The organism is Extensimonas vulgaris (assembly GCF_003337425.1).
GTDB lineage: Bacteria > Pseudomonadota > Gammaproteobacteria > Burkholderiales > Burkholderiaceae_C > Extensimonas > Extensimonas vulgaris.
In genome coordinates this window covers 55,555-109,631 of record NZ_QPJU01000008.1, presented here as the reverse complement: position 1 = coordinate 109,631, position 54,077 = coordinate 55,555, and the positions used below count along the sequence as shown (strand labels likewise).

The following is a 54,077-nucleotide window of genomic DNA, read 5'->3' as shown; positions in this document are numbered from 1 at the left end:
CCATCGACTGCGGCTTGATGCCGGTGCCGATGGCGTTCGAGACGAAGGCCTCGACACCTGCCGCTGCCCACGCATTGCGCCGCACCAGATCACGGCTCTTGGCGCGCAGTTCGTTCTGCGTATAGGCCAGCGCTGCGACCGCGCCGGGGTTGCCGACCTGCCACGCCAGCGCGCGGCGGCCACCGCCGATGCCGTCGTAGAACGGCGTACCACCCAGCAGGCTGATGCCGACACGTCTACGCATACGGTCAAACCATTGCATGCTCAGAACCCCTTGCCCGTGGTGACCCGGATCTGGCGCGGCGCACCGGGCCACAGACCGGTGTCAACGGCCTGCTCGAAGAGGTCGCGCTTGACGGCGGCGATGGCGGCTTTCAGTTCATCGATGCTGCGGTACTCGACGGTCTTGTCGCCAAAGGTCACGCGCTTCTCGCCCTTAACCAGCGCCGCTTCCAGTGCGTCGAGGTGTGCTTGTGTGTAGGCCATCAGCGGAACACCGCAAGGTTGATTTCAGAGGAGTCGTCGAACGATGTAGACGTGGTGGCGCAACTGATGTCGACGAACTGGGCGGTCTTCTGGTCGGTGCTGGATCGCACAATCGCAATGCGCTGCGTGCCGCTGTTGGTGCTGCTGCGGGCGAGCGCCGTCCAGCAGTAGTTCGCATCCGGCATGGCGGTGGCAAAGGTCACGCGGTAGCGGCCCGCGGCCGTCCGGGTCACGCTGGCCACGTTGTGCGAGGAGCGCACGACGATCTGGCTGCCGACATGGCCGAAACACACCCAGGCGCGCGCCAGACCCGGGTGGTCGGCGCCGACCTTGACCTTGACCTCCCGCCCGATGCGGCCGGCCAAGGCAGCGATGCGCGCAGCCAGACTCATCAGAGCAGCGCCCCTTCGAAGATCGCGACGAAGTCGGTGTCGGTGTCGCCCACGTCAGCCGCGGCCACGGCGCCGATGTTGCTGCGCGCCTGGGCCTGCTCGGTAGCCGTCAGGGTCTGCTCCGCGTCGAAGCGCACGCGGTGGTTCACCGCAGTGAGCAAGGCGTCCAGGCCGCTGGTGCCGTCTTGCAGCAGCTGCTGGATCTCCAGCAACGTGTCGTAGGCGGCATCGGCCCCGCCCAGGATCTCGGCCTTGAGCGTGTCGAGCAGCGTGACGATCTTGCTCGACGAGTAGGTGCTGGTGGTGGCGACCTGGGTGTCGTCGATCGCTCCCGAGGCCACCACCGCGGCCTTCAGCTCGTTGATGGCCGCCACCAGACTGGACTTGTCGGTGGTGGTGAGCTGGGCGAGGTTCCCGGCCTTCACGCGGACGTCGTTGAACTCCTGCGCGACGCGGAGCACCAGGCTCTCGATGCGGGTGGTCAGTGACATAGCGTCTCCTCGTCAGGACAGCCAGCGGCTCTTGATCACGCGCCGGCCGGTGTTGCGGTTGCCAGAAACACCCAGGCCACCTCGATGGGTGGCCTCGGTGATCGATTCAGTAGGTGTTTCAAGGGCTGGCGGACTGGCCAGCCCCAGTTGCCGCTCCAGTTCGCGCCAGTGGCGTTCCTCGAAGCGGTCGAGCCCTGCGGCCGCAGCAGCAGCACGGGCATACACGTAGCAGTCCAGCGCTTCGTTGCGCTCGCGCACCTTCTGCCACTCCCGCACCGGAAAGCCATTCCTGTCGCGGCGGGTGATCAGTTGCTCGGCGCAGAGCTGCTGGATGAACTCGGCGTCGATCTTGGGCAGGTGGACGAAACCGGCCGGGTAGGTCACCGTCACGCCGTCGTCGGCCACCTCCGCGCTCTGGCGCAGGTGGTTGTAGAACTCGAGTTTGGCGAGCCCCACCGCGACCGCATACACCTTGATGCCCCGGCGCAGCTTCTTGCCCGCCTGCGAGACATCGACCGCCGTCGGTGTGCCGATCAGGGCCGCGCCCCCCATCGAACCCGTCCGCACGCCCTTGACCGCCATCACCCGCGCGTCGCGGCAGGCGCGCACGAAGGCGTAGGCCTCCTGTGTCGCAAAGCCGGTGTCCAGCGCCAAGCGGGCCAGCGGCATGGCCGCGCCCGAGGCATGGGTCCAGGTCTCGGCGAGCATCCCGCCCAGCGCCTTCCACACCGCATCCCGTGCGGTGTCGCCCATCAGCACCCGGTGCTCGATGAGCCAGGCCTCCTTGCCACGCCCGAAGGCCCAGACCGAGACCTCGATGCGGTCCTTCTGCACGTCGGCGCCGGCGGTGAGCAGCAGGCCGCCTGCGGGAATGGTGCCGATGGCATAGTCCTCGCGGCGCTCCAGCAGGCGTTGCCAGTCGGGCGCTTCGCCTTCCTCGACCCACGTCTCGCCCAGCTCGGTGTTCTTGAAGGTCTTGATGGCGGCGGCCGATCCCGATTCCTTGTTGACGGCGGCTTCCCACGCGGCGGCGATGTCGCGCCACGAGCGCCAGCCCACCGGGCTGTACAGCGACGACAGGTGAAATCCCGCCGTCTTGCCCTCGGCCATCGCGCGCCATTCGCCGCGCTCCAACATCCACGTCTTGTGATGCTCGGCAATCGCGGTGTCGCAGGATTCGCAGATGTAGGCAGCGGTCTCCGGTTGTCCTTTGTCCCAGCGCAGTTGCTCGAAGCGCAACCACTGCGGGTGGTTGCAGTGCGGGCACGGCACGAAGTAGCGACGTTGGTCGCTGGCCTCGTACTCGCGCTCGATAGCCGACGCCCCTGAGATCGTCGGCGTCGAAACGATGAAGATCTTGCGCCGCGCGAAGGTGCGTGTACGGGCTTCGGCCAGCGAGATCGCATCGCCTTCGCCCTCGACGTCCAACGGATAGCCGTCGACCTCGTCGAGGAACAGGTAGCGCACTGGCATTGAGCGCAGCCCGACCGCGCTGTTGGCCCCGGTCATCACCAGCATGCCACCCCGGAACTCCTTGGCCAGGATGGTGTTGCCGGAATCCCGGCTGCGCGCCGGTGCAATCAGTTCAGCCAGCGCCGCCGATTCCTCGATCAGCGGATCGATCCGCTGTTTGGAGTTGCGTTTGGCCATCTCCACCGTCGGCCAGACGGCCATCATCGGCCCCGGCGCGTGGTGGATGACGTAGCCGATCCAGTTTGACCCCATCTCGGTCGCGCCGAGTTGGGCGGCTTTCATGAACACCACCCGCTCGACCGGCGAGGTCGGCGACAGGCAATCCATGATGTCCTTCAGGTATGGCGTGCGGCTGGTACGCCAGCGGCCCGGTTCGGCGGACGCCTTGCTGGAGAGCATCCGGTGGCGATCCGACCATTCCGACACACTGAGTAGTGGGTCGGGCGCCAGCCCTTCACGCCACGCGCGCTCGATCTCGGCAGCGCCTTCGTAGTCCATGCCCATCAATCCACCCTTGGACGCATCTCGCCCAGTTCCTGCAGGTGCTCACGCACCGCCGACTCCAGGGCTATGTGCATCGCGTGCGGATCGACACCGAGCTTGGCTGCCATCTGTGCCGAGATGCGTGCGGGCCAGTTGAGCCAGGCATCGCGTTCGGAGCGCGCCAGCTTGAAAACGTGCGCCACGGCCTGCGGCCGATCCACCAGCTCGCCCTTGAGTCGGGCCAGGCGCACTTTGTTGGTTTGCGCCTTGACCACTTCGTTGACCGTGCGCGCCTGCAGCAAGGATGTGCTGCCTGCTGCGGATGTAGCCAATGAGGCGGCAGGCCCGTCACCCGTGCTGGCGCTGGATTCCGGCACGGCGACCTTGACCGCGCGGGCGGTCGTGCCATTGCGCGGCGCATCGGAATTGCGCGCCCACTCCCGGTCGACGCGCTCGGCATCAATCGTTCCGTCTGCCTCCGGCGTGATCCGTCCCGCCGCGATGGCTTTGCGCACCGCCGCATCGGACACGCCACGGTGACGCGCATACGCGCGAATCGAGAGTCCCATCGGCACCTTCAATCATTCGTTCGTCCTTCGTCGAGAAAGAGCTTGGCTTCGATCGGGAACAGCGCGTTCATCTCGTGACGCCATCCACCACATCGAAAGGACAGCCGATGAACACACCCGCTCCCGACACCCTCGCCGTCAAGCTCGCGGAAGCGGCGATGACGGTCCTGGTGCGCGCCTGCCGCACGGAGGTCGCCACCGCCAGTCATGCGGAACTTGAAGCCGCCTGTGCGGCGATGCGTGCCCGAGCCAGGATCGTCGTCGAGCGGCTGCTCGATGACGCTCGCAACGCGCCTTGGATCGCGGAAGCCGCGTTCCACGCCGCCGCCCTCGAATTGGCCGAAGCAGGCATCGCGTCACTGCGCCGCCGCTGAAGCCGAAAGCGCTTGGCTTCGCAGCCAAGCAGCGCGTTCATCACGATCCCGATCAACCGCTGCAAAGGAGCAGACCATGACCACCACCCAACTCACCCCGGCCCAGCACGCCATCCTCGCCAAGGCCATCCATACCACCGGCGGCAAGATCGAGTGGTTCCCCGACCACATCAAAGGCGGCGCGCGCAAGAAAGTGCTCGACGGGATGTTCAACCGTGCGCTGATTACCACCGATGGCACCGACTGGTTCGTCGCTGCCGAGGGCTACGACGCCTTGGGGCTACCGCGCCCCGGCTTGAACAAGAAGGCCATCGGTCAGTTCGAGGCCCATCTCGATCAGATCATCGCCAACGCTGAAGGCGCGTCAGCCGCCACGAGTGATCCCGAACTGGAAGCCGCCGTCACCGCCGCCGAAGCAACGTGGGTACAAGAGCCGACGCAGGCCAAGCCGCGCACCCGCGAAAACGAGCGCAGCGAAGTTTCGCGAGGCGAAGCCGAGAGGGTGCGCAGCACCCGGCACAACACCAAGCAGGCCGAAGTGATCCGGCTGCTGCAACGCCCCGAGGGCGCCACCATTGGCCAGATCTGCGCCGCCACCGGCTGGCAGGCGCACACGGTGCGCGGCACTTTGGCCGGCGTCATCAAAAGGAAACTCGGGCTCGCGATCGCCTCGACCAAGGATGGCAAGGCCGACCGCGTGTATCGAATCGTCTAATGCTCGACGGTGCTACGCAGGCGAACCAGCGTTGCAAGTGTTGGGTCGCCCGTTGCCGGGTCGGCCGATTGCTTGCGGAACGCCTCGACCGCCGCACGGGTTCGAGGTCCCAAATTGCCGTCGATGGGGCCGGGCGAATACCCGGCCCGGGCCAGCAGGGTTTGCAATTCCCTCAATTCCGCGGGCTCGAGCTTGCGATCTTCCATGCCGCTTCGATCCGGGGCAGCGGGCACGCCTTGGCTGGCAGCAGATGACGTGTGCGCCGCACTGACGGCTTTCGTCGTCGTGCTCGCAACCGCCCTGTCGGGGCCGTTCATCAGGGCACCGCAGGCCTTGAAGATGACGACGATCGTCACCAGGCCGATCAGCACTTTGAGCCAGGACACGCCTTCGCTCGGATTTGCCGCCGCCGTCGCCCGTTCGGACGCGGGCTGCTTCCACGAACGGGTTTCCTGATAGGAAATTCCCGTGCCGGGCAGCCCGATCGTGCGACGAACACCGCGCGGGCCGATATTGACGTTGAAGCCTCGCGGCCCTATGCCAAGACTCACGCCCGACTTGCTCAGATTTATTCTGAACAGGCTGCCGAGCGGGAAGGATTTTCGGAAGCGGATGCCCATGGTTTTGACTCTACGCCAAATCGTGCTCTTTCGGCATCCGTAAATCGCAGGCCGTCACGAGCGCGCGTCGCGCGCTCGCAGGTCCATTCCTCCCACCGGCGCACGATCACGTCCACGTACTTTGGATCGAGTTCGATCAGCCGCGCCACGCGGCCAGATTTTTCTGCGGCGATCAGGGTGGTGCCGGAACCGCCGAAGGGGTCGAGCACCACATTGCCGGGTCGGCTGGAATTGCGGATTGCGCGCTCCACCAGTTCTACCGGCTTCATCGTCGGGTGCAGGTCGTTCTTCTGCGGTTTCTTGATGTTCCAGACGTCACCCTGGTCGCGGTCGCCGCACCAGTGGCGCGTTGCGCCCTCGGGCCAGCCGTACAGGATCGGCTCGTACTGCCGCTGGTAGTCGGCGCGGCCCAACGTGAAGGTGTTCTTGGCCCAGATGATGAAGGTCGACCACTTGCCACCGGCAGCGCGGAACGCGGCCTGCAGCACATCGAGTTCGCTGGACGACATCGCCACGTAGATCCCGCCCCGGCAATGCGCCACGGTGGGCGTCAGCGCCGCCAGCAGGAAGTCGTAGAACCCGTCGCCCAAGTTGTCGTTCAGGATCGCGCGATCCTTGCCGCGCAGCTTGTCCTTGGCGCTGTTGGCGTAGTTCACGTTGTACGGCGGGTCGGTGAAGACCATGTCCGCCGCGTCGCCCTGCATCAGCCGGTCGTAGCTCTCGGCCACGGTCGAGTCGCCGCACAGCAGTCGGTGCTGGCCCATGATCCAGACATCGCCCGGGCGCGAGATCGGCGTCTCGCTGACTTCGGGCACCGCATCCTCATCGGTCTGGCCCTCGTTGTCCGGCTCGTGGCCCGCGATCAGTTCGGCCAGCGCGTCGGCGTCGAAGCCGGTGATGTCCAGATCGAAGCCTTCAAGCTGCAAGGCTTCCAATTCGATCCGTAGCATCGCGTCGTCCCAGCCCGCGTTCTCGGCGATGCGGTTGTCCGCGATGACCAGAGCTCGGCGTTGGGTCGGGCTCAAGTGGTCGAGCACGACCACCGGCACGATCTCCAGCCCGAGTTTCTGGGCGGCGGCCAAGCGTCCGTGGCCCGCGACGATGATGCCGTCGCTGCCTGCGAGGATCGGATTGGTGAATCCGAACTCAGCGATGCTGGCGGCGATCTGCGCCACCTGCTCCTCAGAGTGGGTGCGCGCGTTGCGGGCGTAGGGCAGCAGCTTGGCCGTGGGCCACTGCTCGATCTTGTCGGCCAGCCAGCTCATGACGCACATCCATGTGCGTCACCCTGCGGGCAGCCTTCGGCTGTGCAAATCGGCTGTCCTGCCGATTTGTCATGCCACGAAACTGCGGCGCGCTCGGCGGCGACCTGTTCGAAGGACTGACCGGTGGCGATCAGCGTGATCGGCACGCCGGGGTGGTTCTGCTGGAAGCGTTTGATGGCAACGTCCACGTACTCCGGCGCGATTTCCACGCTACGGCAGATGCGGCCCGTGCGCTCGGCGGCCAGCATCGTCGTGCCGCTGCCACCGAAGGGTTCGAACACGAGGTCGCCCACGTCCGTGTAGGCCTCGATGACGAACTCCGGCAGCGCGACCGGAAACACGGCCGGGTGGTCGATGTCCTGGCCGATCTTGCCCTTGTGGCGCATCACTCGGATCACGCTGTCAGGGATGCGCGTGTCCTGCGTCGGCAGGCCCTTGTGCGTCCAGCCGCCGACTTCGCCGTCCTTGCCCCGCATCGCCGTGGACGAGCCATCGGCGCGCAGGTGCGATTCCTGCCCGGCGTGCTTGCAGGGCACGATCTTGTTCGGCTTGCGGCTCTCGCGGTTGAAGTGGAAAACGAACTCGAAGCTCGGCGCGAATCGACCCGCCCAGTCGCCGGGCATCCCCGGCCCCTGATCCCAGACGTACCACGCGAAGCGCCGCCAGCCTTGGCTGCGCATCCAGCCGAGCCAGGCGTCCCAATACGGGATCACTTCGTTGTCACGGTGGATCAGCCCGAGGTTGACCAGCACCTGACCATCGGCCGCCATCGGCAGGTGCGCGAACACGCCGCGCATCAGGCCATCCCAATCGGTGATCCCGCCCGAGGTGTAGTCGCGCTGGTTGCCGTAGGGCGGCGAGGTGAAGCACAGGCGAGCGGTATCGCCTTGCATCAGCGCAGCAATCACGGCCCGGTCGGTGGCATCGCCACAGATCAGATGGTGCTGGCCGATGGCCCAGACATCACCGGGGCAGGACACCGCCATGACGGGCGCGTCTGGCACATCGTCCGCAGCATCCGGCTCGTCAGCGTCTGGTTTCGCTTCGGTATGAGGGTCGGCGTCGAGCACATCACCGGCGAGCAGCGCCTCGATCTCGGCATCCTCGAAACCCGTCAGCGCAAGGTCGTACCCGGACTCGGACAGGTCGGCCAACTCCAGCGCCAGCATCTCCTCGTCCCAGCCCGCGTCGAGCGCCAGCCGGTTGTCTGCCAAGACGAGCGCACGCTTCTGCGCGGCGGACAGATGCGCAAGCTCGATCACTGGCACCTGATCCAGCCTGAGCTTGCGGGCTGCGGCCAGACGCCCGTGCCCGGCGATGATGCCGTTGTCGCCATCGACCAGGATCGGGTTCGTCCAGCCGTACTCGACGATGCTGGCCGCGATCTTGGCGATCTGCGCATCGGAATGCGTGCGCGGATTGCGGGCGTAGGGAATCAGCGCCTCGACCTTGCGGTACTCGACGTTGAGCGTGTTCAAAGAGATGTCCCGGAAATAAAAAACCCGCCGACAAAGCCGTGGGCGGGTTTTGGGGGGTGGTGCGAACTGGCGGGGTGCGAACTGCGAACCGTGCGAACCTTGGTTCGCACCCTGACGCTAAAAAAGCGCCGCGCTCGCGCCCCCCGCATTGCTTTCTGGCCAGGAAGGACCCCTTTTGCTTGGGGCCACTTCGCTTGCCGTCACCGCTGTCCAGAAGATAGACGAAATACTACCCCCAGCCGGGCTGTTTTGTTGCAGGCTCGAAGAGCGTCAAAAGGGACAAACGCAGCAAACAGAGGACAAAAGCGGCAGGCATTACCCTGCCTGGCCTACGATTTTGGAAGGCGCACGGATACCTTCGCTGTTGAGTTTCTCGGCCACGATTTCCAGCGCTCGCTGCCAGCGACGCCATGCCGTCGTGCGGTCGCAGGCAAAGCGGATCGTGATGTCGCGCCAGCCGTAGCGCTTGGCCCGCATCCACACCAGATGCCGCTGTTCGACCTCCAGCCACTGCACCCACTGCATCGTCTCCAGCATCCGGTCGATGGCGTCCGGTGCGGGCGGGAATGGGCGGTAGACCTTCTCGTCGGCAGCGAACGTCTCCCACTCCCGGCGCACGATGGCGGGCCAGCAGTTGAAATAGCCCTGCACACGCACGGGTGGCAGGCGTCGTCCGGTACTGGCGGCTTCCTCGAAGCGGGCGGCCACGTCCTCAATCGTCCAAGCTGTATGACGGTCAGCCATGGCGTCGTCCTCCCGCGCCGTAGAGGCGCTCGCCGATCTGGCGTACCAGTTCACGCTCCATCCAGTCGAGGCGTTCATCGTCGGGCGACACGACCAGGATGTGCTGGTCGCGCCAGCCGCGTTGCTTGATGGCGTCCACATCCTGGACATCAGGCTGGAATCGCCCAAGCGGGCAGCGGTATTGGGGTGTCGGAATCTTCACATCACACCTCCTGCGCCTGAATGGCCCAATGCAGCAGCGCCAGCGCATCGGCTTCGTTGTCGTCGACCGGGGCGTGGCCGCGTGCCCGGATGGTGGCGATCACGTCCTCCTTGCTCGCGTTGCCCTTGCCGGTGGCATGCTTCTTGATCGTGCCGACCGGCACGCCCTGGTACGGGATCTGGTGGTGCTCGCACCACGCGGTGAGCGTGGCAAGGAACCCGCCGTAGGCGTGTGCCGCGTCGGTCGAGACGTTGCGGCGCACCTCCTCGAAGTGCAGGCAGTCGATTCCGTCGCAGGATTGCTTGATCTCGGTGAGCCAGCGCTTGAAACGCAGGAAGCGCATTCCGCCGCCTTCGAAGCGCTGCGGCCGGAAGCTCTCGGAACCGCTGGTGATGTGGCCGTCACTGCCGCGCAGTGCCCAGCCGGTGGTGGTACCCAGATCGAGGGCGAGGATGGTGGTGGTCATGGTGTCAGTCCTTGTTTGGGCGGGTCTGACGGATCGGACGGGTCGTATCGAAACCTTCCATGAGGCGCACGCACACGCGCACGTGTAGGAGTTACGACGTAGTCCGTCCGATCCGTCAGATGCGGTTGTCTCAGTCATCGGCGTAAGGGGTGTAGGCGGGTGCGGGCGGGTACTTGAGGCCAATGCCCTGAAAGCCGCGCAAGCCCATGCCGTTGCGCCATTTGTCCAAGCCACGGGTGAGCAGCAGATCAGCAAAGCGCTTTTGCGAGCCCGCGAACTCACCGGCGGCCTCCGCCCACTGCTTCCAGTCGTTGAACAGCTCGGCAGTCAGCGACTTGGCGTTGGCCTCGCGCACACAGCGTTCGTCCAGCCAGCGGCCCAGTGCGTCCTCGGCCTCGAAATACTCCTCGGTGGCGTCCACCACGCGCTGCGGCGGATCGAGTCGGCCGTGGCGCTGCCAGTCCAGACAGCCCTGTACGGCCCAAGCAAGGATGCCGTCGCGTTCGGCGAGCAGCTTGTGCTGCAGGTTCTTGTCTCTCTGCTGCGGCGGCACGGTGATGGTGAAGGGGATCAGGTGCAGACGCCGCTTCATTGCCTCGTCGATGTTGCGGATGGCGGGCTTGTGGTTGCCCGCAACGAACAACTTGAACTGCGGAAAGAACTCGAAGAAATCCTGGCGCATGAAGCGCGCGGAGATCTTGTCGCCGCCCGTGAGGTTCTTGAGCTTGGACTCGGCCCAGCGTTTGCCCTGTTCGGTTTCGATGGCCGCCACGAAGCGTGCGCCGCGCAGGCCCGCCATGTCGGTCGGGTGCCGGTCGGTGCGCGTTTCCATGAAAGTGTCCATCGGGGCATTGGTTGCGTAGTCGCCCAGGATGGTGGCCAGCGTGTTCACGAACACCGATTTGCCGTTCGCGCCGGTGCCGTACAGGAAGAACAGCGCGTGCTCTTGCGTCGAGCCGGTCAGCGCGTAGCCGACCATCCGTTGGAGGTAGGACTGCAGCTCCTTGTCGCCACCGGTGACCTCGTCAATGAACCGCAACCATGTAGGGCAGTCGCCGCTGGGTGTGGCCGTGGTGATCTTGGTCATTCGGTCGGCGCGCTCGTGCGGGCGTATCCGGCCTGCCTTGAGATCGGCCACGCCACCGGGCGTGTTGAGCAGCCACGGGTCGGCGTCCCACTCGTCAGTGGTGGCCGCGTGCCTGCGATCCGCCCGCGCCAGCCGTTCCACGCCCCCGACCGTACTGGCGCTGGCCAATTTGGCGGCAACCTTGGGGTTGTCGGCGCGCACGGCGGTCTGGCGGCAGACGCTGCGGATCAGGTCGGTGGCGGCCAGCGTGTCCTCGGTGCGCCAGCGTTGCCCGTCCCACACCAGCCAGCGACCCCAGGCCGCCACGTAGCGCCAGTCGCGGTGGTAGCGGCGGGTGAAAGACAGCGCCAGCGCGTCCTCGGTGCCCCAGACGGATTCGTCGCTGCTGACCACCGGATCGACGTCATCGGCCACGTCGTGCATCTGCAGGCGCGGGCCGTGGGTGAGGAAGGTGGCGACATCGAAGCCCTCGGCGATGGCGTCCGCCACGTCCCAGCCCTCGGCAGCCTCCTCAGGCGGATAGAGGATGTGGCAGGATTTCGCACCCGCCGACAGGATGGCTTGCGCTGCCTGCGTGGCGTACTCCCAGCCCGGCTTGTCGCGGTCGGGCCAGATCAGCACCGCCTTGCCCGAAAGCGGCGACCAGTCGGTCTTGTCGACCGGGGCGTTTGCGCCATGCATCGCCGTGGTGGCCACGATGCCTGCGTCGATCAAGGCCTGCGCGCATTTCTCACCTTCGACCAACACCACCTGCGCGGCGCTGGTCATGCCCGGCTGGTTGTAGAGCGGGCGCGGGTCTGGCGGTGCCATCTTGCGCCGCTTCGCATCCCAGGGCCGGAACTGCTTTTTCTGCCCGGGCGGGTCGTAGCGGTAGACGACCGCGATCAGATGGCCAGCCGCATCGAGGTAGTCCCACTTGGCGGTGGCGGGGCCGAGCTCGTCGACCGGTACGTCCTTCTTGCTGGCCTTGCGCACCGGTGCGGAACGCGAGCGTCCGAGCAGATCGGCAGCGGCGTCGAGCACGCGCGGAAAGTCGTGCAGCACGTCGATGCCGAGGTGCGCACCGATCAGCGCGTAGATGTCGCCGCCGTCGCCGGTGGCGCGATCCGTCCACAGTCCCGCCTTCTCGCCATCGAGCACCACCTCGAGGCTGTCGCCTGGACTGCCCAACACGTCCCCGATCAGAAACTTGCCACGGCGCTTCTTGCCCGCAGGGAACAAGGTGATCAGAACGGATTCGAGACGTGCGAGCAGGTCCGCACGCAACTCTTCGCGCTCGGCGTCGCTGAGGGTGCGGTGGTTGTGATCGGGCAGTGGCGCGATGTCGTTGAAGTCGAGTGTCATTCGGCCTCCACGCCATCGGCGTTACCGTTGCGCCCCTGCGCGGCGGTGCTGCGCGCGGCCCACGCAGACAGTTCGGACGGGCGATAGCGCACCAGACCGCCCATCAGGTAGTGGGGAATCTTGTACTTGCTGCGCATCTGCGGGTCGGCGAACCAGTAGTACGGCAAGCGCAGCGCGGCAGCGGCCTGCTTGGCGTCGATCATCGGTTCGACGTCGCCGATGAATTGCGTGTCGTCGCTCATGGGGTTCTCCAGCACCGGTCTTGCCATGCGCACATCCGGCATTCGAAGTGAGTGGGTTCGTGGAAGCTGCGCGGCAGCAGCTCACCGGCTTCGGTCGCGGAAATGACCTTGACCGCGCGATCCGTCATCCGCTGCGCAAGCGCGCCATCGAAGGGCACCAGCTCGACGTAGATGTCCATCGAGTCGGCGTTGATCGCAGTGAACAGCGCCGGGTGCTCGTGCAGTTGCAGATGCGCCTGATAGAGCGCGACTTGCGCGGCGTACACCGGCTTGGCGACCGTGAGGCCCTTGGCTTCCAGTTCGCGCCACGATTTCGCGCCGAGGCACTTGTTCTCCCACAGCGCGGGATAGTGGAAACCGTCCGGCCCGTCGACGATCACGCCATCGACGTGGCCGCGCAGCCGGCCATGCGCATCGGAGAAGCCGAACTGCTCGCCGTCGGGCTTGCGCGTGCGTAGGTCGAAGCCCGCGTCGCGCAGCCACGCCACCATGCAGTCCTCCATGACGTGGCCGCGCTCGAAGATGCGCATCATCCGGCCCTGGGTGTAGCGCCCGTGATCGACCGGAGCCTTGGCGTACTCGAACTGCAAGGCACGCTCGCAGGCCGCGCCCAGACGCGACGCGCCGAGGTAGTCGCGTGCGGTCTGCTGCGCATGCACGCGCTGCATGCCGATGTCGATCAGCGCCGTGATCTGACCGGAGACGCTGGCCGAGGAATTGAAGTCCATCATGGCTTCCTCCCCTTCGGCTCGTCCCAAGGCAGGTCGTCCTCCAGATCGGCGAACGGATTGGCGGCGTCGGGTGCCAGCGGATCGGGCGTCGGCGGCAAGCCCCGCACGGGCGGGAACTTGGTGGCCTCGTGGTGCGCGACCATCGCGTCCGACCAGCAGGTGACGATGGCGTCGATCACCTGCATCGCTTCGGTTTCGGAGTAGTCGCCCAGCGGCTTGGCAAACCCGATCTCGCCCGCAGCCTCGCCGAAAGCCTTGAGGCACTGGCGCATCGCGGCCAGTTCGACATCAGACGGATCGATCATGGCGACCTCCGTCTTGTCGATGCGGCCTTCCTTGGCGCGCTGCCAGTTGCCGTACAGCCCGTGAAACGCGTCCTGGCAGCGGCGCGAGCAGAACACCCAGTCGAGCACGTAGCGGCGCGGGTCGGCGGTCTTGAAGCGACCATCCGTGTGGCCGTAGCCGCGTGCTTGTCGTTTGCAGACCCAGCATTTCACGCCACCTCCGCGAGTTCTTCGGCCAGCAGGCCGAGTTGCAAAGGCGTGCCCGCGAAAGCCGATTCGCAGCGGCGCTTGAAGTCGGCGTAGCTCATCGAGCTGCGCGCAATCGCCGTGACCGCGTGAATCTGCGATTCCAGATGCGCCAGCCCCTGCTCGGACAACCACTGGTGGTGCTTCTGCGAGATGCCCTTGCGGTTGCGGATCTCGCCCAGCAAGTCCTCCGGCAGCACCGGCCCGTAGACCCAGCGCAGGGTGATCTGGCCGATGACGTGGGGCGGGTTCTGCTCGTGCCCCTGGTAGCGCGAGTTGAAGAGGCGGTACAGCGCGCGGTAGTAGTCCGGGTGGAAGCGCCGCTCCCACGACGCGCAGGACTGGCGCAGCAGCTTGGAGATCAGCTCCTGCAGCGCATCCGGCGCGCGGTGGTGCTGGTAGCCGGTGGCCTCATCGATCAGCGCGACCTCGCCGGTGGTGGCAAGGGAGCGCATGATCTTCATGCAGTTGGGCACCAGCTTCCGGCGTGCGCGGTGCAGCGTGTGATCGAGGGCTGCATCAATCACGCCGGAGGCAATCTGGGTGATCACGCCCGCCGGGAAGAACTGCGCCCGCCGACCGCTGGGCAGCGAAATCGGTGATTCAAATTTGTCCAGCTCCGACAATGACTTAGGCGAGAAGTCGGCCAGAATTTGGCGGAAACGGTGACCCGTGTTGTTCTCGTGGACGCCGAGCAGCTTGGCCACCTGCTTGCGGACGTAGCCGCGCTCGCCGGTGGTGAGCACGACCGCCTCGCAGTCGAGGTCGCCGAAATGCACGACGCCGCAGTGGCTGGCACTGAGGGTGGATGCGTTCATGGCAGCCTCCCTCACTGCGCCCACGACGGTTTGCCCGTCACGGGTGCGCGTTGTGGAGCCGGTGCCTGATACGCGGGGGCTGCCTGCGCCGGAGCGCCGGACGTGCCGCCGCCCGAAGCCTTGGGCGGCACGCCCATCCACTTGGCGTAGTCGGGGTGATCCGGTTCGACCGCCACCTTCACCACGTTGCGATCCTGGCCCTTGCCGTCCTTCTCGATGTCGACGCGGGCGAGGAACTCCAGGCCATCCAGTTCGTGGAAGCCCTGGATGCGGCGCGCGGCGGCGGCCTGTGGGCTGTTGTCCTGCGGATGGACGTTGCGTGCGCTGTTCAGCGCGGCACGGATGAAGCTGCGCCCCATCTGGCCCCAGGTCGGCCCCTTCTTGGAGTGCAGGCCGATGTTCGACCACATCTTGCGTTTGGCATGGTCGCCCGCCGTGACCACGAATTCGGCGGCGAGATAGATGGAGCCGGTCTCGAAGGACTCGGTGGCGTAGCCGCCGCCCCAGCCCTGCGCGGGATCGTCGTAGCCACCGGGCTTGAGGGTCATGCGCACCGGCACCACGGTGCCCTTGGGGATGAGATCGAAGCCGGACTGCTGCGATTCGGCGTCGTTGAAGTCGTTCCAGTTGTTGCTGGTGAATTGGCTGGTCATGGCGATTACTCCTTGGATTCGGTATGTGCGGGGGCTGCGGCGCTGGCGGGCGTGAGGGATGTGCCCGCGCACTTGGCGATCAGCGCGCCGAGATCGGGGGCTTCGAGAAGGTCGAGGTGACCGCTGCGGTCTTTGGCCGGAAAGCCGTAGGGATTGACGGTGTGGGTGACGAAGGCGCGGTAGGCGCTGCCGTCCTCGGCCTTGATCTCGGCCAGCGTCACGACCTCGTCGACGATGCCGGGCAGCTCCAGGCTGGTTTTGCTGCCTTCGATCTGCGGGACGAACACCTTGCGGTTGTAGTCATCGAGGCGTTCGTCGAGGATGGCCACGAACACCACGTTCTTGCCGCGCGCGTGCTGCAAGTGGGTCAATGCGCTGATCATTTCCTGGCCGAGCAGGCCATAGGCCGCGCGCAGATCAGGCTTGCCGGAGCGGTCACTGGTTGCACCGGGCTGCGTCTTGCACCACGCGAAGCATTGGCGCGACAACTGCGTGATCGAGTCGAGGAAGAAGGTCTGGTAGCGGTCGAGCTGCGTCGCGTCGCCGAACTTCTCGATGACGTGGTCGTAGTGCGCCTGCGAGAACGCCGACTCCGGCGGCAGCGACTTGTCCGGGCCCGCGAGGAACACGAAGAAGTCGCGGCTCTCGGGCCAGGATGCCGGTCGGATGGTGTCGCCCGGCCAGTCGGCGACAGCCAGATCGCCTGCCTCGATGTCGATGAATAGCGTGGTCTTCGGATCGAGGTCTTTGAGCCGGGTGGTCTTGCCGATGCCGGACTTGCCGAGCATCAGCAGCTTGACGCCCTTGCGCTCGGCCATGCGCTGCTTCGCGGAGATGATGGGAAGGCTCATGCCACACCCCCATCGAGCGTCAGGGTGATGGTCGGCTTGCCTTCCTCGACCGTGCGCGCAGCCGCAAACTGCTCCTGCAGCGCCGTGGGCCAGTTGGTGTAGCGGGACTCGGACACCGACAACTTGACGTCGATGTAGTCCTCCACCTTGTCGCCCGAGGCGACGATGCGCTCGGCCATCTCCTTGAGGATGGTCTGGCTCCAGATCACCTTCTTGGGGAGCTCGTACTTGACGTGCAGCGCGCCGTCGTTGACGTGGGCGGTGCCGAAGTCTCGGCCGGAATCCCGTAGTGCGCTACGGGCCTGCTCGCCGTAGCGCTGGAGCTTGGCAGCATCCAGCTTGACGCGTAGCTGCTTGAGGTAAGCAGTGGCCTCGTCGACATTACGCTCGGCAGCGACGAAATCGTTGATCGGCAGCGCCACCAGCTGGGCGGTGCTCATGGCAGCGAGGTCGGCGGGAAAGATGGTCAGATCGCTCATGGCCGCTCTCCTCACTGGTATGCACGAGTGAAGGTCGAGTGCCGCGAAACGCGACGCTCGAAGGCTTCGACCTCGGAGATCAGGTAGGTGACGCGGGCACCGAGCTTGCAGAAGACCGGGCCGAGCTGTTCCTGCCGCCAGCGGCGCAGGGTCTTGACGGAAAGCCCCCAGCGGATGGCCAGCTCGTTTTCGTCAAGGGCGATGCGCTGTGGCGCACCGGTTTTGGCCGGGATCAGGCCAGATGTTGCGTTGGTGAAGTGGGTTTGCATTTCGATGTGCCTCCTGTATGAAATGGGCACATCGCAGTCTCCGCACGGGTTTATGGGCCGTGTCTGGTTCGATTTATGGGTGCGTTTATGTGTTGCGCCTCACCCGGTATTTCCCGCGCGAAACCAGCTCAATCACCTCCTCACGCGCAACCTTGTCGCCGAAGGCATCGTCGAAGGATTGGAAGCCGGTGTTGACGGTGACGGCACCATTCACCTCTTTCCACGACATCACGGGCGGGGCACTTCCTTCGGTCCCCCACATCAGCTTGATGATCTTGGCTCGCGCTTCGGTGAGATCGATGGACGACGCCATGTGCGGGAGCTTGAGCCGCTTGCCATTGAAGAATTGCACCGGCTCCGGCTCACCCACGTGGGTTGCGTAGCCGCGCAGGACACGATCAAAGGCGTCGGTGTCGAACACATCTGCGCCATCGGCCACGCGCACGAACTCATCGAAGCCGCGCAGCGTGTGGTCACGGGGTAGCGAGGCATTGGTTCGCGTTGGGCACAGAACAACGCCACCACGCGGCCACACGGCGTCGGCAAGGACTGCTGTGATCCTGTCCTGCGGCGCGCGTGACCATGCTCTGGCAACGAACACCGGTGCGAAATCGTGCGTGCCAGCGATTCGCTGCTCACCGAGGTGCCACAGGTGATTCGGTGTCCGGCAGATCTGGCTAGAGCGTCGCCGCTCCTCAATGCCGATCAGCGCCGCCAGATCTGCGAGCCAGGAATCCATTTGGATGGAATAGAGGGCAATCCCCGCCAGCGGTTGGACGATGGTTCTGCCGTTCAGCGGACTGCAGTAGCTGTAGCGACCGGCGTCCTCGTCTACATCGATTTCGACTTCCTGTTCGGAATCGAGAAACGGCACCATCACATGGGTGAGATGGCCTGCGGGCACGACCCAGCGCCTCTGAAGAAACTGCTGGTAGTCGCGCCCGAGCCTGTCAGCCAGCACTGATGCATCGAGCCGTGGAAAGTTGTCTAGCGCGAGGAAAAAGCTCAAATACGGCGACATCATCGGCGTCCTCCTCAGAACTGGCTCAGCACGCCGATCTTGATGAGCTGTTCCTGCACGCGCTTGCGGTCGTCGTCCGTCCTGCTCTTGTCGTTCAGCCCGTTCGGTGCGGTGATCTGGACCGCGACGTTATGGGCCTTGCGGTGCGGCGTCTTGGACATCCTCATGACCAACTTCACCTGCACGAGCGCGTACTGGCTCAGGTCTTCGGCGCAGTAATCCTCATAAGCAACCTGATAAATGTTGCGGCCGTCGCGCCGGTCGCGGGTGATTTGCATCTTGCTGGAGAGTTGCCGCACCACATCACGTCCGCCGTACTCTGAGGTCTGCTCGAACGGCTTGGCCACCGTGATCTGCAGGATCGAGATGTCGTCGATGCCTGCGACCCGGTCACGTTTGAGGCGGTCGAGCATCTTGGAGGTCGCAAAGCCGAGCAGGTCGAACTGCCGCATGGGCATGTCCTCGATCTGGCCTTCGTGCGCCAGCGCGACATCACGGAAGACGGTGGCCAGCTCGCGGCGTGCCTCCCGTTCTTCGCAGAACACGCTGAGCGAGCCAGTCTCCGGCTCCCACGAGAAGCGGGCCGACATCGCAGCGGGTTCCTCGTGGTCGACGACATGCCCGTTCGCCACTTGCTGGAACGTGGCCGTCTTGCCATTGAAGGTCGCTGTCAGCGTGTGCAACAGCGCCGACTGACCGGCTTCGCAATCATCGTCATCACCCTGTTCGCATGACAGATCGCGGCGCGTGAATTGCTCGATCAGGATTTGATCCTTCGGCACCTTCGGGAACAGCTCGGCAATGCGTGTGCGCAACACCTCTTGAACGTCGACCCCAGTCTTCGGCACGACGCCCTTGGGGCCCAGGTAGTGGCTGGAGTAGTGGTCGCTTTTCCACTGGCGATGCATCACTTGCAGATGCTCAGCCTGATCGAAGCGTTCGTCGCGGCGGACGCCTTGCGCCGGAAAGTCCTGCAAGAGGTGCAGATACAGGGCGCGGCTGTAGCGGTCGCTGGGCGCAGCCAGCACGGCGGCATCTTCCGCACGATCCTCGTTGAGCAGGGACAAGACGGCCTGTGCCCCGTAGTCATCGTCAAGGAGCATCACTCGCTCGGCGGCACACTCGATGCTGTACTGGGCGGCCGCCGGCAATTTGCCGACAGCATGAAAGAGTGCCTGACGCGACTCGACTGGCAACTTGCCCTTGGCCGCTTCTGCCAATGCCTTCAACTCCGGCAGTGCCGTCGCGCTGGCACGTTCGAGCAGATCCACCAGCAGCCCGGGGCGCGCGACCTTGCGCACGAGGCTGACGAAGTTCTCTGCGTTCGGCAGGATGTTTGCGCCCTCATCGGATCGATGCTCACGCGCACGTTTTGCCGCAGGCTGGCTCGTCGCCAACTTGGTGCTTTTCTTTGTTGTTGAGGCTTGGTCAGCTGGCATAGGCAAGTTCCTTTGACAAAGTGCGCGATTGCGCGAACGGTTAATCGGATGGTTCAAAAAACGCCGACGCGAGGTCGGCTCCACAGGCGGTAGATCCTGGTCAGCGCATCGTGGCCTCCTGAGTGGTCAGGCCATATCGGTTCAGACGTACTTGGATGAACCGTGGATTGACACCGAAGCGCGTCGCCAAGGCTTTCTCGAAGCGATCCATCTCCAAGACTCCCAGGTCGCCGTTCGCCTTGATGCGCAGGGCCGTGCCGGGGTGGTCGGGATCGGTTGAAGGATGGCGATGGATGGTGATGTCATGCTGGGGCGCAAGCTCTTCGACGGCGGCGATGATGCGTTGGCGAGGCACCAACAAGGAGCCCATGAACTCGTTGGCGCGCAGTTCGGCGAAGTGTTCTTCCGTCGTTGGCTTCGCAGATAGTGACTTGGACAGATGGTCACTGTCCGGCGTCGTGGTGCGGTAAGCCCGTTGCATCGTCGGTTCGATGTCATCGAACAACCCGGGGCCCTTACTGCCCTGGACAACCCAGCCGGGGGCGTCGAACACGGCGTGGCCCAGCTCGTGGGCCAAGGTGCTGAGGGCCAGCAGTTCGCTGAGACTCTCACCCACGGGCGAGATGGACACCATCGCGGCGTCGGGCATAGCGGGGTCGAACTCACAGACGCCGAAGACGTGGTTGCCTTGCTCGTCATGCACGGCGTAGTCGGTGCTGACCTCAAGCGCGAAGTCGATGCCGTTGATCTTCAGGCCGGCGATCTGCCGCAGCGCGTTGAAAGAAACGGCATCGATGCTGTCCGCGACCAGTTGCTGGCGCGCGGTCGCGGCGATGCGTTCGACTTCAATGTGCTTGATGTACAGGGGGCGCTTCCGGTCGCAGCACCGGTAGTCGAGAGTCAGTACCGCCATTCACTTCTTCTCCGTCACGTTCCGGCGGTACATCCGAACCAGGTTGCCAACATCATCGCGGATGTCGGGCGGCAGACGACTGGCCTCGACGAAAGCGTCGTCGGCGCTGATGCCAAGGATCTCGGCCGCCTTGCGGATCAGCTCGTCCTTGGGCGGTTTTTCCATGTCGCGCTCGATGCGCGACCAGTAGGCGGGCGATATCTCCAGCTGCCGCGCAAAGTCATTCATCTGAATGCCTTTCTCTTCGCGCTTCTTGCGGATGAATGCTCCAAAGGGCATGGTTGTGACCTGATTGCGTGATTAGTTAACGACAGATGGTAGAGGCCAAGAGGCACTCTGTCAACTGTTTCGTTAACGCGCAATGGATTCATGACTGGCGGTCACGATTACCCTGCGTTGCCATCCGCTTCGGAAGATCAGGCTCACTATCCCTGACGGTTGCAATTCCTCGGAGCCGTCATGAAGAACCTCGAACTCGCATCTCCCACGGAGATGAGCGCCAGCGCCCGTGCTGGCGAAATCGCCGCCATCCTTGCGGCTGCCATCGTCCGCACCCTTGCTGCGGATGAGCCAAAACAGAGAGAAGTTGGCCTTGGCTTCCTGCCCGACCAGCGCGTTCATACAACCCCCTATCAAGAGGAGAAGTTGTGATGAACGAGAAACAAGCATCCGTCGCGGCACGGATAGCGGAGCTGGCCTGCCTGCCGATGTCCGAGCTCTGGACGGTGTGGGATCGGTATTTCCCGCGCCGCCCGGACTACCCCAACCGCACGCACGTCGAGTCCCGCCTCGCCTACAAGCTGCAGGAGGAAGCCTTCGGTGGCCTTGCGCCCGAGACCAAGCAGCGCCTGGAAGCCATCGGCGCAAAACACTCCAAGATCAAGCTGCGGGCCAAGCCGCGGGAGTTCGATTTCGCGCCGGGCACGATCCTGCTGCGCGAATGGGGCGAGCGCGAACACCGGGTGACAGTCACCGCCGAGGGGCTGTTTGAGTACCAGGGGCGCAACTTCAAGAGCCTGACGGCGGTGGCCCGCCACATCACGGGCGCGCACTGGTCGGGGCCGCTGTTCTTTGGCCTGAGCAAGGGAGGTGCGCGATGAGCGAGATTGCCAGCACCAAGGCCCGCAAGCGCTGCGCCGTCTACTGCCGGGTGTCCTCGGATGAACGACTTGACCAGGAGTTCAACTCCATCGACGCGCAGAAGGAGGCGGGCCACGCCTACGTCGCCAGTCAGCGATCCGAGGGCTGGATTCCGGTGGCCGACGACTACGACGACCCCGGCTTCTCTGGCGGCAACACGGATCGGCCGGGGCTGAAACGCCTGATGGCGGACATCGAGCGCGGCCAGATCGACATCGTGGTGGTCTACAAGATCGACCGCCTGACGCGCAGCTTGGCCGACTTCTCCAAGATGGTTGAAGTGTTCGAACGCCACGGGGTGTCCTTTGTGTCGGTCACCCAGCAGTTCAACACCACCACCTCGATGGGTCGGCTGATGCTCAACGTACTGCTGTCCTTCGCCCAGTTCGAGCGCGAGGTCACCGGCGAGCGCATCCGCGACAAGATCGCCGCAGCCAAGCGCAAAGGGATGTGGATGGGTGGCGTGCCGCCCCTGGGCTACGACGTCGATAACCGCCAATTGGTCATCAACGCTTCTGAGGCGGCGGTGGTGCGGCGCATCTTCGAAGAGATGCTCACCATCGGCTCGCCCACCCAGATTGCCGCCAATCTCACCGCCGAGGGCATCACCACCAAGGCGTGGACGACGCAGGAGGGCCAGACCCGCAACGGGGCGCGGATCGACAAGAAGTACCTGCACAAGCTGCTGCGTAACCGCATCTACCTCGGTGAGCTATCGCACAAGGGCAATTGGTACCCCGGTGCGCATCCGGCGATCATCGACCACGGCCTGTGGGGGCGGGTCCACGAGATCCTGGCCAAGGACGGCCACGCACGATCCGTGGAAACCAAGATCAGGTCACGCACCGACGCGCTGCTGCGTGGCCTGCTGTACGCGCCGACCGGCGAGCGGATGTACCCGACCTACTCACGCAAGAATGGGCGCAAGTACCACTACTACGTGTCGAAGTCGGAGGCCCGCTTCGGCGCGCCGGGCAAGAACTACGAGCGCCTACCCGCGCTGGAAATCGAGGGCGCGGTGGTAGCCCAGATCCGGACGGTGCTGACCAGCCCGGAATCCATGGCGTCGGTGGTGCGCCACATCCAGCGCAACGGCGCCCAGGTCGACGAGGCCACCACCGTGATGGCGATGGGACGGCTCAACGACGTGTGGGATCAACTGTTCCCAGCGGAGCGCCACCGCATCGCCAACCTGCTGATCGAACGCATCGACCTCGTCCACGCGGGTGAGGTGCAAGGCATCAAGGTGAAGTGGCGGGAGATCGGTTGGAACGCGCTGATCGAGGAGTTCGCACCCGGCAGCATCGGCAGCGAACTGCTGGAGGTCGAAGCCTGATGACTGACCCGATGGAAACCTTCGTGCCCTTGACGTTCCGCCGCCGGGGCGTCCAACGCGTGGCTGTCGACAACCGAGACGTCCACGACGTCACCCTGCTCGACGGTGTGGCACGCGCCTTCTACTGGCAACACCTGCTGGACACCGGCGCCATGCAGAGCGGCTCGGCCATCGCGCGGGCCGAGAAACTGCACCACTCGGTGGTCAACGAGCTGCTGCGCCTGACCCTGCTGGCCCCCGACATCATCGAACAGTTCATGGCGGGCCTGCAGCCGCGCCGTCTGACCCTGATATGGTTTCAGCGAAACCGCCTGATGGTCGACTGGCAGGGCCAGCGCCAGCTCATGGCCAGTTTTGAGGAGGAGGCATGAGTCTCAAGCATCGCGGCCGGGCCAAAGGCGAACCCGTGACGTATCAGACGCCGCTGCCCGCTGGCGGCGTGCAGATCGAAACCTTTCTGCCCTGGACGCTTGTGCGCCGTGGTCTGAAGAAGCAGGTCATCACACCGCTTGACGCGCCGCAGGCGTTCTCGGAGCAAGCGCACCAGGAACGTCTGGCCCGCGAGGCTGCGCAGGACTCCGCGTTGATGCGCGCGCTGGGTCTGGCGTATCACTGGCAACGCTTGCTGGACGAACAGCGGGTGGCGTCCGTGGCCGACATCGCCGAGGCCGAAGACATTGACGTCACCCAGGTGCGTCGCGTGATGCGGCTGACTCTGTTGGCACCGGAGGTCGTCGAGCGACTGATCAGCACGCCCGGGGCTGTGCTGGAGCAGGTGATGCGCCGCCCTTGGCCCAACGGCTGGGACGACCAGATCCGCGTGTTTGCGCCGCGAGCCTGATGCGCCGAGCCCAACCACGCCGAACGCCTCCTGCGGTTCTGGGATGATTCGCCTGAGAACTCCCTGACAATCGCCCTGGAACGATTGCCTTCACCTAAGCATCAGGATGCGCCGCGCGCCGCTGAGTACGACCAGGCCGATAATGCTGCCGATGACAAGGTCCGGATAGGGTGAGCCGGTCCATGCCACCAACAAGCCTGCGGCGACCACGCCCAGATTGGCGATGACATCGTTGGCCGAGAAGATGTAGCTGGCCGTCATGTGCACGCCGCGATCCCGCTTGCGGGCGATGAGTACGAGGCAGGTCATATTGGCCACGAGGGCAATGAGCCCGACGCCAATCATCAAGCTCGATTGCGGCTCGCTGCCGAACACGGCCCTGCGCAGCACCTCGCCCAAAGCGCCAAGTGCCAGCAACATCTGAAGCCATCCGGCGAAATGGGCGGCTCTGATTTTCATGCCCGCGGCGCGTCCGACTGCGTACAGCGCAAGTCCGTACACAGCCGCATCGGCAAACATGTCAAGCGAATCGGCGATCAGCCCGGTCGACTGCGCGATCAAGCCCACCAGCATCTCAAAGACGAACATGGTGCCGTTGATGGCCAGCATGACCTTCAGCGTACGGGCTTCCGAAGCGTCGCCTTCAGGGTCCGGTCTGGCCAAGGGCACATTTCCTTGAGGCACCGAATCGATGAGCTCAGCATTCAGATTCAGGGGGGCCAGCTTGCCGAGGATGTCCTCCGTCGGCCCCATGTGGATGACCGACAGCTCATGTTTGCGCAGATCGAACGACAGCGTCCCGATACCCGCCTGATCGGCCAACGCCATGCGAATCAAGTTCTCTTCGGAGGGGCAATCCATCTTGGGGATGGAGAAGCGGGTCAGGGTGCCGACTGTCGACTTCGCTGCCGCAGTCTCGATGAGCGCCGCGTCAAGGTTCAGCGGACGGAGCTTCGCCTCGATGCGCTCCGCTTCACCGCTATGCGTGACCGTGAGACGCCGCGTGGCCAGATCGAATTCCAGTGCTGTCACGCCTTCGGTCCCCGCCAACGCCATCCGGACGAGGTTCTCCTCCGAAGGGCAATCCATCTTCGGGATAGCAAACACGCTGGAAAACGCTTCAGCTCGACCGGGCGGCATTGCGCTGGTCGAGACGGGGGTGTTGATTTGGTTCGATGTGCACCCGCCAGAGCAGGTACTGCCTTGACATGTTTTCATAGTTTTGTTCTCCTGCACCCATTAGAAACCCTCAAGTAACTGTAGAGTCAAGCCCTCAGGAGAGTTTTCATGAAAATCGGCGAACTTGCAGCACTGACGGGGTGCCGGGTTTCCACGATCCGGTTCTACGAGGTGGAGGGACTGCTGGAACCGCCCGCCCGTGGCAGCAACAACTACCGCGACTACGGCGCTCATCATGTCGACCGGCTGGCCTTCATCCGGCGCTGCCGGTCGCTGGACATGACTCATGACGAAATTCGGGTGTTGCTGCACTTACAGGACGACCCGGCCAAGCCCTGTGACGATGTCAATGTGCTGCTCGATGAACACCTGCGACTGGTCGAAGGACGTATTTCTGAGCTCAAGGCTTTGCGTAAGCAAATCCAGGGCATTCGCAGCGCCTGCGCCGGCGGGGTATGCATTGGGGAATGTGGTGCGTTGGAGTCTCTGCGGGATACGACCGGTGCGAACGCAGATAACCCGACAGGCGTGAAACTAGGCCGTAAAGGTGGACATGAGCGCTCAGGCGCAGAGTCAACAGCGTCGTAAAAACCCGCCTGTGCGGTTCTCGGTCGCCAGCGCTGCAGCAGTCTCCGACCACAACCGACCGCCTCAGAGCCCTTGCCAGCCAAGGAAGTGATCTCGCGAACGCTCGCGAGACCACCAGAGAAAACTGAGAACGGAGAGGCCCCGAATGGGGTGAAAACGCCGCCTTCGCAGGGGTGGCGCTCGCGAGGCCATGCCCGGAAACCGCGCCAACACAGGGGGAACGGGCAAAAAAATCCCAACCGGATAAGGGTTGGGATTTCACATTATGGTGGAGCTGGCGGGAGTTGAACCCGCGTCCGCAAGCCTTCTTCGAGCAGATCTACATGTTTAGCGCGCTGTTTTAATTCTCGCCACCGGTGTCGCGCAGGCGCACGCTACACCGGTTGCCAGTACCCTTGAATCTCGTTGCGACCCAAGGTACCCGAGGCGCAACCAGCCTATGTGAATGCCCTTGCAGCCTGGAGGCACTGAGTGTTCAGTGCCCCCTTGCCCAGCCCATAGGCCAACTGTTGCAAGGCTCGCTGGCAATTAAGCAGCGAGTGCGAAACGTTCGTCGTTTGCAGTTACTTTGTTGAATCGAGATTTACGAGCGTGACTCAAGCTCGACATGCACCGCACCGATTCCGAACCCGCGTCGAAACCAGGACAGCCCCTTGGCACGCTATTTTAGGTTGGTGCCAGCAATTGCAAGAGCTCAATGGGTAAATTTATCAGTGCGTGCGCGCCCCATTGCTGCAGGTCCGGCTGGATGCCAAGGTAGCCGTAGCAGGCTGCGACGGTGCCCATGCCGGCAGCGCGGCCGGCAGCGATGTCGCGCGCGTCATCGCCTACGTAGAGGCACTGCTCTGGCGCGACTCGTAGCCTTGTGGCGGCTTCGAGCAGCGGCGCCGGGTGCGGTTTGGCGTGTGGCGTGGTGTCGCCGCTAATAATGGCGCCAGCACTTGCGAACAAGGGCAGGGCGCGGGTCAGCGGTTCGGTGAAGCGGGCGATTTTGTTGGTGACCACACCCCAGGCCAGCCCACGCTGCAGCAGCTGGTCGATCAGTTCGGGCACGCCGGCAAACACTTCGGTGTGGTGGTTCAGGCAGGCTTCGTAGGCGCAGAAGAATTCTTCGCGCAGGCTGGCAAAGTCGGGGTGCTCGGGATCTATCCCGAAGGCCTCGCCGAGCATGCCGCGCGCGCCCGCGCCCGCCATGGGGCGGTAGCGTGCGAGCGGTAGCGCGGGCAGGCCGCGCCGGATGCGCATTTGGTTGGCAGCGGCGCCGAGGTCGGGGGCGCTGTCGATCAGGGTGCCGTCGAGGTCGAACAGGACGGCGCGGACGTTGCGGAACATGGGCGTGGGCGATGCGAGGGCGAGCAAGAGCGCATCAAGCACCGAGGCTGCGCCGCGTGGCCATGAGGTAGTTGACGCTGGTGTCGTGGCCCAGGCGGTAGCGGCGCGTGAGCGGGTTGTATTCGAGCCCGCGCTCCTGCACGACTTCGAGACCGGCGGCGCGGGCGAAGGCGGCGAGCTCGCTCGGGCGGATAAAGCGCGCGTATTCGTGGGTGCCGCGCGGCAGCAGCTTGAGCAGGTATTCGGCGCCCACAATGGCAAACAAGAAAGCCTTGGGATTGCGGTGAATGGTGGAAAAAAACACCCAGCCGCCCGGACGCACGAGCGCGGCACAGGCGCGCACGACCGAGGCCGGATCGGGCACGTGCTCAAGCATTTCCATGCAGGTCACGATGTCGAAGCTCTCGGGCTGCTCTTGTGCCAGAGCTTCGGCGCTGATTTCGCGGTAGCGGATGTTGGGCGTGTCGGCTTCGAGCGCATGCAGTTGCGCCACGCGCAGGGCCTTGGTGGACAGGTCTATGCCGGTGACCTGTGCGCCCTTGCGTGCCATGGCATCGGCCAGGATGCCGCCACCGCAGCCGACGTCGAGCACGTGCTGGCCTTGCAATCTGGCCAGGCTGTCTATCCACTCGAGGCGCAGCGGATTGATCTGGTGCAGTGGGCGGAACTCGCTCTCCGGGTCCCACCAACGGTGGGCGAGTTCGGAAAACTTGGCCAATTCGGCCGGATCGGCATTCACGGTGGTGGTGTTCATGGCGCAAGTGCAAAAGTGGCAGAGATGCGAAAAAATACAAAACTGGGCGAAAGCTCAGCCGCCTTTGGGTTTGTTCCAGGTGTAGATGGCGGTGATGGCGTAGTTCCACACGGCCCCCACGACCACGCCCGCAAAAGCCGAGAGTACCCACGATGCCTGCTGGCTGAACAGCCAGGCCGCGATGCCCACGTTGGCGAGGGCGCCCACGCTGCACGCGAGCGTGAAGCTAATCCAGCCGCGCAGCAGCTGCCAGCCGCGCAGGCGCATGTCGCGGTAGGTCAGCAAGTTGTTGAGCACGAAATTGCTGGTCATGGCGACCAGCGTGGCAGCAGTTTGTGCCCACAAAAACGGCATCGAAAGCAACTTGAAGCAGACCGACAGTACCAGCAGGTGCACCAGCAGCCCGAAGCCGCCCACCAGCGTGAACGCGATGAAGCGGATGGGCACCACGCGGCCGAAGAAGCGGTCCAGCAGCATGATGAAGTATTCCCACGCCACCGTGGTGTCGAGCTTGCTCTCGCCGGAAAAGCGCTCGCGGAACTGGTAGGGCAGCTCGAGATAGCGCAGCGGCGTGGGCGAGCTCGCGAACAGGTCGAGCAGGATTTTGAAGCCCACGCCCGACATGCCCTGGCGAATGCAGCGCAGCGCCGCCGCGTGGCGGATCATGAAAAAGCCGCTCATCGGGTCTTTGAGGTCGGCCTTGAGCACGCTGCGGCTCAACCGCGTTGCCAGGCGGCTCAGGAAGGCGCGCGACTGCTTCCACGCGCCTATGCCACCGCCTTCGACGTAGCGGCTGCCGACCACCACATCGAGGTTGGCATCTTTTTGCAGCGCTTCGAACATGGCGCGCAGCAGGCGCTCGTCGTGCTGCAAATCGGCGTCCATCACCGCGACCACGGGAGCGGACGAAGCCAGCATGCCTTCGATGCAGGCCGAGGCCAGGCCGCGCCGCCCGATGCGCTGCAGGCAGCGCACGCGCGCGTCGGACTGGGCGAGGGCGCGCACCTTGTCGGCGGTGCCGTCGGGCGAGTCGTCATCGACGAAGATCATTTCCCAGTCCACGCCTTCGAGTGCGCGCGCGACGCGGTCGCGCAGCTCGGTGACGTTGCCGGCTTCGTTGAAGGTGGGGACGACGATGGAAAGCTGTGGCATGGGTGGATGGGGCTCTCGCTGCGCGGCTCAACGCGGGCCTTTGGGATGGCCGCGGTAGCCGGTGCAGCGGTAAATTTCGATGCGGCGGGTGTCCTGCTGCAGCTGGGAGGATTCGACCACGGCGATGCGCTCTATGTGCGTGAAATAGGGGCGCAATTTGTCGAGGTCTATGCCGGTCTGCGGCATGTCGGAGGTCACGAGCAGGCCCGTGGCGCCGCGCAGGTCGTCGGGGCGGGGAAAATAGTCGTACTGCAGGGCGCGTTCGCCGTAAATGTCTTGCGCATAGGTGCGATCCTGCCCTGCGTTGTAAAACCACAGCAGCGAGCTCGACTTGTACGAGGGCGAAAACACGAAAGTCTTTTGCCCCTGCGCGTGCAGCTCAGCCTCGATCTGGTCGATGCGCGCGGCGGCGTCCTTCCAGCCGCTCCAGATGTTGAGATCTCCCGGCAGCGGCAGATTGGGCACCTGCGCGGCCGCACCCAGCGCGAGCAGCAGCGCCGCCGACGAGCCCAGCCCCCAGCGCAGCTGGCGCAGCTTGGTCGCTTGCGTGGCCGGTTGCGCAAGCAGCGTGCGCAGCCCCAGCACGATCAGCGCCCACCAGGCCGGCATGAGCCAGTTGACCTTGGAGTTGGCGCGAAAGCTCACGGCCGTGAACAGCAGCAGCGGCACCAGCGCGCTCAAAAGCAGCAGCCAGCCTTGCGCATCGAGCGTGCGCCGCAACGCCGCGCGCACACCGCTGCCGAGGCCGCGCAGCGCCAGCCAGAACAGGTAGGGCGTGAGCACCACGAACTGGGTGAACACCAGCAGCAGGAAAAAGCGCGGCTTGAAGCGGTCCATCTCGCCCACGCGGCGGCTGCTTTGGAACGCGATCGAAGCCCAGTCATGCTGCAAATTCCACACAATCACGGGCGAGAACACCGCCAAGGCCAGCAGCAGCGCCAGATAGGGGTGCGGCGTGGCCAGCCAGTGGCGCAGGCGCGGCACAACCAGCAGGTACAGCACCGTGATGGGCACGAGCAGCGCGCCCGCGTATTTGCCCAGCCACGACAGCCCCAGGCACAGGCCGGCCACGTACCACCAGCGCGCCTGGCCCGTGACGCTCAGGCGCCAAATGGCCCACAGCGTGGCGAGCCAGAAAAACATCAGCGGCCCGTCGGGCGAGGGGCCGAAGCCGTAGAACTCATACAGCAGCGTAAGGTTGAGCGCGAGCAGCGACCAGAAGGTCAGCCGCCGGTCGCCCCAGAGGTCTTGCAAGAGCTTGGCCCATAGCAGGTTCCAGCCCAGCGACCACACGACCGCGGCCAGCTTGACACCAAACACCGTGGAGCCGACCACGGCCGTGGTCAGCCAGATCATGTAGCTTGCGAGTGGCGGATGGTCGAAGTACGACCAATCGGGGAAGCGGCTCCAGGTCCAGTAGTAGGCCTCTTGCGGCAGCAGCGGCACGGTGGCCGCCATGCACAGGCGCAGCAGGGTGAAGCCGGCGATCAGCCAAAAAATGGCCTGGAAGCTGGGCGTTTGCCACGCGCTGGTGCGGGGCAGAGGGGGTGATGCGGTTGGCATGGGATAAAGCGGCTGAACCCGCAATTATCGCCGTGCGGATGCGCGCGGGGGATTGTTGGATTGTTGGGGGCTATCTTAGGAGGCTGTCGGACTTTGGAATCGTCGGCTGCGAATGCGCCGCAGCGGCCCATTTTTTACCGGCTTCTTGCCTCATAGCACCACTATGGGGCTGCGAATCCGGCAAAAACTGGTTTCGCTGGGGCGCATTCTCGCTTTCGACGCCCAAAGTCCGACAGCCTCCTAGTGTAGTGTTTGATGCTTGATGCGACAAATAAAACCGATGGATTTTTGGTCTGGGCAAGGCGCAAACCGCAGCGATACCGGGTGGTATCGCGAGGATTTGCAACGCGGCCCGGGCCGAAAAGACGCGGTTTTATGTCGCAGATAGCGTCGAACACTACACTAGTACCCGCCCCGGATTCAGCACATTCTGCGGATCAAGCGCGCGTTTGAGCGTGCGCATCAGCCCCAACGCCACGGGGGACTGGTATTGCTGCAGCTGGCGCACCTTGAGCGCGCCCACGCCGTGCTCGGCCGAAAACGAGCCGCCGAACTGCGCCACCGCGTCATAAACGAGTGCGTTGACATGTGCCTCGTGCGCTTGCAAAAAGGCTTGCGCGTCGCAGCCTTGCGGCGCCTGCACGTTGTAGTGCAGGTTGCCGTCGCCCAGGTGCCCGAAGGTGACCAGGCGCACACCGGGCAATTCCCGTGTGAGCAGCGCATCAGTGTGCGCGACGAAGTCCGCGATGCGCGAGATCGGCACGGCGATGTCGTGCTTGATGTTGAGCCCCTCTTTGGCCTGCGCGAGAGGGATGCCCTCGCGGATCTGCCACAGCTGCTGCGCCTGCGTGAGGTTTTCGGCAACCACGGCGTCGCTGATGCAGCCCTGCGCCAGCGCGGACTCCATCAGCGCCTCGAAGCGCGCGCGGGCGTGGTCAGCCGATTCGCTGTCGGAGTTTTCGAGCAGCACGCACCAGGGCGCGTCGGGGTGCTCGACGAAAGGCACGCGCAGCTGCGGCAGGTGCTGCTGCACCAGTTGCAGCGCAAAACGGCCCATGGCCTCGAACGCTGTGAGCCCCGCGTCCAGGTGTTGGTGCGCGAGCGCGAGCAGCGTGACCGCGTGCGCGAGCGAAGGCACGGCGGCCCACGCGGTGAGCTGGGCTGCGGGCCGCGGAAAGAGCTTGAGCGTGGCCGCGGTGATGATGCCCAGCGTGCCCTCACTGCCGATGAACAGGTCGCGCAGGTCGTAGCCGGTGTTGTCCTTGCGCAGTCCGCGCAGGCCGCTCCAGACCTCGCCCTGCGCGGTCACCACTTCGAGGCCCAGGCACAGTTCGCGTGCGTTGCCGTAGCGCAGCACCTGCGTGCCGCCGGCGTTCGTGGCCAGGTTGCCGCCTATGGTGCAGCTGCCTTCCGAAGCCAGCGAGAGTGGGAATAGCAGCCCGGCCTGCGCCGCGGCGTCCTGCACGGCGTGCAGCAGGCAGCCGGCTTCGGCCGTGAGGGTGAGGTTGGCCGGGTCGACGGCGCGCACCGTGTTCAGGCGCGTGAGGCTCAAGACGATTTCGCGCCCCGAGGCGTCGGGCGTAGCGCCCAGCGACAGGCCGGTGTTGCCGCCCTGCGGCACGATGGGCGTGCCCGCAGCCGCGCAGGCGCGCACCACGGCGGCAACCTGCTGCGTAGTGGCCGGGCGTACCACGGCCAGCGCCTTGCCGCGCGCGCGCCGGCGCCAGTCCTGCTCCCACGCGCTCAGGTCGCCCTCGGTGTGCACTTCGGCGGGGCCGACGATCTGGCGCAGCGTGTGGAGCAAGTCAGACATGGATCGTGCGACAAAAAATCAGGAAGGGGAGTCCGCAGCCGCAGCCCGGGCCTTGCGCAGACGCAGGCGCACGTGCAGCGCGCACGCGACAAAAAGCAGCAGGCACAGCACCACCTCGCCGAGCGCAAGCCAGTTGCCCGGCGGCCGGTCGCTCCAGGCGCGCACCACGCCTTCAATGAAATACAGCCACAACCCCAGGCTCAGCCAGCGGTAGGTGTACATGCGGTGCTTCAGCAGCCCGGCGAGCGGCACGCACAGCGGCAGCGCCTTGAGCGCGAGCCACGAGCCGCCCGGGCGCAGCGGCGCGAGCACCAGCTCCCAGGCCAGGCACAGCACGATCAGGGCCAGCAGGCTGCCCACGGCGAGCCAGCGCGTGGCGGCCACGGCGGGGTCGGGCGTGGCAGGCATGGCGGCGGAAGATGCAGCCGTAGAGGCGGAGGAAGGGATGGGTGCAGTCATCGGGCTGGCATCATATCGGGCATGAACAGGCTCTTCCATGCGGCGCTGGCGCGCATGCGTGCCATTTCGAGCGGGCTCGCGCATTTTCCGTGGCGCAACACGCTGCAGACGCTGCGCGAGCGCTTTCATGAGGATCACCTCGCGCTTACTGCGAGCAGTTTGACCTTCACGACCGTGCTCGCACTGGTGCCCTTCATCACCGTGGCGCTCGCGGTGTTCACGGCCTTTCCGATGTTTGCCGAGCTGCAGAAGGTGCTGCAGCGCTGGCTCGTCGAGAGCCTGGTGCCCGAGAGCATCGCGCGCCAGGTGCTGGGCTACGTCACCCAGTTTTCCGCCAAGGCCAGCCGCCTGGGGGTGGCGGGCTTCAGCGGGTTGCTGGTCACGGCGCTTGCGCTGATTTTGACCATAGACCGCACGCTCAACGCCATCTGGCGCGTGCGACGCATGCGTCCGCTCACGCAGCGCGTGCTCATCTACTGGGCCGGCCTCACGCTCGGGCCGCTCGCCCTGGGGGCGAGTCTGGCGCTCACCTCGTATGTGATGTCGGTTTCGGGCGGGCTGGCCAAATCCTTGCCTGCCGGTGTGCGCCTGCTGTTCGATTCGATCCAGTTTTTCATGCTTGCGGCGGGCATGGCGGCGCTGTACCGCTACGTGCCCAACACGCCCGTGAAGTGGCGCGACGCCTGGGCCGGCGGGCTGTTCGTTGCGGTCGGCATGGAGCTGGCCAAAAAGTTGCTGGCGCTGTATCTGGGCAAGGTGCCCACGTATTCGGTGATCTACGGCGCGTTTGCCACGCTGCCGATTTTTTTGCTGTGGATCTACGTGGCCTGGCTCATCGTGCTGTTCGGTGCCGTGGTCGCCGCGTACCTGCCCGTCGTGCTCATGGGCGTGGCGCGGCGCGGCGGCGCGGGCTGGCCGTTCCAGCTCGCGGTGGAGCTGCTGCAGGCCCTGCATGCGGTACGCGGACAGCCCGCCAAAGGGCTGCGTCTGAGCGCACTCGCCCGGCGGCTGCGCGTGGACGCGCTGCAACTGGAGCCCGTGCTCGAAACCTTGCAGGCGCTGGACTGGGTCGGCCAGGTCAGCGATCCCACCCTCGACGGCGGTGGTGCTCCCAGCCTCGTGGAACTGCGCTACGTGCTGCTGGCCGATGCGCAGAGCACGCCGCTCGCCCCCTTGCTCCAACGCCTGCTGCTGGAGCGCACGGCCAGCGTGGAGGCCTTGTGGCAGCGCGCGCGGCTGGGGGAGTTGATGCTCGCGGATGTACTTTCGAAAGGATAGCTGGAGGCGCGTTTGTGCAAACCTTGAGGGTGATTTTGGGTTGCAAAATCACGGGAGTCTGAATCCAATTGCCTTCGCCATGGGTGCTCGAAAGTATCCAATGGGATACGACAGCTATCGGGTCTATTTCACCCGCTGCGCTGAGGTGGTCTATCTGCTTCAGTTGGGCGGCGATAAATCGACGCAGAAGCGCGACATCCAACGCGCCATCGAGATGGCGCGGGCTTTGCACAAGGAGTAAGCCATGGCCACATTTGCCCCCTTCGATGCAGCTGACTACCTCGATGATGAGGAAACCATCGCGGAATATCTTTCTGCTGCGCTACAAGACCCAAACCCTGACGTATTTCTCACTGCGGTACGAGATGTCGCACGCGCCCGAGGCATGGCGCAACTCGCCAAAGATGCTGGCCTCGGTCGTGAAAGCTTATACAAAGCGCTTACGCCTGGCGCAAAGCCACGCTATGACACAGTGCTCAAGCTGCTTCACGCTCTCGGCGTGAAGCTATCCATTGCCCCTGCCCAATAATTGGAATCTGACAACTATTAAACCCAGATTGTCCATTAGGCGGTGCTGTGCACCTACGCGGGCGCTGGCGAACGTCTGACGGTCATTTTGGCCGCGGCTTCGTCGTCCATGGCACCGGCCATGCACTCCTCAGCCGCGACCAAACTGCCTCGCCAGCCGCCTCGCCATCATCCCGCGTCCTAATGGACAATCTGGGTTAAAAAGAATAGCGCCTAGCGCTTGCTGCATCAGCGCTAGAGGCAAATTTCATTCAAAACCCTCAACACCCCAAAAACCCGCGCAGCGCGTCCAGCGTCTGGTCGGGGGCTTCGGTCATCTGGTGGTGGCCTACGGGCAGGTGCACCACCTGCACGGGCTGGCCGGTCTGGCGTGCCGCGGTGATCAGGCTTTGCGCGGCTTTGGGCGAGGTCATCTGGTCGAGCGCGCCGAGCAGGAACAGCACCGGGCAGTGCACCTGCGCCATGGCTTGTTCGCCGCCGGTGTAGCTGTCGCACGCGACGAAGCCGCGGTGGAACACGTTGACCTGCGGGTTGCTTTGCAGCACGCGCCGCCCGAGCGCCATGCCCGCGCCGAAGATCCAGGTGCCGGGGCCGAGCACCGAAGGCGGCGGCGCGAGCGTGCTGCGCGAGAACACGTTGACCATGCGCAGGGCTTTTTCGGGGTCGTGCAGCGAGGCTTCGATGAGCGCGCTCGACACCTTCATCGGGTAGGCGGTGCCCACGAGCACCAGATGGCTCGCGCGCTCTTGCAGGCGCGCTGCGGCTTCGAGCGCGATCAGCGAGCCCCAGCTGTGGCCCGCGAGCGCGGCGCGCGGCGCGCCCACGGCGTCGAGCAGCGCAACGATGAACTGCGCTGCCTGCTCCACGCTCGCGGGCGCCTCGCCTGCGCTGCGGCAGTGGCCCGGCAGATCGACGGCGAGCACATTCCAGCCGTGGTGCGCGAGGTAGCGGCTTTGCAGCGGCCAGACGCTGTGGTCGTTGAGCACGCCGTGGATCAGCACGACGGTGGGCTGCGCGGGGTCGAAGGCTTTGCCTCCGGTGTAGCAATAGGTTTGGTGGCCTTGGACTTGCAGGTACATGCTCAGGCTCCGACTTTTTCTGCGGCCTTCAAGGCACGCTGCAGGTCGTCGATGAGGTCGGCGGGGTCTTCGAGGCCGATCGACAGGCGGATCGTGCCCTGCGCGATGCCGGCCTGCGCGAGCGCCTCGTCGCTCATGCGAAAGTGCGTGGTGCTCGCGGGGTGGATCACCAGGCTGCGGCAGTCGCCCACGTTGGCCAGGTGGCTGAAGAGCTTGAGCGTTTCGATGAACTTCTTGCCCTGCGCGCGGCTGCCCTTGAGGTCGAAGCTGAACACCGCGCCCGCGCCGCGCGGCAGCAGCTTTTGCGCGAGCGCGTGGCTCGGATGGCTGGGCAGCAGCGGATGCCCCACGCGCGCGACGAAGGGGTGCGCGGCAAGGAAATCGACCACTTTTTCGGTGTTGCGCACGTGGCGCTCCATGCGCAGCGGCAGCGTTTCTATGCCTTGCAGGATCAGCCAGGCGGTGTGCGGGCTCATGCAGGCGCCGAAGTCGCGCAGACCCTCACGGCGCGCGCGCAGCAAAAACGCGCCCACGGTGCTTTCTTCACTGAAGACCATGCCGTGAAAGCCGTCGTAGGGCTGCGTGAGCTCGGCGAACTTGCCCGCAGCGCGGGGGCCGTCCCAGTCGAAGCTGCCGCCATCGACGACGATGCCGCCCACGACCGTTCCGTGGCCCGAGAGGAACTTGGTGGCCGAGTGATAGACCAGATCGGCGCCGAGCGCGAGCGGCTGCATGAGCCAGGGCGTGGTGAGCGTCGAATCGACGAGCAGCGGCACGCCCGCCTCGTGCGCGATCGCGCTCACCGTGGGGATGTCGAGCACGTCCAGGCCCGGGTTGCCCACCGTCTCGCCGAAAAACAGCTTGGTGTTCGGGCGCACGGCGGCGCGCCAGCCGTCGATGTCGCCGGGCTGTACGAAGGTGGTCTCGATGCCGAAGCGCCGCAGCGTGTAGTGCAGCAGGTTCTGCGAGCCGCCGTAGAGCGCCGTGCTCGCGACGATGTGGCTGCCCGCACCCATCAGCGTGGCTATGGCCAGGTGCAGCGCGGCCTGGCCGCTGGCCACGCTGATCGCGCCCGCACCACCTTCGAGCGCCGCCACGCGCTCTTCGAGCACGGCATTCGTGGGGTTGCTGATGCGGCTATAGACGTGGCCGGCGCGCTCCAGATTGAAGAGCGAAGCGGCCTGGTCGCTGGACTCGAAGACGAACGAGGTGGTCAGGTGGATGGGCACGGCGCGCGCGCCGGTGGCCGCGTCGGGCGCAGCCCCCGCGTGCAGCGCCAGCGTGTCGAAGCCGGGGTCGGAATATCCAGGCATGCAAGTCTCCGCAGGAAGGTGTTGGAGGGAAAGGTGTGGCTGCGATTGTGGTCGATTTGTGGGCTAACATTCGCCGTGAAATGGGTGACTGCGAATGGGTGACTGCGGCATGGGCCGCAGCACGGCGGCAGCCGCGCCCTGCGGAGAATACACACCATGAAAGTCAGCGACATCCTGCGCCTCAAGGGCAATGCGCTCTACACCATCCACCCCGACGAACCGCTGGCCCAGGCCGTGGCCGTGATGGCCGAGAAAGACATTGGCTCGCTCGTGGTGATGGAGCACGGCGACCTCGTGGGCATGCTCACGTTCCGCGAAGTCATCCAGACGCTCGCGCACAACGCCGGCAGCCTGGGCCAGATGCGCGTGCGCACGGCCATGGACGACCACCCGCTGACCTGCACGCTCGAGACCGACATGGACGAAGTGCGCCGCATGATGCTAGACCGCCACGCGCGCTACATGCCCGTGATGGAGCGCGGCATGCTCATGGGCGTGATCAGCTTTTACGACGTCGCCAAGGCCGTGGTGGACAGCCAGAACTTCGAAAACAAGATGCTCAAGGCCTACATCCGCGACTGGCCCGAGGACGACGCGCACCCTGCGGCCTGAGCTTTTTCATAAGCCAAATTGGCCTCTGGTGCGCATTCAGCCTGCGTGAGCAGCTCTCTTTGCGATAGTGATTGGCGCGCCGCGCAAGGCCATTTTGAGGCCGTGTCGGGGCCGCCGGGCTCGCGGATAATCGCAGCCCATGAGCGGCAACACCCTAGGCACCCTTTTCTGCGTCACCAATTTTGGCGAATCCCACGGCCCGGCCATAGGCTGCGTGATCGACGGCTGCCCGCCCGGCATGCCGCTCACCGAGGCCGACATCCAGGCCGACCTGGACCGGCGCCGCCCCGGCACGAGCCGTCACGTCACGCAGCGCAACGAGCCCGACCGCGTCGAAATCCTCTCGGGCGTGTATGAGGGCCAGACCACGGGCACGCCGATCGCGCTCTTGATCCGCAACACCGACCAGCGCAGCAAGGACTACCACGAGATCGCGCAGAGCTTTCGCCCCGGCCACGCCGACTACAGCTACTGGCAAAAATACGGCATCCGCGATCCACGCGGCGGCGGGCGCTCGTCGGCGCGCCTCACCGCGCCCACCGTGGCCGCCGGCGCCGTGGCCAGAAAATGGCTCGCGCTGCACTACGGCACCCAAATCCGCGCCTGCATGACGCAACTGGGCGAGCTGCCGATCCCGTTCGAGGGCTGGGAATACGTGCCACAAAACCCGTTTTTCGCGCCCGTGGCCGACGTTGCGCGCTATGAAGAATATATGGACGCGCTGCGCAAGACCGGCGACTCGTGCGGCGCACGCATCCGCGTTCAGGCCACGGGCGTGCCCGTGGGCCTGGGCGAACCGATCTACGACAAGCTCGACGCCGACATCGCCCACGCCATGATGGGCCTGAACGCCGTCAAAGGCGTGGAAATCGGCGCGGGCTTCGCGAGCGTGGCGCAGCGCGGCAGCACGCATGGCGACGCGCTCACGCCGCAGGGCTTTCGCGGCAACAACGCCGGCGGCGTGCTCGGCGGCATCAGCACGGGGCAGGACATCGAAGTCAGCCTGGCCATCAAGCCCACCAGCTCCATCCTCACGCCGCGCGAGTCCATAGACATCCGCGGCCACAGCACTGAAGTCATCACCAAAGGCCGCCACGACCCCTGCGTAGGCATACGCGCCGCCCCGATCGCCGAAGCCCTGCTCGCAATCGTGCTCATGGATCACGCCCTGCGCCACCGCGCCCAATGCGGCGACGTGACGCCGCCGCTGGCGCCGATTCCTGCGGCTGCGTATTGATGGGGCCATTGCGGGTGGATTTGAGTTTCTGAATCTCGGCCTGTGTTGGAAGGGCGGTGTTTTTGGGGTGCCCCGAGCCTTGTGCAGACCATTGGAATCTGACGCCGATGAACGCCCATGACTGCAGCCCAGCCCGAGCCTGATCGAATCCAGCGGCACAACCAATTCGCACTGTTGCGCGAGCGCCGCTTTGCGCCGTTTTTCTGGACGCAGTTTGCGGGCGCGGCCAATGACAACCTGTTCAAGTTCGCGCTCACGGTGCTGGTGACCTACCAGCTGCACGTGGCGTGGCTGCCGCCCGTGCTCGCGGGGGTGGTGATCGGAGCGCTGTTCATCCTGCCGTTCGTGCTGTTTTCGGCCACCAGCGGGCAGCTCGCAGACAAGTTCGACAAGGCCACGCTGATGCGCGTGGTCAAGAACCTGGAAATCGCCATCATGGCGCTCGCGGCCTGGGCTTTCATGGTGGAGCAGGTGCCGGTGCTGCTGGCCTGCGTGTTTTTGATGGGGCTGCACTCCACGCTGTTCGGACCGGTCAAGTACGCCTACCTGCCGCAGGTGCTCGATGAGCGCGAGCTCACGGGCGGCAACGGCGTGGTGGAGGCAGGCACCTTCGTGGCCATTTTGCTCGGCAACGTCGCCGGTGGTCTGCTGGTGGCGCTGCCGCAGCTGGGGCATGGGTACGTGGCTGCGGCCTGCGTGGCGCTGGCCTTGGCCGGGCGCATGGCGGCGCAGCGCATCCCCCCGGCGCCGGCCACCGACCCCGGTCTGCGCATCTGCTGGAATCCTTTTCGCGAAACCTGGCGCAACCTGAAGCTGGCGCATTCGCAAGTGCTGGTGTTCCGTTCGCTGCTGGGCATTTCGTGGATGTGGTTCTTCGGCGCCACGTTTTTGAGCAATTTCCCGGCCTTTGCCAAGGAGGTGCTGCACGGCAACGAGCAGGTGGCGTCGCTGCTGCTGGTGGTGTTTTCGGTGGGCATAGGGATGGGCTCGCTGCTGTGCGAAAGGCTCTCGCACCGGCATGTGGAAATCGGCCTGGTGCCGCTGGGCGCCATCGGCATGACGGTGTTTGCCGTCGATCTTTACTTTGCCACGCGCGGGCTGGCGCCGCCGGCGGGCCTTGGTGCGTACGGGGGTACGGATCTGGCCGCGGGTGCGGTGCACACGCTGCGCAGCTTTTTGGCGCAGGCCGCGCACTGGCGCGTGATGGCGGACCTGGCGCTGCTCAGCCTCAGTGCGGGGCTTTACAGCGTGCCCATGTACGCGCTGATCCAGCTGCGCAGCGCGCCCACGCACCGCGCACGCATCATCGCGGCCAACAACATCCTGAACGCACTGTTCATGGTGGCCAGCGCGCTCATCGCCGGGGCGCTGCTGCAAAGCGGCTTTTCCATCGCGCAGCTGTTTCTGCTCACCGGGCTGGCCAATGCCGCGGTGACCGGCGCCATCTTCTGGCTGGTGCCCGAATACCGGCTGCGCTTCGTTGCCTGGGTGCGTGGGCGCGGTTGATGGGGGCTTTGGAGGAGATTCCGATTTGCCGTCTCCGGTTTTCCCGGGTCAAAAGGATTGCCTGGACAACTCACCGATACGGCACAAGGCACGCCGCTCTGTGTCGGACCAGCATCCGGCAAAGCTCAGGCGCAGGCAGTGATCGAAACGGTCGGTGGCGCTGAAAAGGGAGCCTGGGCTGAAAACGATACCTTCCTCCCGGCATGCATGAAACAAGACCATGGTGTTGCACGGTTGTGGCAACTCCAGCCACAAAGTGAACCCGGAAGGTGGTGCACTGACCCGCGTTCCCTTCGGAAAACTCGCGGCGATGAGCTTTCTCGCCTCTGCCAGGCGCATGCGCATGTGGTCGCTCAGACGGCGAATGCGGGACTCATAACCTACCTGCGTTACCAGGTCTGCCAGCGCGTACTCGAGCACCTGGTTGGTCGCAATGCCATGCACCCGCTTCAGCCGATGCACAGACTCTTTCCACTGACCTGCTTCGACCCAACCCAGACGGACACCGGGCGCAACCGTCTTGGAAAACGAGCCGCAGACCATCACGCCGCCATCGACATCAAAAGACTTGGCCGCCCTGCGCCGTTCATCCGAAGCCAGGAGGTCGTTGAAGACCACGTCCTCGATCAGCGGGATTTGCTTCTCGGCCAGCATTTTGACCAGAGCCTGTTTATCGGCGTGGCGCATCACTGAGCCGAGCGGATTGGAAAGGGTGGGAACCACCAGCACGGCCTTGACCGGCTGTGTGTCCAAGGCCAGCTGCAGCGCCGCCAGCGAAATGCCGTCCTTCGGATGTGTGGGAATTTCGAGCGCGCGCAGATTCAGCGATTCGAGCAAGTCCAAAAAGCCGAAGTGCGTCGGTGACTCCAGGGCCACGATGTCACCTGGTTTGGTTACTGCCCGCAGGCACAAACTGACGGCATGAATGCAGCTGGCCGTCACCACGATGTCGTCGGCCTTGAGCTGGCATCCGAGGTGAAACGCCCTCTGGGCCACCGCTTCACGCAGGGCCGAAGTACCGGGGGAATCGTTGTATTCCACCAGGGTGGAGCGGTGCACGCGCGTGGCGCGGTGGATCGCTGTGCGCACCCTGGCTTCGTCGAAAAAGGTTGGATCCTTGGGGCAAGCACCACCAAAGCTTATCGCGTGGGTGGCGTCAGTGACCGTGAAAATCAGTTCTGCGCGGCTCTGGCGTTCGACGAGCAGGCTGTGTCGCGGTGGACGGCTGACCGCCGGCAGCGCTGGCGCCTTGCCAGCCGGCGTCACGAAATAACCGGCCTTGGGTTTTGCCGCGACGAGTTTGCGCTCCTCCAGCCAGCGCAAAGCCTGTACGGCCGTGGAAATAGACACACCGTTGGTGGCCGCGAGGTCACGCACCGACGGCAAGCGCTGCCCGGGCTTGAACGCCCGGCTGTCGATCAAATGCGCCATCCGTTGCGCGATCTGTGCATAGAGCGGCAGAGGGGAATGCTGCGTCTCGACGTTCATGGTGCAGTAAATGTACTGGTTCTATGCGCCTCGAAGTCAGAGATGAACCAGTACAGATTGCCGGAGTTTGCGGCCATACAGAGGGTCGAATGAAGCCTCTTGCGCAGCACATCCTGGCGGTTTTCTGTGTCTTTTTTCCAGAGCTGATTCGATGGACAGTGGCGCTATCTACATGGAGGCCACTATGTCCACACACGCAATCCAATGCGTCATACACCCAGGCCAGACGGTGCGCCTGAAGCCGCAAGACGGGACAGTGCTCACCGTAAAGTCGGGACGACTCTGGGTGACCCAAACCGGCGATCCGCACGATTATTTTTTGGAGGCCGGCCAGCAATTGAGACTGCGCCACACCCGCACCGTCCTTGAGGCAGAAAACGATGCACCCGCTTTCTGCCTTTGGACGCATGAAGCCCCCAAACGCCGCTTCTTCCCGTGGATCTGGGCGAGGGCATTTGATCCCTCCGGCGGTCAGCATTTAATTCGAATCTGACCCCAATTCTGACCCCAATTCCCCTGACCCCAATTCCCCGGACTGCGGCAGGGGCGGTTTTCTACAATGCCGGCCATGTTTGTCCACCTGCGCCTGCACACTGAATTTTCCGTCGTTGACGGCACCTTGCGTATCGATGATCTGGCCCAGGCGGCGGCTGCGGATGGGCAGCCGGCGCTGGCGGTTACGGACCTGAACAACCTTTTCGGCGCCATCAAGTTTTACAAGGCGCTGCGCGGCAAAGGGGTCAAGCCGATTCTGGGCGCCGAGGTTTGCGTCGAAGGCGAGGCCGGCGCGGCGCCCAGCCGCATGCTGCTGCTGGTGCAAAACCGTGAGGGGTATCTCAACCTGTGCGAGCTGCTCACGCGCGCCTGGACGCGCAACGTGGTCAAGGCGCAAGGCGTGTGCACCTGGGAATGGCTGCAGGAGCTGAACGCGGGGCTGATCGCGCTCTCGGGTGCGCAGGCCGGGCCCGTGGGGCAGGCGCTGCGCAAGGGCGATGAGGCGGGTGCGGCGCAACTCGCGTTGCGGCTGGCTGGCATCTTTGCGCACCGCTTTTACCTGGAGCTGCAGCGCGCCGGGCGCGCCGACGACGAGGCCCACGTCACGGCGGCGGTGCAGCTCGCAGCGCGGCTCGGGCTGCCCGTGGTGGCCACGCACCCGGTGCAGTTCGCCACCGAAGACGACTATGAGGCGCACGAGGCGCGCGTGTGCATCGCCGAAGGGGAGATTTTGGGCAACCAGCGGCGCGTGCGCCGGTTCACGCGCGAGCAGTATTTCAAGTCGCAGGCCCAGATGCAGGCGCTGTTTGCCGACCTGCCCTCGGCGCTCGAAAACACCCTGGAGATCGCGCGCCGCTGCAACCTGAGCCTGGTGCTCGGCAAGCCTCAGTTGCCCGACTACCCCACGCCCGGCGGCATGCCGATCGATGAATACTTTCGCATCGCCTCGTTCGAGGGGCTGGAGCAGCGCCTGGCGCAGCTGTACCCCGATGCCGCCGAGCGTGAGCGCCAGCGTCCGCGCTACGTGGAGCGCCTGGAGTTCGAGATAGCCACCATTTTGAAGATGGGCTTTCCGGGCTACTTTTTGATCGTGAGCGACTTCATCAACTGGGCCAAGAACCACGCCTGCCCCGTGGGGCCGGGGCGCGGCTCGGGTGCGGGCTCGCTGGTGGCGTATGCGCTCAAGATCACGGACCTCGACCCGCTGCAATACAACTTGCTGTTCGAGCGCTTCCTGAACCCCGAGCGCGTGTCCATGCCCGACTTCGACATCGATTTCTGCCAGGCCAACCGCGACCGGGTGATCGACTACGTCAAGGAAAAGTACGGCAAGGACGCGGTGAGCCAGATCGCCACCTTCGGCACCATGGCGGCGCGCGCGGCGATCCGCGACGTGGGCCGGGTGCTGGACATGAGCTACTCCTTTTGCGACGGCATCAGCAAGCTGATCCCGAACAAGCCGGGCCAGCACATCACCATCGCCGGGGCGATCGAGGCCGAGCCGGTGCTGGCCGAGCGCCTGGCGCGCGAGGACGAGGTCAAGACCCTGCTCGCGCTCGCGCAAAAGCTCGAGGGTCTCACGCGCAACGTGGGCATGCACGCGGGCGGGGTGCTGATCGCGCCGGGCAAGCTCACCGATTTTTGCCCGCTGTACCAGCAGCCCGGCAGCGACTCGGCCGTGAGCCAGTACGACAAGGACGACGTGGAGGCCATCGGCCTCGTGAAGTTCGACTTTCTGGGGCTGGCCACGCTGACGATTCTGGAGCTTGCGCGCGAATTCATCGTGCAGCGCCACCAGGGGCAGGAGCATTTTGCGTTCGAGCAGATCCCGCTCGACGACCCTGCGACCTACCGGCTGTTCCAGGAGGGCAAGACCGAGGCCGTGTTCCAGTTTGAAAGCCGGGGCATGCAGGGCATGCTGCGCGAGGCGCGGCCCACGCGGCTCGAAGACCTGATCGCGCTGAACGCGCTTTACCGCCCCGGCCCCATGGACCTGATCCCGAGCTTCGTCGCGCGCAAGCACGGCAAGGAGCCCGTCGAGTACCCACACCCGCTGGTCGAAAAGGTGCTGGCCGAGACCTACGGCATCATGGTCTATCAGGAGCAGGTGATGCAGACCGCGCAGGTGCTGGGCGGTTATTCGCTCGGTGGCGCCGACATGCTGCGCCGCGCCATGGGCAAGAAAAAGCCCGAGGAAATGGCACAGCACCGCGCCATCTTCCGCGAGGGTGCGGCCAAGAACGGCATCAGCGAGCAAAAGGCCGACGAGGTCTTCGACCTCATGGAGAAGTTCGCGGGCTACGGCTTCAACAAGTCGCACGCGGCCGCGTACTCGCTGCTGGCCTACCACACGGCCTGGCTCAAGGTGCACTACACGGCCGAGTTCTTCTGCGCCAACATGACCATAGAAATGGACGACACCGACAAGCTCAAGGTGTTGTTCGAGGACGCGCAGAAGTTCGGCATCCGCTTCGAGCCGCCCGACGTCAACCGCGGCAGCTACCGTTTCGAGCCGGTCAGCGACGCGGTGATCCGCTACGGCCTGGGCGCCGTCAAGGGCACGGGGCAGCAGGCGATCGAGGCCATCGTCGCGGCGCGCGAAGGGCGCGGCAGCGGGCCGCAAGGCGGGGTGGCAGGGCCGTTCCAGAGCCTGTTCGACTTTTGCGTGCGCGTCGATCGCACGCGCCTGAACAAGCGCACCGTCGAGGCGCTGGTCAAGGCCGGCGCCTTCGATGCGCTGCACCCCGACCGCGCCGCGCTCGTCGCGTCCATAGACCGCGCGTTCGAGTTTGCCGCCGTGACGCTCGCGAACGCCAACCAGGGCGGCCTGTTCGACCTCATGGGCGACGACGCGCAGGGCTCGAGCACGCAAGAGCCCGAGCTCGTGGCGGTGCCGCCCTGGGGCGTGCGCGAGCGCCTCATGCACGAGAAAACGGCGGTGGGTTTTTACCTCTCGGGCCACTTGTTCGACGAGGTTGCCGCCGAGGTGCGCCGCTTCGTGCGCACGCCGATTGCCGAGCTGCAGGACAGCCGCGAGCCGCAGCTGCTTGCCGGCATCGTGAGCGACTTTCGCGTGATCAACGGCCAGCGCGGCAAGATGGGGCTGTTTCGCCTCGACGACAAGTCGGGCGTGATCGAGGCCTCGGCCGACGAAGCCCTGCTGAACGCCTGCCGCAACCAGCTCAAGGAGGACGAGTTCATCGTCGTGAGCGGCCGTGTGCAGCAGGACCATTTCAGCGGCGGCTTGCGCCTCAAGGTGCAGCAGGTGTGGGACTTGCCTGCGGCGCGCTGCCGCTTCGGCAAATACCTGCACGTGCCCCTGGGCGCGCAGCGGCCCGACGTGGCGCGCCTGCTCGGTGAATTTCCCCCGCGCCGCGAGGCCACGCCCGAGGCCGAGCTGCTGCACGGTCTGCGCGTGCGCCTTGCGCTGCGCTGCACCGATGGGCAGGGTGCGGCCGTGGCCGAGCTGCAGTTGGGCGACGCCTGTCGCATCTTTCCGTCGGACGCGGCCTTGGCCGCCTGGAGTGCGCAAACCGAAGGGCAGGCGGCGTCGGTCGTGTATGAGTGATGCGGCGAATCGACGCGGGCCCATTTTTTGCTTGCCGCCCGCTTGAATTCGGCTTTGCCGGCATTACATCCGTCAGCAGACAGCGATCCTTGCGGGTCGCTAGAATGATTTTCATGGCTACGCAATCTCCGTCCCCTCCTCTCACGCCGCCCGTCGTCCGGCCCGTTTCGGACGATGGTGACGCCGTCGTCCTCGAAAGAGTGCCGCAAAAGACCGAGCCACCCAAGATGTACCAGGTGGTGATGCTCAACGACGACTACACGCCCATGGAGTTCGTCGTCGTGGTGCTGCAGGAGTTTTTCGGCAAAGACCTGGAGACGGCCACGCAGATCATGCTCAAAATCCACCTCGAGGGCAAAGGCGTTTGCGGCGTGTATTCGCGCGACGTTGCAAGCACCAAGGTGGAACAGGTGCTCGATGCCGCGAACCAGGCCGGGCACCCTTTGCAATGTGTCAGTGAGCCCGTGCATTGAGGGCTCATTCATATCGGTTTATAAATATCCCTTCCTCGCAAGCACAAAGGAGTTCATATGATTGCCCAGGAACTGGAAGTCAGCTTGCACATGGCCTTCGTCGAGGCCCGTCAGCAGCGCCACGAATTCATCACCGTGGAGCATCTGCTGCTTGCATTGCTCGATAACCCCAGCGCAGCCGAGGTGCTGCGCGCATGCGCCGCCAACATCGACGACCTGCGCGCGGCGCTCTCCAACTTCATCAAAGACAACACGCCGCAGGTGGCGGGTACCGACGAGGTCGATACCCAACCCACGCTGGGCTTTCAGCGCGTGATCCAGCGCGCGATCATGCACGTGCAGTCCACCGGCAACGGCAAGAAGGAAGTCACGGGCGCGAATGTGCTCGTCGCGATCTTCGGCGAAAAGGACTCGCACGCCGTGTATTACCTGCACCAGCAGGGCGTGACGCGCCTGGACGTGGTCAACTTCATCGCGCACGGCATCCGCAAGGGCGAGCCGTCCGAGCCCGCCAAGCCCGAAAGCTCGCATGAGGCGGAAGAGGGCGCCGGCAGCGAGCGCAGCGAAAAGGCCTCGCCGCTCGACCAGTTCACGCAAAACCTCAACCAGCTCGCCAAAGAGGGCAAGATCGACCCGCTGATCGGCCGCCACTACGAGGTCGAGCGCACCATCCAGATCCTCTGCCGCCGGCGCAAGAACAACCCGCTGCTCGTGGGCGAGGCGGGCGTGGGCAAGACGGCCATCGCCGAGGGACTGGCCTGGCGCATCACGCAGGGCGACGTGCCCGAAATCCTCGCCGACGCCACCGTGTACGCGCTCGACATGGGTGCGCTGCTCGCAGGCACCAAGTACCGCGGCGACTTCGAGCAGCGCCTCAAAGGCGTGCTCAAGGCGCTCAAGGACAAGCCCAAGGGCATTTTGTTCATCGACGAAATCCACACGCTGATCGGCGCGGGCGCGGCCTCGGGCGGCACGCTCGATGCGTCCAACCTGCTCAAGCCGGCGCTCTCGAGCGGCCAGCTCAAGTGCATTGGCGCGACCACGTTCAGCGAATACCGCGGCATCTTCGAAAAAGACGCGGCCCTGTCGCGGCGCTTCCAGAAGATCGACGTGGTCGAGCCCAGCGTGGCCGAAACCATAGACATCCTCAAGGGGCTCAAGTCGCGCTTCGAGGAGCACCACAGCGTGAAGTATTCGGCCACCGCACTGCAGGCTGCCGCCGAGCTGTCGGCCAAATACATCAACGACCGCCACCTGCCCGACAAGGCCATCGACGTGATCGACGAGGCCGGTGCGGCGCAGCGCATCCTCACGCCGAGCAAGCGCAAGAAGACCATCGGCAAGTCCGAGATCGAAGAGATCGTCGCCAAGATCGCGCGCATTCCGCCTGCGAGCGTCTCGAACGACGACCGCGGCAAGCTGCAGACGCTCGAGCGCGACCTGAAGAGCGTGGTGTTCGGCCAGGACAAGGCGCTCGAAGTGCTCGCCAGCGCCGTGAAGATGGCGCGCTCGGGTCTGGGCAAGCCGGACAAGCCGATCGGCTCGTTCCTGTTCAGCGGCCCCACGGGCGTGGGTAAGACCGAGGCTGCGCGCCAGCTGGCCTACATCCTCGGCATCGAGCTGATCCGCTTCGACATGTCCGAATACATGGAGCGCCACGCCGTGAGCCGCCTGATCGGCGCGCCGCCGGGCTACGTGGGGTTCGATCAGGGCGGGCTGCTCACCGAGGCCATCAGCAAGAAGCCGCATGCCGTGCTGCTGCTTGACGAGATCGAAAAAGCGCACCCGGACATCTTCAACGTGCTGCTGCAGGTAATGGACCATGGCACGCTCACGGACAACAACGGGCGCAAGGCCGACTTCCGCAACGTCATCATCATCATGACGACGAACGCGGGCGCCGAGACCATGAACAAGGCCACGATTGGCTTCACGACGCAGCGCCAGGCGGGCGACGAAATGGGCGACATCAAGCGCCTGTTCACGCCCGAGTTCCGCAACCGGCTCGATGCCATCGTGAGCTTCAAGCCGCTCGACGAGCAAGTCATCCTGCGCGTGGTGGACAAGTTCCTGCTGCAGCTCGAGCAGCAGCTCGCCGAGAAGAAGGTCGAGGTCACCTTCACCGACAAGCTGCGCAAGTACCTCGCGAAGAAGGGGTTCGACCCGCTCATGGGCGCGCGGCCCATGCAACGCCTGATCCAGGACACGATACGCCGTGCGCTGGCCGACGAGCTGCTGTTTGGCCGCCTGACCGAGGGCGGGCGCCTCACGGTCGATCTGGACGACAAGGACGAAGTGGTGCTCGACATCACGGCGTTGCCCAAGAAGGATCGCCTGGCGCGTTCGGAGCCCGCGGAGCCTGAAGAGGCGACGGCGGACTGACGCACCGACGCAGCCAAAGCGGTCGCCATCGACGAGGGCCGGCAAGCCGAACGGGCTTGCCGGCCTTTTTTTGCGGGCGCGCCGAAATTGCGCTGGGCAGTGACAAACTACCGAACGTTTGTTATAAATGGGCTTTTCCACAGGAGGCACAGCATGCGCATCGGCAGCGTCGAATTCGAAAAAAAGGGGCGGATCGCCTACATCACCCTCGATGAGCCTTCCAAGCTCAACGCCTTGTCCGCGGGCATCCGCGAGGGCGTGACCGAGAGCCTGGCCAAGATCGAGGCCGACGATGAAATCCGCGTCGGCATCATCACGGGCCGCGGCGACAAGGCTTTTTGCGCGGGAGCCGACATCAGCGGCTTCCCTGAAACCCCCGAGCAGACGCGCCAGTTCATCGCCACCATCCTGCCGTTTTTGCAGTCGCCCGAGCGCTGCCGCAAACCCTTGATCGCGGCCGTCAACGGCATGGCTTTCGGCGGCGGTTTCGAGCTCGCGATTGCCTGCGACTTCATCCTCGCCTCCGAGCGTGCCAAGTTCGGCGTGCCTGAAATTCAACTGGGCCTGCTGCCGGGCTTTGCCGTGGTGCGCCTGCACGAGATCGTCGGCCGTCCCAAGGCCAAAGAGTTGAGCATGCTCGGCGAGCCCATAGACGCAGCCGAGGCCGTGCGCCTGGGCATTGCGCTGCGCACCGTGCCGCACGAAAAGCTGCTCGAAGAAGCGACGGCCTTCGCCGAAAAGCTCGCAGCCAAACCGCGCATGGCCGTGGAGATGGCCAAATCGTTCTACAACCGGGGCCTGGGTGGCGACGAAATGCGCTATGCGGCCGATGCGTTCCCGTTCCTGTTCCTGACCGAGGACGTCAAAGAGGGCGTTTCGGCCTTCCGCGAAAAACGCAAGCCACAGTTCGGCTGAGTCCCGACGCCAGACGGCCCCGGGCCGGGTAAACCGACTTGACGCTCGGCGCAAGTAGGGGGTTCGAGAGCAGGCCGTTCGCAGCAGCCATGCCAAGGAGACAAGGAGATCAAGCAATGACGATTCGCATAGAAACCGAAGGCGGTGTCGCCAAGGTCACCATAGACAACCCGGCGCAGAAGAACGCGCTCACCAACGACATGAAGCTGCAGCTGCTCGACGCTTTTCGCGGCTTTGCCGACGATGACGCCGTGCGCGCCGTCGTTCTGACCGGCGCGGGCAATGCGTTTTGCGCGGGCTCGGATGTGAGCTCCATGGGCAAGGCGGACATTCGCGGCGGTCGGCACCGGCTGCATGTGGCGCATTCCATGCTGCGCGCCATGGTGCACCTCGAAAAGCCCATCCTCGCGGCCGTGCGCGGGCCCGCCGTGGGCGTGGGCTGGAGCCTGGCCATGGCGTGCGACTACATCCTCGCCTCGCCGCAGGCCAGATTCGGGCAGGTGTTCAAGAAGGTGGGCCTGGCGCCCGACGGCGGCTCGGTGTTTCTGCTGAGTCAGTACGTGGGCGTGCTGCGCGCGAAGGAGCTGGTGCTCTCGGGGCGCATGCTTTCGGGCGAGGAGGCGGCGAAGCTCGACCTCGTGACCGAGCTCGTCGAGGACGAGCGGCTCGAAGCGCGCGCGATGGAGCTCGCGAGCGACTGGGCGCAGTCGGCCACGCTCGCGCTGGGCATGGGCAAGTGCATGTTCGTGGGCGCGGCGGGGGTGAATTTCGACACCTTCCTCGAGCTCGAATCGCACGTGCAAAACCAGCTGCTCGTGACCCTCGACCACAAAGAGGGCGTCAAGGCTTTCCTGGAAAAGCGCCCGCCCAAGTTCACCGGCTCCTGAAGTTTTGGGTGCCGCAGGTGCGGCCGGCATTGGCGCTGCGCTTATTCCTCGGCGGCCACCGGCCGCCTCCAATTTGAGAGCAAGACACCATGACATCACCCCCCATTCCCGCCGGCGAGCTCGAAGAGTTTCGTGCGGCGGTGCGCAAGTTTGCCGTCGATGCGTTTGCCGCCAAGGCCGCGTACTGGGACGAAAAAGAAGAATTCCCGCGGGAGAACCGCGAGCTGCTCGCCAAGCTCGGCTACCTGGGCCTGGTAATCCCCGAGCAGTACGGCGGCTCGGGCCTGTCGATCTTGCACGCGACGGTGTTCCTCGAAGAAATCTCGCGCGTATGCTTCAACACCGCGCTCGTGTGCCAGATCGCGATCAACGGCCCCTCGCGCGCGATCGAGATTCTGGGCTCCGAGGAGCAGAAAAAGCGCCTGCTGCCCAAGTGCGTGTCGGGCGAATACATGTTTGGCATCGGCATGAGCGAGCCCGGCGCCGGCTCGGCCACCACCGACATGGTGACTTCGGTCACGCCCGACGGCGACGGCTGGCGCCTCAACGGGCACAAGGTGTTCTGCACGGGCGGCCACCTGGCCACGCACATCCTCGTGTTCGCGCGCTTTGGCAAGACCAAGGGCGCCTACGGCATAGGCGCGGTGATCGTCGAAAAAGGCATGCCGGGCTTTACCGTCGGCAAACCGGATCGCAAGATGGGCGGGCGCGGCGTGGCCGAGGCCGAGCTGTATTTCGACAACGTGCACATCCCCAAGGAAAACGTGCTCATGGTCGGTGACGAAAACTCGACCAAGAGCTTTCGCGTGCTCATGAGCTCCTTTGGGCCCGAGCGCGTGGGCAACGCCGCGATGTGCCTGGGCGTGGCGCACGAGGCGCTCGAGCTCGCCGTGGCCTACTCCAAGGAGCGGCACCAGTTCGGGCGGCCGATCTGCGAATTCCAGGGCATCCAGTGGAAGATCGCCGACATGGCCACGCAAATCCACGCCACGCGGCTCATGGTGCACCACGCGGCCACGCACCTCGAAAACGGCTTTCCGAACCCGCTCGCGGCCGCGCAGGCCAAGCTCTACGCGAACGAAATGGTGCAGCGCGTGACCAACGAGGCGCTGCAGATCCACGGCCACTACGGCTTCACGCGCGACTTCCCGCTCGAGCGCATGGTGCGCGACTCGCGCGGCTTTGCGCTCGGCGGCGGCACGGTGGAGATTCTGCGCAACACCATCGCCTCCATCGTCTATGGCCGCAGCTTCAACCAGCGGCGCGATTGAGGCAAGGATTTTGCTGCGAAAAAAGGAGCTGCTTGCGCTTATCGAATGAGCGCTGAGTGGCTGTTTCATAGGTAGAAAATAGCTATTAAAAATGTAGCTATCCGACTCCGCACGCCGCGGCGCGAAAGGACACCCGATGGATTTCAGCTTCACCGAAGAACAGAACATGCTGCGCGAGAGCGTGCGCAAGATGCTCGACCGCATCGCCACGCCTGCCTACGTGCGTGCGATGGACGAAGAGGCGCGCTACCCCTACGAGGTCTATGACGCGATCGTCGAAATGGGCCTGATCAGCATGGTCTTCCCCGAGCAGTACGGTGGCCTCGGCGGCAACGTGATCGACTTCGTCATCATCGCCGAGGAGCTCGGGCGCAAGAGCTACGACCTCATGGGCGCCTACGGCACCTCGGTGTTCAACGGCCTCAATCTGCTGCACAACGGCAGCGAGGCGCAAAAGCGCCACTATCTGCCCAAGCTGATGTCGGGCGAGATCCGCATGTCGATCTCCATGACCGAGCCTGACGCGGGCTCGGACGCCGGCGCCATGCGCACCTTTGCGCGGCGCGAGGGTGACGAATGGGTGATCAACGGGCAAAAGGTGTTTTCCACCGGCGCAGGCGCCAAGAACAACATCATTTCGCTCTACGCCAAGACCGACAACAGCGTGCACTACCGCAAGGGCATCTCGCTGTTTCTCGTGGACAACACGCTGCCGGGCATACGGCTGCGCAAGCTCGACACGCTGGGGCGGCGCTCGCTCGGCACCTACGAGGTGTTTTTCGACAACGTGCGCATTCCGGCCGATTGCATCGTCGGCGAGCCCAACCGCGGCTGGGACTACATGCTCTCGGGCCTGCAGCTCGAACGCCTCATGACCACCGCGGCCTACTGCGGCGCCGCGCAGGACGTGGTCGATCAGGCGCTGGCCTACGCCAAGGAGCGCAAGCAGTTCGGCAAGCCGATCGGCAACTTTCAGGCGATTGCGCACATGCTCGCCGACATGCAGACCGACGTCGAGGCGAGCCGTCTGCTGATGCTGCACTCCGCCTGGCTGCTCGCGCAGGGCAAGGACGCGCTCAAGGTGCTGTCCATGGCCAAGCTGTTCGGCTCCGAAGCCTATGTGCGCGCCGCCAACAACGGCATGCAGATCATGGGCGGCTACGGCTACATCAAGGAGTTCGACATGCAGCGGCACTTCCGCGACGCGCGCGTGACCACGATCACCGCGGGCACTTCGCAGGTGCAGCGCAACCTCATCGCCAAGCTGATGGGGCTGGACCCGAAGTGAGGCCGCCTGCAGGCGGCAGGCACGCGCTACGACGGACTTGTGCGGAGCGCGGGATGCCCGGGCCTGCGCGCCCACCGTGACCCCAGCAATCCAGTCAGCCCACGAAGCGCGGCGCGCGCTTTTCGATGAAGGCGCGCACGGCCTCGTGGTGGTCGGCCGTGGTGTGCGCGAGCGCCTGGTAGGCAGCCGAGAGTTCGAGCAACGATTCGAGCGAGCTGCGTTCGCCCTCGCGCAGCAGTCGCTTGGTCATGCGCAGCACGCCGCCGGGGTTGGCGGCGATCTTGCGGGCGAGCGCGTGCGCCTCGTCCAGCAGGCGCTCGTGCGGCACCACGCGCGACACCAGGCCGCAGGCCAGCGCCTGCTGCGCGTCGAGCGCCTCGCCCGTGAAGGCCATCTCGGCCGCCTTGGACATGCCCACGGCGCGCGGCAGCAGCCAGGCGCCGCCGTCGCCGGGGACGATGCCGACCTTGACGAAGCTCTCGGCAAAAGTGGCTTTTTCCGAGGCGATGCGGATGTCGCACATGCAGCTCAGGTCCAGCCCGGCGCCGATCGCGGGGCCGTTGACGGCAGCGATCACGGGAACGTCGAGGTGGTAGAGCGCCTTGGGCAGGCGCTGGATACCGTTGCGGTATTCCTCGCGGATGGCTTCGGGCTGCAGGTCGGGGCTTTGAAAGCGCAGCATGTCCTTGACGTTGCCACCCGAGCAGAAGGCCGGGTCGGCGCCCGTGACGATGACCGCGCGCACGCTGCGGTCGAGCGCGATGTCGGCGCAGGCCTGCACGAATTCGGCCACGGCCGTGTTGCCCGTGAGCGCGTTGCGTGTCTCGGGCTGGTTCATGGTCAGCGTGACGATGGCGCCGTCGCGCGTGATTTTGAGGAATGGATTGCTCATGGTTTGGTAGCTAAAAGGGTTTGTGGATAAAGGGATTGACGGCAAAAATAACTCAAGCCACGTCGGTCACGGCGCGCAGCAGGTCCAGGCTCAGCGCGTCGTTGCGCCCGAGCAGCGCCTGGCCGACCACGTCGTGCCAGTACGACTCGGAGCCCGCCGCCTGGCGCCAGTTGTGCAGGCGGCGCGTGTAGAGCTGCAGGTCGAATTCGGCCGTGAAGCCGATGGCGCCGTGGATCGAGTGGGCGAGCGCTGCGACTTCGAGCGCGGCCTCGCTGGTGCGCGCCTTGGCCACGGCGGCGCGCAGGCGCTCGGGCTGCACGCCGCGCGCGCGCAGGCCCAGTTGCGCCGCCATGCGCGCGGCAAAGCAGTGCTCGGAGATCACGGCGAGCTGGTGCTGTATGGCCTGGAACTTGCCGATCGGCTTGCCGAACTGCTGGCGCTCGTTCGCGTACTGCAGCGTGCGCGTGAACACGGCCATGAGCGCGCCCGCGATCTGCGCGGCGTAGAGCGCGGCCTGCAGCGTGCGCAGATTGTGCAAGCCGGGCACGGGCGTGGCCGTGTCCCACGCATTTG

58 protein-coding genes, 1 other RNA gene and 1 pseudogene (2 of these 60 only partly in view) are annotated in these 54,077 nt (G+C 65.0%); 22 read left to right on the top strand and 38 right to left on the bottom strand.

Annotated features, from left to right (window positions below; all coding sequences use genetic code 11):
* The 6 genes in view from DFR45_RS11505 to DFR45_RS11480 are tightly spaced (at most 12 nt apart) and all read right to left on the bottom strand, a layout consistent with a single transcriptional unit that may run on beyond the window.
* Positions 1-262, bottom strand: the start of a protein-coding gene (locus DFR45_RS11505; RefSeq protein ID WP_114483883.1) for a phage portal protein. Its footprint begins 1,262 nt before the window's first position; only the first 262 of its 1,524 coding nucleotides appear in the window; it begins with the start codon at positions 260-262; the stop codon falls past the left edge of the window.
* Between the two features lie 2 nt (positions 263-264).
* Positions 265-486, bottom strand: a complete 222-nt coding sequence (locus tag DFR45_RS11500) for a phage head-tail joining protein (RefSeq protein ID WP_114483882.1) — start codon at positions 484-486, stop codon at positions 265-267.
* Positions 486-878, bottom strand: coding sequence for a hypothetical protein (locus DFR45_RS11495; RefSeq protein ID WP_114483881.1), 393 nt, complete (start codon positions 876-878; stop codon positions 486-488). Before DFR45_RS11495 ends, DFR45_RS11500 begins: the two co-directional genes overlap by 1 nt.
* On the bottom strand, positions 878-1,369 hold the full coding sequence (locus DFR45_RS11490; protein ID WP_114483880.1) for a hypothetical protein: 492 nt from the start codon (positions 1,367-1,369) through the stop codon (positions 878-880). The genes DFR45_RS11495 and DFR45_RS11490 overlap by 1 nt, the downstream gene beginning before the upstream one ends.
* Before the next feature lie 12 nt (positions 1,370-1,381).
* On the bottom strand, positions 1,382-3,346 hold the full coding sequence (locus DFR45_RS11485; protein WP_114483879.1) for a phage terminase large subunit family protein: 1,965 nt from the start codon (positions 3,344-3,346) through the stop codon (positions 1,382-1,384).
* Positions 3,346-3,894 (bottom strand): elements of external origin, encoded by a 549-nt coding sequence (locus DFR45_RS11480; RefSeq protein ID WP_114483878.1) that lies wholly within the window; start codon positions 3,892-3,894, stop codon positions 3,346-3,348. The genes DFR45_RS11485 and DFR45_RS11480 overlap by 1 nt, the downstream gene beginning before the upstream one ends.
* 107 nt (positions 3,895-4,001) lie before the next feature.
* On the opposite strand from DFR45_RS11480, the gene DFR45_RS11475 reads away from it, so the two are divergent.
* Positions 4,002-4,268 carry a hypothetical protein gene (locus tag DFR45_RS11475; protein ID WP_114483877.1) on the top strand — a complete coding sequence of 89 codons (267 nt, stop codon included), beginning with the start codon at positions 4,002-4,004 and terminating at the stop codon, positions 4,266-4,268.
* A gap of 76 nt (positions 4,269-4,344) precedes the next feature.
* Positions 4,345-4,983 carry a DUF3489 domain-containing protein gene (locus DFR45_RS11470; RefSeq protein WP_114483876.1) on the top strand — a complete coding sequence of 213 codons (639 nt, stop codon included), beginning with the start codon at positions 4,345-4,347 and terminating at the stop codon, positions 4,981-4,983.
* On the opposite strand, the gene DFR45_RS11465 is transcribed toward DFR45_RS11470, so the two are convergent.
* The 19 genes from DFR45_RS11465 to DFR45_RS11370 form a co-directional block, all read right to left on the bottom strand.
* The gene (locus DFR45_RS11465) at positions 4,980-5,603 is read right to left on the bottom strand and encodes a DUF4236 domain-containing protein (protein WP_114483875.1); all 624 of its coding nucleotides are present in this window, start codon (positions 5,601-5,603) and stop codon (positions 4,980-4,982) included. The genes DFR45_RS11470 and DFR45_RS11465 overlap by 4 nt on opposite strands.
* Positions 5,552-6,868 carry a site-specific DNA-methyltransferase gene (locus DFR45_RS11460; protein ID WP_114483874.1) on the bottom strand — a complete coding sequence of 439 codons (1,317 nt, stop codon included), beginning with the start codon at positions 6,866-6,868 and terminating at the stop codon, positions 5,552-5,554. The genes DFR45_RS11465 and DFR45_RS11460 overlap by 52 nt, the downstream gene beginning before the upstream one ends.
* Positions 6,865-8,346: a site-specific DNA-methyltransferase gene (locus DFR45_RS11455; protein WP_241659432.1), complete on the bottom strand. Its 1,482-nt coding sequence runs from the start codon at positions 8,344-8,346 to the stop codon at positions 6,865-6,867. The genes DFR45_RS11460 and DFR45_RS11455 overlap by 4 nt, the downstream gene beginning before the upstream one ends.
* Positions 8,347-8,661: 315 nt before the next feature.
* Positions 8,662-9,090 carry a DUF6362 family protein gene (locus DFR45_RS11445; protein ID WP_114483873.1) on the bottom strand — a complete coding sequence of 143 codons (429 nt, stop codon included), beginning with the start codon at positions 9,088-9,090 and terminating at the stop codon, positions 8,662-8,664.
* Positions 9,083-9,292: a hypothetical protein gene (locus DFR45_RS11440; protein WP_114483872.1), complete on the bottom strand. Its 210-nt coding sequence runs from the start codon at positions 9,290-9,292 to the stop codon at positions 9,083-9,085. Before DFR45_RS11440 ends, DFR45_RS11445 begins: the two co-directional genes overlap by 8 nt.
* 1 nt (position 9,293) lies before the next feature.
* Positions 9,294-9,758 (bottom strand): crossover junction endodeoxyribonuclease RuvC, encoded by a 465-nt coding sequence (locus DFR45_RS11435; protein ID WP_114483871.1) that lies wholly within the window; start codon positions 9,756-9,758, stop codon positions 9,294-9,296.
* 130 nt (positions 9,759-9,888) lie between these two features.
* The gene (locus DFR45_RS11430) at positions 9,889-12,189 is read right to left on the bottom strand and encodes a phage/plasmid primase, P4 family (protein WP_114483870.1); all 2,301 of its coding nucleotides are present in this window, start codon (positions 12,187-12,189) and stop codon (positions 9,889-9,891) included.
* A complete protein-coding gene (locus tag DFR45_RS11425; RefSeq protein WP_114483869.1) occupies positions 12,186-12,431 on the bottom strand; it encodes a hypothetical protein in 246 nt (81 codons plus the stop codon). Before DFR45_RS11425 ends, DFR45_RS11430 begins: the two co-directional genes overlap by 4 nt.
* Positions 12,428-13,162, bottom strand: a complete 735-nt coding sequence (locus DFR45_RS11420) for a PD-(D/E)XK nuclease family protein (protein ID WP_114483868.1) — start codon at positions 13,160-13,162, stop codon at positions 12,428-12,430. The genes DFR45_RS11425 and DFR45_RS11420 overlap by 4 nt, the downstream gene beginning before the upstream one ends.
* On the bottom strand, positions 13,159-13,659 hold the full coding sequence (locus tag DFR45_RS11415; protein WP_114483867.1) for a DUF6511 domain-containing protein: 501 nt from the start codon (positions 13,657-13,659) through the stop codon (positions 13,159-13,161). The genes DFR45_RS11420 and DFR45_RS11415 overlap by 4 nt, the downstream gene beginning before the upstream one ends.
* A complete protein-coding gene (locus tag DFR45_RS11410) occupies positions 13,656-14,510 on the bottom strand; it encodes a P63C domain-containing protein (protein WP_114483866.1) in 855 nt (284 codons plus the stop codon). The genes DFR45_RS11415 and DFR45_RS11410 overlap by 4 nt, the downstream gene beginning before the upstream one ends.
* Before the next feature lie 11 nt (positions 14,511-14,521).
* Positions 14,522-15,163, bottom strand: a complete 642-nt coding sequence (locus DFR45_RS11405; RefSeq protein ID WP_114483865.1) for a hypothetical protein — start codon at positions 15,161-15,163, stop codon at positions 14,522-14,524.
* Between the two features lie 5 nt (positions 15,164-15,168).
* Positions 15,169-16,014, bottom strand: coding sequence for an ATP-binding protein (locus tag DFR45_RS11400; protein ID WP_114483864.1), 846 nt, complete (start codon positions 16,012-16,014; stop codon positions 15,169-15,171).
* Entirely contained in the window at positions 16,011-16,493 is a 483-nt protein-coding gene (locus DFR45_RS11395) for a hypothetical protein (RefSeq protein ID WP_114483863.1), read from the bottom strand. Before DFR45_RS11395 ends, DFR45_RS11400 begins: the two co-directional genes overlap by 4 nt.
* An 11-nt stretch (positions 16,494-16,504) precedes the next feature.
* Positions 16,505-16,762 (bottom strand): helix-turn-helix transcriptional regulator, encoded by a 258-nt coding sequence (locus tag DFR45_RS11390; protein ID WP_054286341.1) that lies wholly within the window; start codon positions 16,760-16,762, stop codon positions 16,505-16,507.
* An 85-nt stretch (positions 16,763-16,847) separates the two neighbouring features.
* Positions 16,848-17,786 (bottom strand): hypothetical protein, encoded by a 939-nt coding sequence (locus DFR45_RS11385; protein WP_114483862.1) that lies wholly within the window; start codon positions 17,784-17,786, stop codon positions 16,848-16,850.
* 11 nt (positions 17,787-17,797) lie between these two features.
* Complete coding sequence (locus tag DFR45_RS11380) at positions 17,798-19,222, bottom strand: hypothetical protein (RefSeq protein ID WP_114483861.1); 1,425 nt, start codon at positions 19,220-19,222, stop codon at positions 17,798-17,800.
* Between the two features lie 100 nt (positions 19,223-19,322).
* The gene (locus DFR45_RS11375; RefSeq protein ID WP_114483860.1) at positions 19,323-20,135 is read right to left on the bottom strand and encodes a hypothetical protein; all 813 of its coding nucleotides are present in this window, start codon (positions 20,133-20,135) and stop codon (positions 19,323-19,325) included.
* Positions 20,136-20,414, bottom strand: coding sequence for a helix-turn-helix domain-containing protein (locus DFR45_RS11370; RefSeq protein WP_039731095.1), 279 nt, complete (start codon positions 20,412-20,414; stop codon positions 20,136-20,138).
* Positions 20,415-20,594: 180 nt separating this feature from the next.
* Here DFR45_RS11370 and DFR45_RS11365 point away from each other — a divergent pair, with 180 nt between their 5' ends.
* The 5 genes from DFR45_RS11365 to DFR45_RS11345 are packed head-to-tail and all read left to right on the top strand — an operon-like array spanning position 20,595 to position 23,452.
* Positions 20,595-20,786: a hypothetical protein gene (locus DFR45_RS11365; protein WP_048811581.1), complete on the top strand. Its 192-nt coding sequence runs from the start codon at positions 20,595-20,597 to the stop codon at positions 20,784-20,786.
* Complete coding sequence (locus DFR45_RS11360) at positions 20,786-21,235, top strand: DUF2924 domain-containing protein (protein ID WP_009238673.1); 450 nt, start codon at positions 20,786-20,788, stop codon at positions 21,233-21,235. Before DFR45_RS11365 ends, DFR45_RS11360 begins: the two co-directional genes overlap by 1 nt.
* The gene (locus DFR45_RS11355; protein WP_114483859.1) at positions 21,232-22,611 is read left to right on the top strand and encodes a recombinase family protein; all 1,380 of its coding nucleotides are present in this window, start codon (positions 21,232-21,234) and stop codon (positions 22,609-22,611) included. The genes DFR45_RS11360 and DFR45_RS11355 overlap by 4 nt, the downstream gene beginning before the upstream one ends.
* The gene (locus DFR45_RS11350; protein WP_114483858.1) at positions 22,611-22,982 is read left to right on the top strand and encodes a site-specific recombinase resolvase; all 372 of its coding nucleotides are present in this window, start codon (positions 22,611-22,613) and stop codon (positions 22,980-22,982) included. The genes DFR45_RS11355 and DFR45_RS11350 overlap by 1 nt, the downstream gene beginning before the upstream one ends.
* A complete protein-coding gene (locus DFR45_RS11345) occupies positions 22,979-23,452 on the top strand; it encodes a hypothetical protein (RefSeq protein ID WP_114483857.1) in 474 nt (157 codons plus the stop codon). The genes DFR45_RS11350 and DFR45_RS11345 overlap by 4 nt, the downstream gene beginning before the upstream one ends.
* A 90-nt stretch (positions 23,453-23,542) precedes the next feature.
* Here the strand turns inward: DFR45_RS11345 and DFR45_RS11340 are convergent, their stop codons facing one another.
* Positions 23,543-24,670, bottom strand: a complete 1,128-nt coding sequence (locus DFR45_RS11340) for a cation transporter (protein WP_277752686.1) — start codon at positions 24,668-24,670, stop codon at positions 23,543-23,545.
* A gap of 69 nt (positions 24,671-24,739) precedes the next feature.
* Between DFR45_RS11340 and cadR the strand changes: the two genes are divergently transcribed.
* Positions 24,740-25,219 (top strand): Cd(II)/Pb(II)-responsive transcriptional regulator, encoded by a 480-nt coding sequence (gene cadR / locus DFR45_RS11335; protein ID WP_114483855.1) that lies wholly within the window; start codon positions 24,740-24,742, stop codon positions 25,217-25,219.
* A 266-nt stretch (positions 25,220-25,485) separates the two neighbouring features.
* On the opposite strand, the gene ssrA is transcribed toward cadR, so the two are convergent.
* The 7 genes from ssrA to DFR45_RS11295 all read right to left on the bottom strand — a co-directional run bounded on the left by ssrA (position 25,486) and on the right by DFR45_RS11295 (position 32,241).
* Positions 25,486-25,872: a transfer-messenger RNA gene (gene ssrA / locus DFR45_RS11330) on the bottom strand.
* A gap of 13 nt (positions 25,873-25,885) precedes the next feature.
* Positions 25,886-26,551 (bottom strand): HAD family hydrolase, encoded by a 666-nt coding sequence (locus DFR45_RS11325; RefSeq protein ID WP_114483927.1) that lies wholly within the window; start codon positions 26,549-26,551, stop codon positions 25,886-25,888.
* A gap of 34 nt (positions 26,552-26,585) precedes the next feature.
* Positions 26,586-27,305, bottom strand: a complete 720-nt coding sequence (gene ubiG, locus DFR45_RS11320) for a bifunctional 2-polyprenyl-6-hydroxyphenol methylase/3-demethylubiquinol 3-O-methyltransferase UbiG (RefSeq protein ID WP_114483854.1) — start codon at positions 27,303-27,305, stop codon at positions 26,586-26,588.
* 54 nt (positions 27,306-27,359) lie between these two features.
* On the bottom strand, positions 27,360-28,457 hold the full coding sequence (locus tag DFR45_RS11315; protein WP_114483853.1) for a glycosyltransferase: 1,098 nt from the start codon (positions 28,455-28,457) through the stop codon (positions 27,360-27,362).
* Positions 28,458-28,484: 27 nt separating this feature from the next.
* Positions 28,485-30,020, bottom strand: coding sequence for an ArnT family glycosyltransferase (locus DFR45_RS11310; RefSeq protein ID WP_114483852.1), 1,536 nt, complete (start codon positions 30,018-30,020; stop codon positions 28,485-28,487).
* Between the two features lie 397 nt (positions 30,021-30,417).
* Positions 30,418-31,833: an FAD-binding oxidoreductase gene (locus tag DFR45_RS11300; RefSeq protein WP_114483850.1), complete on the bottom strand. Its 1,416-nt coding sequence runs from the start codon at positions 31,831-31,833 to the stop codon at positions 30,418-30,420.
* A gap of 18 nt (positions 31,834-31,851) precedes the next feature.
* Positions 31,852-32,241 (bottom strand): DUF2069 domain-containing protein, encoded by a 390-nt coding sequence (locus DFR45_RS11295; protein WP_241659440.1) that lies wholly within the window; start codon positions 32,239-32,241, stop codon positions 31,852-31,854.
* Positions 32,242-32,313: 72 nt separating this feature from the next.
* On the opposite strand from DFR45_RS11295, the gene DFR45_RS11290 reads away from it, so the two are divergent.
* The 3 genes from DFR45_RS11290 (at position 32,314) to DFR45_RS11280 (ending at position 34,099) form a co-directional block, all read left to right on the top strand.
* Entirely contained in the window at positions 32,314-33,570 is a 1,257-nt protein-coding gene (locus tag DFR45_RS11290) for a YihY family inner membrane protein (protein ID WP_114483848.1), read from the top strand.
* A gap of 100 nt (positions 33,571-33,670) precedes the next feature.
* Entirely contained in the window at positions 33,671-33,811 is a 141-nt protein-coding gene (locus DFR45_RS11285; RefSeq protein ID WP_199755315.1) for a type II toxin-antitoxin system RelE/ParE family toxin, read from the top strand.
* Between the two features lie 3 nt (positions 33,812-33,814).
* The gene (locus tag DFR45_RS11280; protein WP_114483847.1) at positions 33,815-34,099 is read left to right on the top strand and encodes an addiction module antidote protein; all 285 of its coding nucleotides are present in this window, start codon (positions 33,815-33,817) and stop codon (positions 34,097-34,099) included.
* Positions 34,100-34,358: 259 nt separating this feature from the next.
* Here DFR45_RS11280 and DFR45_RS11275 read toward each other — a convergent pair whose 3' ends face one another.
* Together DFR45_RS11275 and DFR45_RS11270 are read right to left on the bottom strand one after the other, a co-directional pair.
* Positions 34,359-35,177, bottom strand: coding sequence for an alpha/beta fold hydrolase (locus DFR45_RS11275; protein WP_114483846.1), 819 nt, complete (start codon positions 35,175-35,177; stop codon positions 34,359-34,361).
* A 2-nt stretch (positions 35,178-35,179) separates the two neighbouring features.
* Positions 35,180-36,490, bottom strand: coding sequence for an O-acetylhomoserine aminocarboxypropyltransferase (locus DFR45_RS11270; protein ID WP_114483845.1), 1,311 nt, complete (start codon positions 36,488-36,490; stop codon positions 35,180-35,182).
* A 156-nt stretch (positions 36,491-36,646) separates the two neighbouring features.
* On the opposite strand from DFR45_RS11270, the gene DFR45_RS11265 reads away from it, so the two are divergent.
* The 3 genes and pseudogenes from DFR45_RS11265 to DFR45_RS11255 form a co-directional block, all read left to right on the top strand.
* Positions 36,647-37,102, top strand: coding sequence for a CBS domain-containing protein (locus DFR45_RS11265; RefSeq protein ID WP_114483844.1), 456 nt, complete (start codon positions 36,647-36,649; stop codon positions 37,100-37,102).
* A gap of 139 nt (positions 37,103-37,241) precedes the next feature.
* A complete protein-coding gene (gene aroC, locus DFR45_RS11260; protein ID WP_114483843.1) occupies positions 37,242-38,339 on the top strand; it encodes a chorismate synthase in 1,098 nt (365 codons plus the stop codon).
* Positions 38,340-38,456: 117 nt separating this feature from the next.
* A pseudogene (locus tag DFR45_RS11255) lies at positions 38,457-39,839 on the top strand (MFS transporter); the annotation flags it as partial.
* A gap of 54 nt (positions 39,840-39,893) precedes the next feature.
* On the opposite strand, the gene DFR45_RS11250 reads toward DFR45_RS11255, so the two are convergent.
* Positions 39,894-41,333 (bottom strand): aminotransferase-like domain-containing protein, encoded by a 1,440-nt coding sequence (locus DFR45_RS11250; protein ID WP_114483841.1) that lies wholly within the window; start codon positions 41,331-41,333, stop codon positions 39,894-39,896.
* Between the two features lie 184 nt (positions 41,334-41,517).
* On the opposite strand from DFR45_RS11250, the gene DFR45_RS11245 reads away from it, so the two are divergent.
* The 8 genes from DFR45_RS11245 (at position 41,518) to DFR45_RS11210 (ending at position 52,612) form a co-directional block, all read left to right on the top strand.
* Complete coding sequence (locus DFR45_RS11245) at positions 41,518-41,826, top strand: DUF2917 domain-containing protein (protein ID WP_158636995.1); 309 nt, start codon at positions 41,518-41,520, stop codon at positions 41,824-41,826.
* 75 nt (positions 41,827-41,901) lie between these two features.
* Entirely contained in the window at positions 41,902-45,396 is a 3,495-nt protein-coding gene (gene dnaE / locus DFR45_RS11240) for a DNA polymerase III subunit alpha (RefSeq protein ID WP_114483926.1), read from the top strand.
* 113 nt (positions 45,397-45,509) lie between these two features.
* Positions 45,510-45,869, top strand: a complete 360-nt coding sequence (clpS, locus tag DFR45_RS11235) for an ATP-dependent Clp protease adapter ClpS (RefSeq protein WP_114483925.1) — start codon at positions 45,510-45,512, stop codon at positions 45,867-45,869.
* A 57-nt stretch (positions 45,870-45,926) separates the two neighbouring features.
* Positions 45,927-48,251, top strand: coding sequence for an ATP-dependent Clp protease ATP-binding subunit ClpA (gene clpA / locus DFR45_RS11230; protein WP_114483839.1), 2,325 nt, complete (start codon positions 45,927-45,929; stop codon positions 48,249-48,251).
* 153 nt (positions 48,252-48,404) lie between these two features.
* Complete coding sequence (locus tag DFR45_RS11225) at positions 48,405-49,166, top strand: enoyl-CoA hydratase/isomerase family protein (RefSeq protein WP_174564692.1); 762 nt, start codon at positions 48,405-48,407, stop codon at positions 49,164-49,166.
* Between the two features lie 116 nt (positions 49,167-49,282).
* A complete protein-coding gene (locus tag DFR45_RS11220) occupies positions 49,283-50,053 on the top strand; it encodes an enoyl-CoA hydratase/isomerase family protein (RefSeq protein WP_114483838.1) in 771 nt (256 codons plus the stop codon).
* Positions 50,054-50,142: 89 nt separating this feature from the next.
* Positions 50,143-51,324, top strand: a complete 1,182-nt coding sequence (locus DFR45_RS11215) for an acyl-CoA dehydrogenase family protein (protein ID WP_114483837.1) — start codon at positions 50,143-50,145, stop codon at positions 51,322-51,324.
* A 136-nt stretch (positions 51,325-51,460) separates the two neighbouring features.
* Positions 51,461-52,612 carry an acyl-CoA dehydrogenase family protein gene (locus DFR45_RS11210; protein WP_114483836.1) on the top strand — a complete coding sequence of 384 codons (1,152 nt, stop codon included), beginning with the start codon at positions 51,461-51,463 and terminating at the stop codon, positions 52,610-52,612.
* 94 nt (positions 52,613-52,706) lie between these two features.
* Here DFR45_RS11210 and DFR45_RS11205 read toward each other — a convergent pair whose 3' ends face one another.
* Both DFR45_RS11205 and DFR45_RS11200 read right to left on the bottom strand, forming a co-directional pair.
* On the bottom strand, positions 52,707-53,504 hold the full coding sequence (locus tag DFR45_RS11205; RefSeq protein ID WP_114483835.1) for a crotonase/enoyl-CoA hydratase family protein: 798 nt from the start codon (positions 53,502-53,504) through the stop codon (positions 52,707-52,709).
* A gap of 52 nt (positions 53,505-53,556) precedes the next feature.
* Positions 53,557-54,077, bottom strand: the 3' portion of a protein-coding gene (locus tag DFR45_RS11200; protein ID WP_114483834.1) for an acyl-CoA dehydrogenase family protein. It continues 502 nt past the right edge of the window; the window shows 521 of its 1,023 coding nt (coding positions 503-1,023); its start codon lies beyond the right edge, outside the window; the stop codon is at positions 53,557-53,559.

Excerpts from the sequence above, each read along its gene's own strand:
- DFR45_RS11500 (WP_114483882.1), bottom strand. The coding sequence starts at position 486 with ATGGCCTACACACAAGCACACCTCGACGCACTGGAAGCGGCGCTGGTT.
- DFR45_RS11495 (WP_114483881.1), bottom strand. The coding sequence starts at position 878 with ATGAGTCTGGCTGCGCGCATCGCTGCCTTGGCCGGCCGCATCGGGCGG.
- DFR45_RS11490 (WP_114483880.1), bottom strand. The coding sequence starts at position 1,369 with ATGTCACTGACCACCCGCATCGAGAGCCTGGTGCTCCGCGTCGCGCAG.
- DFR45_RS11485 (WP_114483879.1), bottom strand. The coding sequence starts at position 3,346 with ATGGGCATGGACTACGAAGGCGCTGCCGAGATCGAGCGCGCGTGGCGT.
- DFR45_RS11480 (WP_114483878.1), bottom strand. The coding sequence starts at position 3,894 with ATGGGACTCTCGATTCGCGCGTATGCGCGTCACCGTGGCGTGTCCGAT.
- DFR45_RS11475 (WP_114483877.1), top strand. The coding sequence starts at position 4,002 with ATGAACACACCCGCTCCCGACACCCTCGCCGTCAAGCTCGCGGAAGCG.
- DFR45_RS11470 (WP_114483876.1), top strand. The coding sequence starts at position 4,345 with ATGACCACCACCCAACTCACCCCGGCCCAGCACGCCATCCTCGCCAAG.
- DFR45_RS11465 (WP_114483875.1), bottom strand. The coding sequence starts at position 5,603 with ATGGGCATCCGCTTCCGAAAATCCTTCCCGCTCGGCAGCCTGTTCAGA.
- DFR45_RS11460 (WP_114483874.1), bottom strand. The coding sequence starts at position 6,868 with ATGAGCTGGCTGGCCGACAAGATCGAGCAGTGGCCCACGGCCAAGCTG.
- DFR45_RS11445 (WP_114483873.1), bottom strand. The coding sequence starts at position 9,090 with ATGGCTGACCGTCATACAGCTTGGACGATTGAGGACGTGGCCGCCCGC.
- DFR45_RS11435 (WP_114483871.1), bottom strand. The coding sequence starts at position 9,758 with ATGACCACCACCATCCTCGCCCTCGATCTGGGTACCACCACCGGCTGG.
- DFR45_RS11430 (WP_114483870.1), bottom strand. The coding sequence starts at position 12,189 with ATGACACTCGACTTCAACGACATCGCGCCACTGCCCGATCACAACCAC.
- DFR45_RS11425 (WP_114483869.1), bottom strand. The coding sequence starts at position 12,431 with ATGAGCGACGACACGCAATTCATCGGCGACGTCGAACCGATGATCGAC.
- DFR45_RS11420 (WP_114483868.1), bottom strand. The coding sequence starts at position 13,162 with ATGATGGACTTCAATTCCTCGGCCAGCGTCTCCGGTCAGATCACGGCG.
- DFR45_RS11410 (WP_114483866.1), bottom strand. The coding sequence starts at position 14,510 with ATGAACGCATCCACCCTCAGTGCCAGCCACTGCGGCGTCGTGCATTTC.
- DFR45_RS11405 (WP_114483865.1), bottom strand. The coding sequence starts at position 15,163 with ATGACCAGCCAATTCACCAGCAACAACTGGAACGACTTCAACGACGCC.
- DFR45_RS11400 (WP_114483864.1), bottom strand. The coding sequence starts at position 16,014 with ATGAGCCTTCCCATCATCTCCGCGAAGCAGCGCATGGCCGAGCGCAAG.
- DFR45_RS11395 (WP_114483863.1), bottom strand. The coding sequence starts at position 16,493 with ATGAGCGATCTGACCATCTTTCCCGCCGACCTCGCTGCCATGAGCACC.
- DFR45_RS11390 (WP_054286341.1), bottom strand. The coding sequence starts at position 16,762 with ATGCAAACCCACTTCACCAACGCAACATCTGGCCTGATCCCGGCCAAA.
- DFR45_RS11385 (WP_114483862.1), bottom strand. The coding sequence starts at position 17,786 with ATGATGTCGCCGTATTTGAGCTTTTTCCTCGCGCTAGACAACTTTCCA.
- DFR45_RS11380 (WP_114483861.1), bottom strand. The coding sequence starts at position 19,222 with ATGCCAGCTGACCAAGCCTCAACAACAAAGAAAAGCACCAAGTTGGCG.
- DFR45_RS11375 (WP_114483860.1), bottom strand. The coding sequence starts at position 20,135 with ATGGCGGTACTGACTCTCGACTACCGGTGCTGCGACCGGAAGCGCCCC.
- DFR45_RS11370 (WP_039731095.1), bottom strand. The coding sequence starts at position 20,414 with ATGCCCTTTGGAGCATTCATCCGCAAGAAGCGCGAAGAGAAAGGCATT.
- DFR45_RS11365 (WP_048811581.1), top strand. The coding sequence starts at position 20,595 with ATGAAGAACCTCGAACTCGCATCTCCCACGGAGATGAGCGCCAGCGCC.
- DFR45_RS11360 (WP_009238673.1), top strand. The coding sequence starts at position 20,786 with ATGAACGAGAAACAAGCATCCGTCGCGGCACGGATAGCGGAGCTGGCC.
- DFR45_RS11355 (WP_114483859.1), top strand. The coding sequence starts at position 21,232 with ATGAGCGAGATTGCCAGCACCAAGGCCCGCAAGCGCTGCGCCGTCTAC.
- DFR45_RS11350 (WP_114483858.1), top strand. The coding sequence starts at position 22,611 with ATGACTGACCCGATGGAAACCTTCGTGCCCTTGACGTTCCGCCGCCGG.
- DFR45_RS11345 (WP_114483857.1), top strand. The coding sequence starts at position 22,979 with ATGAGTCTCAAGCATCGCGGCCGGGCCAAAGGCGAACCCGTGACGTAT.
- DFR45_RS11340 (WP_277752686.1), bottom strand. The coding sequence starts at position 24,670 with ATGAAAACATGTCAAGGCAGTACCTGCTCTGGCGGGTGCACATCGAAC.
- cadR (WP_114483855.1), top strand. The coding sequence starts at position 24,740 with ATGAAAATCGGCGAACTTGCAGCACTGACGGGGTGCCGGGTTTCCACG.
- DFR45_RS11325 (WP_114483927.1), bottom strand. The coding sequence starts at position 26,551 with ATGTTCCGCAACGTCCGCGCCGTCCTGTTCGACCTCGACGGCACCCTG.
- ubiG (WP_114483854.1), bottom strand. The coding sequence starts at position 27,305 with ATGAACACCACCACCGTGAATGCCGATCCGGCCGAATTGGCCAAGTTT.
- DFR45_RS11315 (WP_114483853.1), bottom strand. The coding sequence starts at position 28,457 with ATGCCACAGCTTTCCATCGTCGTCCCCACCTTCAACGAAGCCGGCAAC.
- DFR45_RS11310 (WP_114483852.1), bottom strand. The coding sequence starts at position 30,020 with ATGCCAACCGCATCACCCCCTCTGCCCCGCACCAGCGCGTGGCAAACG.
- DFR45_RS11300 (WP_114483850.1), bottom strand. The coding sequence starts at position 31,833 with ATGTCTGACTTGCTCCACACGCTGCGCCAGATCGTCGGCCCCGCCGAA.
- DFR45_RS11295 (WP_241659440.1), bottom strand. The coding sequence starts at position 32,241 with ATGCCTGCCACGCCCGACCCCGCCGTGGCCGCCACGCGCTGGCTCGCC.
- DFR45_RS11290 (WP_114483848.1), top strand. The coding sequence starts at position 32,314 with ATGAACAGGCTCTTCCATGCGGCGCTGGCGCGCATGCGTGCCATTTCG.
- DFR45_RS11285 (WP_199755315.1), top strand. The coding sequence starts at position 33,671 with ATGGGATACGACAGCTATCGGGTCTATTTCACCCGCTGCGCTGAGGTG.
- DFR45_RS11280 (WP_114483847.1), top strand. The coding sequence starts at position 33,815 with ATGGCCACATTTGCCCCCTTCGATGCAGCTGACTACCTCGATGATGAG.
- DFR45_RS11275 (WP_114483846.1), bottom strand. The coding sequence starts at position 35,177 with ATGTACCTGCAAGTCCAAGGCCACCAAACCTATTGCTACACCGGAGGC.
- DFR45_RS11270 (WP_114483845.1), bottom strand. The coding sequence starts at position 36,490 with ATGCCTGGATATTCCGACCCCGGCTTCGACACGCTGGCGCTGCACGCG.
- DFR45_RS11265 (WP_114483844.1), top strand. The coding sequence starts at position 36,647 with ATGAAAGTCAGCGACATCCTGCGCCTCAAGGGCAATGCGCTCTACACC.
- aroC (WP_114483843.1), top strand. The coding sequence starts at position 37,242 with ATGAGCGGCAACACCCTAGGCACCCTTTTCTGCGTCACCAATTTTGGC.
- DFR45_RS11250 (WP_114483841.1), bottom strand. The coding sequence starts at position 41,333 with ATGAACGTCGAGACGCAGCATTCCCCTCTGCCGCTCTATGCACAGATC.
- DFR45_RS11245 (WP_158636995.1), top strand. The coding sequence starts at position 41,518 with ATGTCCACACACGCAATCCAATGCGTCATACACCCAGGCCAGACGGTG.
- dnaE (WP_114483926.1), top strand. The coding sequence starts at position 41,902 with ATGTTTGTCCACCTGCGCCTGCACACTGAATTTTCCGTCGTTGACGGC.
- clpS (WP_114483925.1), top strand. The coding sequence starts at position 45,510 with ATGGCTACGCAATCTCCGTCCCCTCCTCTCACGCCGCCCGTCGTCCGG.
- clpA (WP_114483839.1), top strand. The coding sequence starts at position 45,927 with ATGATTGCCCAGGAACTGGAAGTCAGCTTGCACATGGCCTTCGTCGAG.
- DFR45_RS11225 (WP_174564692.1), top strand. The coding sequence starts at position 48,405 with ATGCGCATCGGCAGCGTCGAATTCGAAAAAAAGGGGCGGATCGCCTAC.
- DFR45_RS11220 (WP_114483838.1), top strand. The coding sequence starts at position 49,283 with ATGACGATTCGCATAGAAACCGAAGGCGGTGTCGCCAAGGTCACCATA.
- DFR45_RS11215 (WP_114483837.1), top strand. The coding sequence starts at position 50,143 with ATGACATCACCCCCCATTCCCGCCGGCGAGCTCGAAGAGTTTCGTGCG.
- DFR45_RS11210 (WP_114483836.1), top strand. The coding sequence starts at position 51,461 with ATGGATTTCAGCTTCACCGAAGAACAGAACATGCTGCGCGAGAGCGTG.
- DFR45_RS11205 (WP_114483835.1), bottom strand. The coding sequence starts at position 53,504 with ATGAGCAATCCATTCCTCAAAATCACGCGCGACGGCGCCATCGTCACG.